A 57,671-nucleotide genomic window follows, 5' to 3' on the forward strand; every position below is an offset into this window, starting at 1 on the left:
ATAATCTGCTCTTCCGTAAATCTCTGCTTCTTCATAAGTCCGTCCTCGATGGGCCGGACTCTAATCCAATCTGGAGGAAATTCTCAGTGGCAGGTCATTTGGTCCAAGGGCCTCACGAAGCGCGATATTGCGAATGATCTTAATCTACCATGGGAAGAGATCGAATCGCTTGTTTTTGGGCTGACCGGGTCTTCTCTGGTGCGGCCCACAGAGGGTAACCTATCCGTTGTAAGTCAAAAGCGCTAATGCACACCGGCGGGCGCTCATCTCGAATGCCTAGCCGGGCCTGCAATGTTCAGTCCAACCTACAGCATCATTGGCGCTGTGCCGACAATGTGGCCCTACCGCTCGAAATGAGGCGTGTCACAAATTAAATGAATACAACTATTCTAACATTGAGAGAGAAACCTTGTCACCCAAGGCAATTTATGGCGGAGAGGGTGGGATTCGAACCCACGATACCCTTGCAGGTATGCCGCATTTCGAGTGCGGTGCATTCGACCACTCTGCCACCTCTCCGCATGCGCGAACGCTTGCGTTGCGCGCTCCTCTTAAACATCAATGGCCGGGCTGACAAGGGGAATTTCGTGTTTGTGTCACAAATTATTCGTCATGGGTGAGGCTGGGGAAATGCATCGGCTTCTGGCCGTTTTCGCAGATATTTTTAAAGGGACGCGCACGACCCGCAGGGGTGCGCGTCACATTCGATAGCAGCGTCAGATCCGTTGATAACGCCGCAAGATTTCCAGGATTTTTTCATCCTGCTCTTTATCCGGCAGAAGAGCCGGTTGGCGGCTGGCGCCGACGGATGGGTCCTGGAGATAAAGCGAGCGTTTAACCATGGCCGGTGCGAAACCGAGGGCGTAGAGATCGGTGCGGAAGTCGGCGTAGATTGCCTGCTGGCGTTCGGCCTCGGTGATATCACCGGCGTTGAAAGCATTGAGAATACCGGCCAGCACATCCGGCAGCGCGTTGCCGAGGCCGGAAATGCAGCCTGCCGCACCGTTCTGCAACGACCAGAGAACGAGGTGATCCGGGCCGGAATAGACCTCGAAGCCGGGCATCTCCTTTGCCACCTGAAGATAGGCTTCGAGCGTCTGCTGAGCGCCGCCGGAATCCTTGATGCCGGCGATATTGCCATGGGTGGCGAGTTTGCGGGCGGTTTCCGGCTCTATGTGGTTCTGGGTGCGGGCGGGAATGTCATAGAGATAGACCGGCGTTTCAACGGCGTCAGCCACCGTCGAGAAATGGCGGATCAAGCCATCCTGCGTGCAGGCGATGAAGAAGGGCGTGATGACGGCGATACCGTCGACGCCGATGCGGTCGAAGGCTTTGGCAAGTTGCAGGGTTTCGAATGTGGCGGGCATACCCGCATTCACGATCACCTTGGCACGGCCGGCAACTTCGTCCACCACCTCTTCCGTCAGCCGGATTTTTTCCGCATGCGTCAGCGCGGTAAAATCGCCATTTGTGCCGGCACACATGATGTTGTTGCCGGCCGCCACCTGGCGGCGCACCTGCGCACGGGTTGCCTCATAGTTGATGGTTTCGTCCTCGTTGAAACAGGTGACGAGCGCGACGAAAGCTTGCTTGCTCATGAAAGAACTCCGCTTGAATTTCCGATGGCGTCACCGGCACCGGCCGGATGACGCTGAGATTGCATGTCGGGGTCGGGATCGAGGCTCGCGGATAAAAGGGCACGGGTATAGGCCTCGCGCGGCGCTTCGAAAACCTGGCGGACCGTGCCGAACTCCACCACCTCTCCCCGCTGCATGACCATGACGTGATCGGCAAAATCCCGAACCACCGGCAAATCATGCGCGATGAAGATGAAGGAGAGGCCCATTTCGCGGCGCAGCTTGTCCAGCAGTGCAATAACCTGCGCCTGAACCGAAACATCGAGCGCCGAGACCGCCTCGTCGCAGATGATGAGCTTCGGTTCCAGCGCCAATGCGCGGGCAATCGCGATCCTCTGCCGTTGACCGCCGGAGAACTGATGCGGATAACGGCGCATATGTTCCGGCGAGAGACCCACCTGATGCAGCAATTCGGCAACCCGCTCACGCCATCTTGCTCTGGGCAAGATCTCAGGATGGATGACCCAGGCCTCGGAAATCAGCTGAAACACCGTCATGCGCGGATTGAGCGACTGGGTGGGATCCTGAAACACCATCTGCAAATCGCGCCGGAGCGCGAAGAGTTCGGCAGGCGGAAGCTTGAAGAGGTCGCGACCCTTCCACAAGGCGGTGCCCGCATCCGGCTCGTCTAGCCGCAAAAGAATACGCGCCAGCGTCGATTTGCCGGAACCGCTTTCGCCGACGACCGCGATGGTTTCGCCTTCCATGAGGTCGAAGGAAATGCCCTTCAGCGCCTCGAAGGCGCCGTAACGCTTGCGCACATCACGCACGCTGAGCAGCGCTTCGCCCGTCGCCTGCGACTCGTGCATGTCGCCCCTGCCGGGTGCTGCACTGATGAGCTTGCGGGTATAGGGATGCTGCGGATTGCGATAAACCTCGCGCACCGTGCCGGCCTCGACCAGAACACCCTTTTCCATCACCACCACCCGGTCGGCGATTTCGGCAACGACGCCGAGATCATGGGTGATGATGAGCACGGCCATGCCGGTTTCCCGCTGCAATTCCTTGAGCAGCGAAAGCACCTCGGCCTGCACCGTCACGTCAAGCGCGGTGGTCGGTTCATCCGCGATCAGGAGATCGGGCCGAAGAGCCAGCGCCATGGCGATCATGACGCGCTGGCGCTGGCCACCCGAAAATTCATGCGGATATTTCTTCAAGGCCCCGTCCGGGTCGGGAATGCCGACGCGGGCGACAAGCCGCCTCGCCTCCGCTTCGGCCTTTGCCTTGTCCATGCCGTGGGTGGTCATCGCCTCACGGATCTGCCAGCCGACGGTATAGACCGGATTGAGATGGCTGAGCGGGTCCTGAAAGATCATGGCGATACGCCGGCCGTTGATCTCGCGGCGCGCTTCGGCCGGCATGGTCAGTAGGTCCTGACCATCAAGCAATATCTGGCCGCTGCTGATATGTCCGGGCGGCATGTCGATGAGGTTCATGATAGCCGAGGACGATACCGACTTGCCCGAGCCGCTTTCGCCGAGGATGGCCAGCGTTTCGCCACGGTCGAGATGGTAGGAGACATCCTTTACCGCATGGACGACACCGCTTGCGGTGTGGAACTCCACGGAAAGGTTGCGCACGTCGAGAAGATGGTCAGCCATGCTTGCTGCCTTTCATTTCCAGCCGCCAGCGCTGCACGGGATCAAGCGCGATGCGCAGCCAGTTGGAAAGCAGGTTGAGCGACAGGGTGGTGAGGATGATGGCAAGTCCCGGCCAGAAGGACAGCCACCAGGCATTGGTGAGATATTGCCGCCCCTGCGAAATCATCAGGCCCCAGGTGATTCCCGGCGGCTGAATGCCGATGCCAAGGAAGGACAGCGCGCTTTCCGCCAGCATCACATAGGCGAAATCGAGCGTGGCGAGCGTCGTCAGCGTCGGCAACACGACGGGCAGGATGTGGCGGAACAGGATGCGTTTGCCCGATGCGCCCATGACCCTTGCCGCCTGCACGAACATGCGTTCGCGCACCTCCAGCACCTCTGCCCGCGTGGTGCGGATGTAAACGGGAATGCGGGTGATGGCGAGAACCAGCATCAGGTTGAGAATGGAGGAACCGAGCAGATAAAGCACGATGACCGCGATCAAGAGCGACGGGAACGACATGATCACATCCGCAAGCCGCATGATGATCTGGCCGACACGGTTGGAGGAAAAACCGGCGATCAACCCGAGCACGGTGCCGGTGATGGCGGAAAGAAGCACCGCGCCGGCGGCGATCATCATCGTGTTTTGCGTGGCGGCGACAATGCGCGCGAGAAGCGAGCGGCCGAGCGCATCCGCCCCCAGCCAGAAATACCACTCGCGCTGCCAGTCGAACGGGGCGAGGTTGCGCCCGCGCAGGTTCTGTTTCGTCGCCAGATCGCCAAGCCAGGCAGGGCCGACAAAAGCGAGGATAACGACGATGATGAGGAAGATCGCGGCGCAGAGCGCGAATTTATCCGCCCACAACATGCGCAGCATGCGTCTTGCGAAGGACGGCTCGGCGATGATTTCGGTGTCGGCGCTGGAAAGGCTCATGGCTGAACGGCCTCCTCAGTGCCGGATACGCGGATCGAGGAGCGCATAGGCGATATCGATCAGAAGATTCATCAGGAAGATCGCCAGCGCGGTCACGAGAATGGCAGCGAGCACGACGTTGAAATCGCGCTGCAGAATGGAATCGATCATCAGCTTGCCGACACCGGGAAAACCGAAAATGGTTTCGACGATGACAGCACCATTGAGAAGGCTTGCTGCCTGGTCGCCAATGACGGTGATGACCGGCAGCATGGCGTTTCGCAAAGCGTGAATGAAGATGATCGGACCCGACTTCACGCCCTTGGCGCGCGCTGTCTTCACATAGGCAGAGGACAAAGCGCCGATCATCGAGCCGCGCACTACCTGCACGATAATGCCGAAGGGGCGCACAAACAGGACCGCAATCGGCAATATCCAGTGCAGCACGGAGCCCGTTCCCGACGTGGGCAGCCAGGCGAGATTGACCGAGAATACGACGATAGCGACAATCGCCAGCCAGAAATCCGGCACGGATGCACCGATGAGCGAGATGCTCGAGGCCATGCGGTCGAAGAAGCCGCCGGATCGGAAAGCCGCAAGCGAACCGATGACGATGGCGGCGGTGGTAACGAGCGACATGGTGATGACCGCGAGCCACAGCGTCCAGACGAAAGCCTCCAGCACCACATCCAGCGCTGGGCGGGCTTTTCTGAGCGATTCTCCGAGATCCCCAGTCATTACATCGCCCGCATAACGCAAAAACTGCACCATCAGCGGATCATTCAGCCCGTGCAACGCCCGGAACTGCTGCTTCAACTCTTCCGAAGCCTCCACCGGCAGAAACAGTGCGGCCGGGTCCCCCGTCAGGCGCGACAGGAAAAAAACCATGACGATGAGGCCGATCAGGGAGATCAGGCTTGCAACGGAACGTTTTCGGATGAAGCTCAGCATGGTTGCCTCCGGTTTTTCAATGCGGCGGCGGAGCTTTCGCCGCGCCGCCGCTTCTCAATTGACAAGACACGGGGTCTTATTTGATGCCGATTTCCGAAAGCTGTAGCATCGAGTTGGTGGCGATGGTGGGCTTGAAGTCCAGCCGTTCCGAGACGCGGGAGAAGCCGACCATGTGGAACAGCAGCACATCTGCCACCACATCGTCGTGCAGATAAGCGATCAGTTCCGACCAGAGCTTGGCGCGTTCGTCACCCACGGCTGCGGACGCACGTTCGATCAGATCGTCCACCTTCTTGTCCGAGAAGCCGGACTGAGTGCCCTTGGTGGCATATTTGAAGAACATGGTGAAGGACGGGTCGCCCTTTGAGTTGTCGTGCATGGCGGCGACGATCTGCGGTCCGCGGCCTTCCTTGAAGGGCTTGGAGTAATAGCTCTCGTGCTCGGCCACCTCCACGAATTTCAGGTCGATCTTGAAGCCGACATCCTGCAATTGCTGCTGGATCGCTTCCATGATCTCGGTGACGTTGGGGAAGTTAGCGGTGCGCGCGATGATGGTGATCGGCGTGTCCACCTTCACACCAGCAGCCTTGGCTTCCTCGAGCAGCTTTTTTGCGCCCTCGGGGTCATAGGGGAAGACCTTGACGTCGGGGTTCCAGCCAAGCGTGGTCGGCGGAACGAGAGCGGTGGCCAGCACGGCACCTTCCGGAACCAGCGTGCCGAGGAAGGCCTGCCGGTCGATGGCAAGGTTAAGTGCGCGGCGCACCCGCACGTCGTTCAGCGGCGCAATATTGTGATCGAGACGCATATAGACCGTCTCGCTGTCGAGATAGGAAAAGTCGGTCTTCGTATTGGTAGCGTCGAGCTGCGAAATGGAAGGCGAAAGATCGGCTTCGCCGGTCTGCACCATGGCGGCGCGAACCGAAGGATCGGCGCGGAAAAGATAGGTCGCTTCCGTCACCTGCGGCTTGGCGCCCCAATAGTCGTCGCGTGCGGTGAGGACAATCTGCTGGCCCGGGGTCCAGTTGGTCAGCTTGTAAGGCCCGGTGCCGACAGGCTCGCGGATGAATTCCATCTTGGTTTCTTCGGGCACGATGGTGACGAGCGACATGAGGAGCGGCAGAATGGGCTGCGCCGGGTCGGTCTTGAAGTCTATCGTGTGGTCATCGACGACAGACGGGGTCACCGTCATGCCGCCGAAATAACGGCGGGACTCGCAGGCGTTCTTGTCGCTCATGATGCGTTCGAAGCTGTGCTTGACGTCCTTGGCGTCAAATGTCGTGCCGTCGGAAAACTTCACGCCTTCACGCAGGTGGAAACGCCAGCTTCCATCGGCATTCTGCTCCCACTTCTCGGCGAGGCGCGGCTGAACGCCCTTATTGCCGCGAACATCGAGCTCGGTCAGCGTCTCGCTGACATTTTCCATGATGATGCGGCCGATATTGGAGCGGGTGGCCATGCAGGGCTCCAGCAGGTCCGCCTCTTCCGCCAGCACGATCTTGATCGGCCCCGATGCCGCGAGCGCCGGCGAAACCGCGGCGCTGAGGGAACCCAAGACCAGGGCGCCCGCAATCAATGACTTCTTCATTCCGTTCTCCTCCCAGATTCAGAAATTCAGCAACATGGCGGCGCGCCGCAAGGGGCATCTGAAAATCCCCATCTCCTGCAATGAGGAGCATGGCATGCGGATGATTGTCTCCTCCACCCGTAAATAGAGCATCGGCGTTATCGCATTTTTTGTCAATTTATTTTTCGAAGGCAATTTTTATTCAAACCAAATCCATTATTTTTCTTGTTTAAAAACAAAGATTTATTTCAGAAAACCAAAAACGATTGATCCTCTTTTTTTATCAAATAAACTTGACAACTTTTTGAATATGTCATTTTCATCGGAACAAGAGGAGACCACGATGACCCCTGATGACATCGCTCAAGCCATGACCGGAGCCATACATGCCGTGTCGAAAGACCGGCAGGAAGCGTTCCTGCCGTCACCTATGATCCAGAACCATGCGAGCTTCCTGCACCTTCTGGATGACGGCACCCTGCTCTGCGCATGGTTCGGCGGCACGCTGGAAGGAAAATCGGATATTTCGATTTTCGCATCCGTGCTGACAGCGGGTGCAACCCGCTGGGGACCGCCGCAGCGCCTGAGCCACGACCCCGCTCATTCCGAACAGAACCCGGTCCTCTTCACTGCGCCAGATGGCGTTCTCTGGCTGTTTCACACAGCCCAGCCCTCCGGCAATCAGGATGAATGCCGCATTCGCATGGCGCGCATCCACCGCGACGCGACTGCACCGGAGAAGCTTATTTCCGAGGAAGGCCGTTTTCTCGATCTCCCGCAGGGCTGTTTCATCCGCGCACCGCTGCGCATCCGCGATGGCGGCGTCTGGCTGCTGCCGATCTTCCGCTGCGTCCAGCGCCCCGGCCAGAAATGGAACGGCAGCCATGATACGGCAGCGCTCGGCATATCCACGGACAATGGCGCGACTTGGCAATTGCAGGAGTTGGAGGAATCGACCGGCTGCGTGCATATGAGCCCGGTTGCGGTGACGGATGGGCGCTACGCCGCCTTCTTCCGCCGCCGTCAGGCCGATTTCGTTTATCGCACCGAAAGCACCGATGGCGGCCGCTCGTGGTCAAAGCCGCAGCCGACCGATGTGCCCAACAATAATTCCTCCATTGCCGTGATCAGTCTCAACGATGGCAGGCTGGCTATGATCTGCAACCCCGTCAACGCCGCGCAGTCGAGCGATCGCCGCGCCTCGCTTTATGACGAGCTGGGAGAGGAAGACGACAGGCCGGATGCCGATCCGAGCGGTGGCTGTGTGCCGGTCTGGGGCGTGCCGCGTGCGCCGGTTTCTATCTGCCTGTCCGACGATGACGGGCGCAGTTTTACCACCCGGATACTGATCGAAGACGGGCCGGGCACCTGCCTTTCGAACGATTCGACCGATGGGCGCAATCTGGAAATGTCCTATCCGTGGCTTCTGGAAGCGCGGGACGGTACGCTGCATGCGAGCTACACCTATCATCGCCGCGCAATCAAATATGTCCGGCTGGCGCCCGGCTGGGCTAACGAGAACGACGGGAGACAAAGATGAGCAACATCATTGGCATCACCATGGGCGACCCCTGCGGCGTCGGCCCCGAGATCACGGTGCGGGCGCTCGCCGAAATGTCTGCCCCGGATCGTGCGGCGACGCGGATTTACGGCAACCTCGCCACGCTGGAAGCGGCGCGGGATGCGCTCGGCGTTGATATCGATCTCACTCAACATGTGGTCGACCTGCCTGTGGAGGGCGCGCCGCTGCCCTGGGGTACATTGTCGCCAGTGGCCGGAGACGCCGCGTTCCGCTTTATCGAAAAGGCCGTTCGCGATGCCGAAGCGGGCGCAATCGGCTGCATCGTCACCGCGCCGATCAACAAGGAAGCCCTGAATCTCGCCGGTCATCATTATGACGGGCACACCGGCATGTTGCGCAGCCTCACCGGCTCCTCGGCCGCCTATATGCTGCTCGCCTCCGAACGGTTGAAGGTCATTCACGTTTCCACCCACGTCTCCCTGCAGGAAGCCATTCGCCGGGCGACGACGGAGCGGGTGCTGGCAACCATCCGCGCCGGCAACGCGCATCTGAAGCGCATCGGTTACGAGCGGCCGCGCATCGCGGTTGCCGGCATCAACCCGCATTGCGGTGAAAACGGCCTGTTCGGCACCGAAGATGACGACCAGATTGCGCCAGCGGTCGCTGCCGCCCGCGCCGAAGGCATCGAGGTGCAGGGGCCGATTTCCGCCGATACCGTGTTCCACCGGGCCTATTCCGGCGCTTTCGATCTCGTCGTCGCGCAATATCACGATCAAGGCCATATCCCGATCAAGCTTGTCGCCTTCGACACCGCCGTCAATGTCTCTGTCGATCTGCCGATAGACCGCACCTCCGTCGATCACGGCACGGCTTTCGATATCGCCGGCAAGGGCATCGCCAATCACGGCAACATGAATGCGGCCATCGCCTATGCGCGCAAGCTGGTGGCGGGCAAGGAACGGAAGGAATGAGCACCATGTCGACAGCTCCCATTCTCATCCACCAGCCACGACGGCTCGCCGTCGGCGCCGGCACCATTTCACAGGTCGGCACCTGGGCGGGAAAAACCGCATCGACCCTGATTATAGCCACACCGCTGACGGCGAAATTTGCCGGACGGCTGCAATTGCAGGGCCCTTTCACGATCTTCGACGCCATTCCCGGCGAGCCGGACACAACAACGCTGGAAGCCGCCCTTGCCGCAGCACGCGCCGCCAAGCCAGATCTCGTCATCGGCCTCGGCGGCGGTTCGGTAATGGATGTGGCGAAGCTGGTCGCTGCCCTCTGGAATTCCAACCAGTCGCTTGAAGACGTGGCCGGGCCGAACAGGGTTGCCGGACGCAACACACGGCTGGTGCAGATCGCCACCACTGCCGGCACCGGCTCGGAAGCCGGCATCCGTTCGCTCATCACAGACCCGGTGAAAGGCAACAAGATCGCGGTCGAAAGCCCTTATCTGATCGCGGATTTCGCCGTGCTCGATCCGGAACTCACCTATTCCGTCCCATCAGCCGTTACGGCGGCAACCGGGGTGGATGCCATGGCCCATTGCGTCGAAGCCTTCACCAACCGCAAGGCCCATCCGATGATCGACGGTTTCGCGCGCATGGGTTTTGCGCTGGTCGGCAAATATCTGGCGCGCGCCGTTCGCGACGGTGCGGATACTGAAGCACGAGAAGGCATGATGCTCGCCTCCTATTATGGCGGCATCTGCCTCGGCCCCGTCAATACGGCGGCCGGCCACGCCATCGCCTATCCGCTCGGCACGCTTCTCAACCTGCCGCACGGGCTGGCAAACGCCATCGTCTTTCCGCACGTTCTGGCCTTCAACCAGCCTGCGGTTTCGGCGAAGACGGCGGAAGTGGCAGGAGCGCTCGGGCTTCGCGAGCACCTTTCGCCGGACGATCTGCGCAAGGCGGCAACGGATTTCTGTGCCGGGCTCGGCATCGAAATGTCACTCGCACGGCATGGCGCGACTGAGGCCGATCTTCCCCGATATGCCGAGGATGCGCATGCCATCCGTCGGCTAATGGACAATAATCCCGTCGATATGAGCGTCGAGGACGTGCTCGGCATTTACCGCCACGCCTTCTAAGCAAAAATCCGGTGCGCGGACGCGCATCGGTCTTCGGCCGCCCGCTTAATCCGCGTGCGAAGACTCGAACAGGCGGTCGCGCGATCCGGTCAGGTGCTGGAGCATCAACTGGCGCGCCGCCTCTGCGTCCCCATCGGCAATCGCCTTTGCGATTGCCTCATGCTCGGCGAAAACACGCGTCAGGCCGGATGCCTCCCGCTTCACCGACATGCCGTGGAACTTCATTCCCATTGCAATATGGTCCTTGAGCGCTTCCATCGCGGTGGAGAAATAGCTGTTTCGCGCCGCCCGCGCGATGGCGAGGTGGAACTGATAATCGGCATCCTCGCGGTGGGACTGACGATTGGTCGCATCCCGCATCAGTTCGAGCGCCTTCCGGATCGCAGCAAGCCTCTCGCCATCGTGCCGCAAGGCTGCCGCGGCCGCCGCAGCCGGCTCCAGCGTCAGCCTGAATTCGTAACAGTTGAGAAGATCAGCAACGTTTTCAAGCTGCCCGAAGCCAAGCGGCTCGCGCAGGCCAAAAGCCCTGACATAGCTGCCGGAGCCCCTGCGGGAATAAATGAACCCCTGCTCGCGCAGCCGCCGCAACGCCTCGCGCACGACAGGTCGCGACACTTCGAATTCCATGGCGAGTTCATGCTCTGTCGGCAGCCGCTCATCCGGCTTGTAGGCCCCGGATTTGATCGCCCGGTGCATTCTCTCGAAAATAATGTCCGGAAGTGCCTTGCGCGCCGTTTCTTTCATCAGCCCCATCTGGTCAGCTCTCTCCAGCGTCATTGTCGCCAAGCATCATTTTCGCTATCCGTTTCAACGTGTCAGCTTGCCCAAAACCGCCGGATTTCGCAATGATGCATTGATCTCCGGACCAGCCGACCCCGAGACCCGGCAGGCATTCGCCGGCAAGACGCAGGCGCGAAACGCCCATGGCCCGCAGCACGGCCTCTGCCGTGGCTCCGCCCGATAACAGCAGCCTGGCGGCGCTCGCGGTAAGATGCGGCACGACGCCCTCCGCCAACCGGTCTGAAACCGCAAGTGGCGACAGATTTTCCATACCCTGCGTCGCTTGAACCAGCGTCAGAGCGGCACCGTCATCGGTGTGGCGGGGCATGACGCCATTCGGCGCCTCTATGATCGAGACAGGTCCAACGCTTTTGAGAACGTCGATCTGCTCCACCGTGATCGGATCGCGGGACCCGATGACAAAAAGCCCCCTGCCGGGTGGAATGATCGCCGCTTCAGGAACAGCCTGCGCCGTCATCGCTTCAGCCAGCGCCTCGGCAAGCCCACGCGCGCCAACCAGAAGATCGGCCCCTTCCGCCTGCGCAGCGGCGAGAGCTTCCCTGATATCGCCCTGTGATCGCGTGTCGGGTATCGTGCAGCGGCCGGCATGTCCGCCCAGCCTTTCATGAACCGGAATGGCAGCTTCGACGCCAAAGCCGGAAACGGCTCCGCCAGTAACGACTCGTCCGAAATCCGGAATGGCGGGCGCGACAAGCGCGTGCCGATAGGAAATCGCATCCATTTCCGCCGCAATATGCCCTTTCAGGCGGGAATCGATCTTCTTGAAAAGGACAGCATCGGCGGGAGCCAGCCCCAACAGTTCCTGCGTGCGACGCCGGGCTTCATCCGCTTCGCCATCGCGGCAGCCGAGATTAACGCTAAGGACGGCGGGCGCATCCGCCAGCGCCGCACGCACACCGTCAAGCCCGATCGCAACCTCGGTCGCCAGCCCACGCCCGGCAAAGGGGGCGGCGGCGTCGAGCGCTCCGGTCAGATCATCGGCAAAAATCAGCAGCACGGGCGAGGCCTTCATAAAAGTTGTAATGTTTTACGTCGATAAACTTATTTATAATCAATAGATAAATAGATGTGAATAACAAAAATTATGGCGCAGCTTTTCGGATTGACCAATTCAGCCGCAAAGAGGTTCAAAGAAAGAAAGAGGAAATCGAAAACGGCAAAGAGAACGCCAAACGCGGGCCGCGGCCATATATGGCGAGACGGCCGAGAGATGGCGAACGAACAATGTCGCTAGATGAACCGGAAGGGCAGGCCCGAGATGAGCGCCTTGACGAAGCGCTTTTTCTGAAAGCGTCCATTCAGCGATACACGCGGTAACTGCGTCGGCTTTTCAAGGCTGTGGGAACCGATAACGCCCGCCTGCGTGGTCACTGCCGCGGAAAATCCTGCATCCTGAACCGCTTTTGCTTCCCGTTCCCCCACGGCTTTTACCCAGCCATAGGGATAGGAAAAGGACCGTGGCATTTGGTCGGCATAGGCTTCCACCCGGCGCGTCGATTCCGCGATCTCATAAGCCAGACGCGCCGCATCCACCTTACGCATATTCACATGCGTCATGGTATGCGCGCCGAAATGCACCAGAGGGTCCTGCGCCAGCGCCATGAGCTCATCTTCATCCATGACAAGTTCGTCCACGATCGCGATGGGATCGACGCCATGCTGCCTCGCGACATGATCGATCCTTTCCACCGCCTCGTCTTCCGAAAAGTTCTGGACAAAATCTTCAAGCCGCGTGAATGCCTCCGCTTTCTGCGAAGGGCTGGCGCATGCCACATGCTCCGGCCCCGCCCCGAAATCGAATTCGAACGACGCGACTTTGTGCGTCAGGGCAGCAGCGGTTTCCCACCAGAGGCTGCGTGTTCGCTCCACAAAACCCGGCGTGATGAAAATCGTGTAGGGAACGGCATATTTACGGAAGATCGGCGCAGCATAGTCGGCATTGTTTCGATAGCCGTCATCAAGCGTGAAGGCGCAGAACGACCGGCCCTCGTGATTATCGGCAAGCAGAGCCGGCAGATCGTGCAGATGGACTGGAACGAGACCGCATTCGAGTGCGGCCTGTATCGCCTCTTCCAGAAATTGCGGCGTGACGGACAATTGCACATTGGGTGCGAAAGCCGAAAGAGCCCCTCCGGGGCGCACATGATGAAGCGTGAAGATCACACCACGCCCGGCGAAAGACGGAAATGCCGAACGGACGGCCGGGAGAGAACTCACCTCCAGCCCCACCCTTATGGCCCCATATTTCACAAGTCGTTTTACCGGTTGAAAAAACACCCTCCCCGATTGTCCTGATGTCAGGCCGGGAAGAAGGCGTTTTCTCACGACTCTCGAGACCGTCAACGGCAGATCGATCAGACCCGGCAAGGGATCGTTCGGCGCAAAGGCGGCCCAGCTGCGGATATTGCGAAGAGAAGCGAAATAGTCGCCGATTTTCGCCTGCCCTCTCCGGGCCAATGTGAAGGCGGCAACGGTATCACGGACAAGATAGGACCAGGAAACGCCCTGCCGCGCATTGCCGGGCTGGCCGACCGGCTCGCCATTGGCGACCCGCCATAGCAGGGCGCCAAGGTCGATGCCCGCCGCAGAGCAAAGGCCAAACCATGACCATGGGCGCGGATTGACATCGAGAAGCTTCAGTTTTCCGTCCCGGCCGTCGAGCTTGAATTCCGCCTCGACCAGCCCGCTATGGCCGGCCGATTTCAGTATTTTTCGGGCCGCATCCACCGCCTGCCCATTGTCGACGACCTCGACACTGGTGCTGGTATAGCCGAAATCGACAGGATATTGCCGGGCGCGCCGGGCAGTGAATTCTGCGACCGGCTGTCCGTTCAGCCAGAGCGCGGCGTAGGAGAACTGGCTTTCTCCCCCACCCGGAATGAGTTCCTGTACGACGACATTGCCAGCGCCGATCTCTCCACTCGCATCGGCAAAAGCCGTTTTCAGAGCATGTCGGTCATCGGCGCGAATGACTTTCGCTCTGGCGATGGTGGTATTGCCACCGCCCATATTCGGCTTGAGAATGACGGGAAACAATATGTCCAGCGTATCGATGTCAGCGGCCGATGCCAGCGCATAGGTTCGCGGAATACTGACGCCAAGTTCTGCGGCGCGCTGATAAAGCAGCGGCTTTTCGCAGAGCCATTGCAGCGCGGTCCAATCCGGCAGGATGATTTTGTAGAGCGAGGACAGTTCCTCACGATGCTGTGCAATGAGCTGGACCTCTCCGTCGCCGGACGGCACCAGCAGACAGCCCTTCAAACCATGCTTGTCGGCCATTTGACGCAGGAACGGCAGTGCCCCGGCATCATGCGGGCCGGCCCAGCGGATTGTTTTCCGCACGAAACGCGACCAACCCGGCAAAGGGGAATCGTGGGTGAGGTAATAAACGGGCACATTCAGGGCGCCGAGGCTTCGGGCAAGGGCGAGCGTACCGTGAGCGCCGCCGACAATAACAACACCTGGAATGGTCAAAGCCTGATCCCCGTCCTATTCCATATCTTGATCGCAAAAATTGATAAATAAATTGGATATTTCTAAAGTATTGAGCGGACGGACATCGAATTGCGAAAAATCCGAAACGCCGATGCTTTTAATCTTTTGCAGGCGCTTCGGAATTGCGTTGAAAAGAAAATGAGGATGCCGCCTCACGCCTCCTTGCGGACAGGACGCGGATCGCCGTTGTCGTCCACCGCGACCATGATGAAAACGGCCTCCGTCACCTTCTCGCGTGAATCCTGATAGTGCCTGCGGGTCCAGGCCTCGATCTTCAACGTGACGGAGGTGCGGCCGATCTTTTCGATTTTGGTGTAGACACACAATGTGTCGCCGATCTTGACCGGCTTCTTGAAGACGATCTCATTGACTGCGACGGTGACGGTGCGGCCGCCGGCTACATCATTGGCGCGGACGAAAGCGGCAAGGTCCATCTGCGACATGACCCAGCCGCCGAAAATATCGCCGGCCGGATTGGCATCGGCGGGCATCGCAAGCGTTCTGAGCGTGAGTTCCATATCGGCGGGCGGTTGCTGGTCCATGTCTCAAAGTCCTTTCACAAGCCTCCCGCTGCCGGACTTAAACAACCGCGCCCCATCCGCCAATAGCCGATTTGTCGCGGCAGCCCTTCCAAAACAGCAAGGAATCACAGAGCCATCGTAAGCTTCGGTTAACCATGATGAGGCACGATTCCAAAAAACGCGAGGGCATCCGAATGGCCTACGACTGGAGTGGAAACAACACAATACAGCAGCGCTACGACCGTATCGTCCTGGCGGTCGCCAGCGTCGTCGCCATCAGCCTGGCGACCGGCACCCTTGCCCTGCGTTCTCAGGTAGAGCCGGACACCACCATAAGCCTTGCCAAACAGCAGCGGCTCGATTCGGACAAATGGCATTTGCGGCTCTAGTCCGCTCGGACCAGCCCGATATCCAATGCCCTATTGCGGAGCACTCCCGGGCCTGGAGATATTTTCCTTCTGCGCGGTGTGGTCGAGATGCGCCACAGCCGGGGCGAGCACCGACAGGAATGTTTCCGACCGGCCGATATAGACGATCGCCGCACCCTCGATCCCGTTCAGAACTTCCGCCAGCGTATCCTGCGTCTGTTTTTCCAGCCCTTCGAGCAAATCGTCGATAACGACGAATTTCGGCTTCAGCAGCAGGGCATTGGCCACCCGGATACTGGCCTGCTCGTCGGAATCCAGTTTTTTGTCCCAGCGAATATTTTCCTCGAGACGGGATGCCATCTCGCCGAGCCCGCAGGCAGTGAGCGCCGAGACATAATCCGCATCGGCAAAACGCTGGGGTGCGCGCGGATAGGCGAGGATTTCGCGCAGCGACCCCGCCGGCAGATAGCCGTGCTGGGCAATGAAAAGTGTATCGGACTGCTCGGGCATCTCGATCCTGCCCTGTCCCCAGGGCCACAGGCCCGCCATGGCCGCAAACAGCAGCCTTCGGTTCACGCCCTGCTCGCCATTGATCATCAGCCGTTCGCCCGGCCCGATCTCGACTTCGCTCTCGCGCAGCTGGAAGCCGCGATCCAGATCCTGCCCACCCGCATCGCGGCAGATCACCACCGACTGGAGGCGGATTTTTTCATTCTCTGCGCTGCGTTGCAGATCGATCGCCAGGCCGTGCTGTTCGACGCTGTCCATCTGGATAAGCGCGTTACGGAACACCGAAACGCGCTGCAGCGTCGCCTTCCAGCTGGCGATCGGCCCGAAATTGTCGATATACCAGCGCAGCGCCGTGTTGACCTGGTTGAACGCACCGACGGCCATCATCAGCCCGCCGAAGGTGAGGTTGCCGGAGAAATAAACCGGAGCCGCGATCAGGATCGGCGCCACCACCGCCAGCCAGCCATATCCTGCCGAAACCCATGTCAGATGCGTTAGCGCCATGGCGAGCCCGCGAATGACGCCGAGCACCGCATCAATATCGATGCCTATCCGCCGCCTTTCGTTCTTTTCGCCACGTGCAAGAGCAATGGCGGCAAGATTTTCGCTCGCCCGCATCAGTGAGAAGCGAAGCTCCGCCTCTTTGGAATAACGCTCGGCATTCAGCCCGACAAGCCGATAACCGACGAGATTGCTGAGGAGGGAAGCCGAACCGGCGTAAAGGATCGCCGCCCAGACCATATAGCCGGGGATCGCATAGGTATCGCCGCTGATGGTGATGGCAAAGCCGGCCGAGAGAGACCAGAGGACGCCGATAAAGCTGACCAGCAGGATCGTCGCATTGACGAGACCGATGGAAAGCGCCGTGCTGCTTTCAGCCAGATTGCGGACATCGTCATGCAGGCGCTGGTCGGGGTTGATCGCAATCGTGCCGAAACCGGCAAGACGGGCGGCCCGTCCCGGTTTCAGCCATTGATCCACCATATCCTTGGCAAGACCCTCGCGCATGTTCAGCGCCGTCATCTGGTTCAGCCAGGTCTGGATGACGTTGAGGAGAAGCAACAGCCCCGCGATGATGGCGAAGACCTCCAGCTGGTGAATGAAGGCGGCAAGATCGCGCCGCTCCAGCGCGTTGTAAAACGGCGCGTTCCATTCATTGAGCCTGATCTGCCCATAGGCGGTGAGCAATATCACCGTGAGCAGCGCTATCGACAGCAAGATCAGCCGGGTGCGCACCGGCGAGGTCCAGAAGGCACGCCCCATCATGCGCAGCTGCGCCGGGAAATCGAGATCGAAACCCGAAAGATTAGCCGCGCTTTTGCGCTGATCGTCGGTCACCGTTGTTGCCATTCATTCCATTCCGAAACGTCAGTCGGCAAAGAAAGCGGGTCGCGATTCTGCGCCTTTCGTTGCCAAGCAATAACACGCCGTTCGACCTTGTCCACAATCCCGGCGAAATCTCAGCGGCGATGATTGAAAAGCCCGGACAATTCTTACCGCGGGCAAATATCGCGGCCTCGACCAACAATGCGGTTGCCCCCGGAAATGATCCTTGCTTTCTTTTCCTGCATTGCACAAAATCCGAATAATTTCAGAGGGGCGGACAAACCGCATAAGCCGGAAAACCGGGCAAGGCAGATTAATGGCGATCAAAGCGAGCATCTATCATCTGACGCATTATAAATACGACAATCCGGTTCGCCTTGGACCACAGATCATAAGATTAAAGCCCGCCTCGCACTCCAGAACCCGCGTTATCAGCCATTCGCTCAAGGTTTCGCCCTCCAATCACTTCGTGAACCTTCAGCAGGATCCCTACGGCAATTACCTCGCCCGCTTCGTTTTTCCCGAGCCGGCGACGGAATTTAAGATCGAGGTCGATCTTGTCGCCGATATGACGGTTTACAATCCGTTCGATTTCTTTGTGGAGGAAGAGGCGACAAAGTGGCCCTTCGACTATCCGCAGGAATTGCGCGACGACCTGTCCATCTACATGAAGCCGGAGCCGACAGGCCCGCTGCTCGCCGCCTTTATGGCCACCGTCGACCGCACGCCGGGGCAGCAGACGGTGGATATGGTCGTTGGCCTCAATGCCCGCCTGCAACAGGAGATCGGTTACGTCATCCGCATGGAACCGGGCGTCCAGACGCCGGAGGAGACGCTTGCTTCCGGCAAGGGGTCCTGCCGCGATACCAGCTGGCTGCTCGTGCAGGTTCTGCGGCATCTTGGCCTCGCCGCCCGTTTCGTGTCGGGATATCTCATTCAGCTCACCCCCGATCTCAAAGCGCTGGATGGCCCATCCGGCACCGAAGTGGATTTTACCGATCTGCATGCCTGGGCCGAAGTCTATATGCCCGGCGCGGGCTGGATCGGCCTTGACCCCACCTCGGGACTTCTGACGGGCGAGAGCCATATTCCGCTGGCAGCAACGCCGCATTACCGCAATGCGGCGCCGATTTCCGGCGGTTATTACGGCCATGCCAACACGGAATTCGCCTTCGACATGCAGGTCCGGCGGGTTGCCGAAACGCCGCGTATCACCAAACCCTTTTCGGATGAAAGCTGGGAGGAACTCAACGCGCTCGGCCAGGAGGTCGATGACGTTCTGAACAGCCATGATGTCCGGTTGACCATGGGCGGTGAACCGACCTTCGTTTCCATCGACGATTTCGAATCCGACGAATGGAACACCGGCGCGGTCGGGCCGACAAAGCGTGAAAAGGCCGATGCCCTGATCCGCCGCCTGCGTGAGCGTTTCGCACCGGGCGGCTTTCTACATTACGGGCAGGGGAAATGGTATCCGGGCGAAAGCCTGCCGCGCTGGACCTTCTCGCTCTATTGGCGCAAGGACGGCCTGCCGATCTGGCAGAATCCGGCGCTGATCGCCGAGGAGGGCGCAAATACAGACGTCAAGGCGGAAGATGCGCAAAAACTGCTGGGCGGTATAGCCTCCCATCTCGGCATCGAGCCGGAACTGGTGCTGCCGGCCTATGAGGATCCGGCCGAATGGATCATCAAGGAAGGCAGCCTTCCCGACAATGTCGACCCGTCCAATTCCAAGCTGAAAGACCCGGAGGAGCGAAACCGCATGGCCCGCGTCTTCGAACGGGGACTGACGACACCGACCGGTTATATTCTTCCCGTTCAGGCATGGAATGCGCGCGCCGCCGGCAAGCGCTGGATCAGTGAAAAATGGAAGACGCGGCGCGGTAAAATATTCCTCGTTCCGGGTGACAGCCCGGTGGGTTACCGCCTGCCGCTCGGCACCCTGCCCTATGTGCCGCCATCCGCCTATCCCTATATTCATGAAGCCGATCCTTCGATCCCCCGCGGTCCGCTTCCCGATGTCCTGACGCCATCGGGCCGCGCCATGCCCGAAGCCTCCTTCCATGCCAGCGAGGCCGCAGGGCAGGAGCGCATCGAACAGACGCTCGGCGAAATCGGCGGCGCGGTGCGCACCGCCATGTCGGTGGAACCGCGTGACGGAAGGCTTTGCGTCTTCATGCCGCCGGTCGAGCGCATCGAGGACTATCTCGAACTGATTGCAGCAGCGGAAGCGGCAGCCGCCGATCTTGGCTTGCCCGTCCATATCGAGGGTTATGCGCCGCCGCATGACGAGCGCGTCAATGTCATCCGGGTCGCACCCGATCCCGGCGTCATCGAGGTCAACATCCATCCCGCCGCGGGCTGGAAGGATTGCGTCGACATCACCACGGCTGTTTATGAGGAAGCGCGTCAGTCGCGTCTCGGCGCCGACAAGTTCATGATCGACGGCCGCCACACCGGCACCGGCGGCGGCAACCATGTGGTCGTGGGCGGCGCCAACCCCAATGACAGCCCCTTCCTGCGCCGGCCCGATCTTCTCAAAAGCCTCGTTCTGCACTGGCAGCGGCACCCCTCGCTCTCCTATCTCTTCTCAGGCCTCTTCATCGGCCCGACGAGCCAGGCGCCGCGTATCGACGAAGCCCGCCACGACAGTCTCTACGAGCTGGAGATCGCGCTTGCGCAGGTGCCGGCCCCCGGAGAAGGCGTGCCGCCGCTGCCATGGCTGGTCGACCGGCTGTTCCGCAATCTTCTGACGGATGTGACGGGCAATACCCATCGCGCCGAAATCTGCATCGACAAGCTGTTTTCGCCTGACGGGCCCACCGGTCGCCTTGGCCTTGTGGAATTCCGCGGTTTCGAAATGCCGCCCAACGCGCGCATGTCGCTCGCCCAGCAATTGCTGGTGCGCGCCCTCATCGCCCGCTTCTGGAAAAATCCGGCCGCCGGCAAATTCGTGCGCTGGGGTACGGCGCTCGCTGACCGCTTCATGCTGCCGCATTATATCTGGGCGGATTTCCTCGACGTGCTTGCCGACCTCAGGGAAAACGGTTTCGACCTCAAGCCCGAATGGTTCACCGCCCAGCAGGAATTCCGTTTCCCCTTCTTCGGGGAAGTGGAATATGAGGGCGCGAAGCTGGAATTGCGCCAGGCGCTGGAGCCCTGGCATGTGATGGGCGAACAGGGCGCCATCGGCGGAACCGTGCGTTATGTCGACAGCTCCGTCGAGCGCCTGCAGGTGCGGCTGGAAACCTCCAACCCCGCCCGTTACGCGGTGGCATGCAACGGCCGCGCCGTTCCGCTGACCCCGACCGAAAACCGCAGCGTCGCAGTCGCCGGCGTTCGCTTCAAGGCATGGCAGCCCGCTTCCGGCCTGCATCCCGTTCTGCCCGTCAATTCACCCTTGACCTTTGACATTTATGATACATGGTCGAGGCGATCGATCGGCGGATGCATCTACCATGTTGCTCATCCGGGCGGGCGCAATTACGAGACCTTTCCCGTCAACGGCAATGAGGCCGAGGCACGCCGCCTCGCCCGTTTCGAACCATGGGGACATACGGCAGGGCAATATCCGCTACAGGCGGAAACCATGTCGCCAGAATTTCCGCTGACGCTCGATCTGCGTCGGCCTTACGGAGTGTAAATTGTCCAAAGCCCCGGCAACGGAACGCAAGACGGAAACGAGCGCGCAACCGCGCGGGCTTGAATATTCCCCCTTGCCGGGCGTTGCCGACGAAATGCTCGATACCAACGGCAAGGTCAGGCCGGTCTGGAAGACCCTGCTCGACGCCCTGTCGCGCATGTCGGAACGGGAATTGCACGAACGCTTTGCCCGCACTGACCGCTATCTGCGCGATGCCGGCGTGTTCTACCGCGATTACGGCAAGGGCAGCAGTGAAAGAAACTGGCCAATCTCCCATATTCCGGTCCTGATCGACGACAGGGAGTGGGCGGTTCTTTCCGAGGGGCTGAAACAGCGCGCCAATCTTCTGGAAGCCATGGTCGCCGATTTTTACGGCGAAAACCGGCTGGTCAAGGAAGGTTTCGTACCCCCGGCCTTGATCGCCTCCAATCCGGAATATCTGCGGCCCATGGTCGGCGTAAAACCGGCAAGCGGCCATTATCTGCATTTCTGTTCCTTCGAGATCGGGCGCGGACCTGACGGCAACTGGTGGGTGCTGGCCGACCGGACACAGGCGCCTTCCGGTGCGGGTTTCGCACTCGAAAACCGGGTGGCCACCACCCGTGCACTTTCCGATATCTATGCCGAAACCCATGTGCACCGTCTGGCCTCGTTCTTCGGCGCTTTCCGCGACACGCTGCAGGCGCAAAGAAAGCACCCCGACGACCGGATCGCCGTGTTGACGCCCGGCCCCGCCAACGAAACCTATTTCGAACACGCCTATATCGCACGTTATCTCGGCTTCATGCTGCTGGAAGGCGAAGACCTCACTGTCGTCAACGGCCGCGTCATGGTCAGAACCGTAGCGGGGCTGAAACCGGTTGGCGTTCTCTGGCGGCGTCTCGACGCCTCCTATTCCGATCCGCTGGAACTGAACCAGCAATCCCATATCGGCACGCCGGGCATGGTGCAGGCGCTGCGCAATGAGGCGCTCACCGTCGTCAATGCGCTCGGCAGCGGCATTCTCGAGACGCGGGCGCTGCTCGCCTTCATGCCGCGCATCTGCCGCCACATTCTGGGCGAGGAGCTGAAACTGCCATCGATTGCCACCTGGTGGTGCGGGCAGGAATCGGAACGCCGCCATGTCGCCGGCAATATCGAAGGCATGGTCATCGGCCCGGCTTATTCCCGGCTTCCCTTCTTCGACGATAACGGTCAATCCGTGCTCGGCTCGTCGCTGCGCGAAACGGCGAAGGAATCGATCAGCGACTGGCTTGCCTCCGACGGCCACAGGCTGGTGGGACAGGAAGTGGTGACGCTTTCGACAACCCCGGCCTATATCGACAACAAGCTCGTGCCGCGCCCGATGAGCCTTCGCGTTTTTGCCGCGCGCACCCAGGATGGCTGGCAGATCATGCCCGGCGGCTTTGCCCGTATCGGCAGCAGCAACGATGTCTCCGCCATCGCCATGCAATCGGGCGGAAGCGCTGCGGATGTATGGATCGTCAGCGACAAGCCGGTGGAACGCACCACGCTACTGCCGGCGGAAGAAAGCTTTACCCGCAATATGCCGGGCAGCCTGCCGAGCCGCGCAGCCGACAATCTCTTCTGGCTCGGCCGTTATATCGAGCGTTCGGAAGGCGCCCTGCGCATCCTGCGCGCCTGGCACGGGCGTTATGCCGAATCCGCTGATCCGCACCAGCCTCTGCTCGCGCATGTGACACGCTATCTCGAAGCGCTCGATGTGGAGATGAACGATGCCGTGCCGGAAAGCCTGCTGAACAACATCAACAGCGCGCTTTATTCCGCCAGCAATATCCGCGACCGCTTTTCGCCTGACGGGTGGCTGGCGCTGAACGACCTTGCCAAGACCGCCCGCCGTTTCCACGCGAAAGTGGCCCCCGGCGACGACGCTACCCATGCCATGACGATCCTGCTGCGCAAGCTTGCGGGCTTTGCCGGTCTCGTGCACGAAAACATGTATCGCTTCACCGGCTGGCGTTTCCTGTCGATCGGCCGCTACCTGGAGCGCGGCCTGCATATGACGCGTCTTCTCGGCCATATGACCGGCCCGGACGCACCTGACGGCTCCTATGACATGCTGCTCGAAATAGGCGACAGTGTCATGACCCATCGCCGCCGCTACAACGTCAATACGGCCGGCCTGACCGTGACCGATCTTCTGGCGCTCGACCCGCTCAATCCCCGCTCGATCCTGTTCCAGCTGAACGAGATCCGCACCGAGGTGGAGCAACTGCCGAATGCCTTCGTCAACGGCCAGATGTCGCCCTTCTACCGCGAGGCGATGCGTCTGCATTCCGGACTTGCGGTGATGACGCCGGAAAACATGAACGGCGCGATCTATCGCCAGCTCGAAACCGACATGGAACATCTCTCCGATGTTCTGGCCCGGACCTATCTCGGATAATCCTATGCTTTACGATCTTTCCCTGCATATGGGTTACACCTACGACACGCTGGCCCACGGCGCGCGCCACATCATCCGTGTCCTGCCGCTCTCCATCCCCGGCCGGCAGCGGCTTGTCGCCGGCTCCATCGATGTTTCGCCGGTGCCGGAAGAACGTGCCACCTTCGAGGACTTCTTTCATCAATCGGCCACGTCAGTGCATCTGCGCGCGCCGCATGAAAAGCTGGATATCCGTATGCAGGCCCGCGTGATGGTGGAGGCGCCGGCGCTGACGGCGGATTTTTCGCCCGAGCTTTCCCGCCTGCCGCAGGACCTGGCCGATGTCTGGTCGCTCGATTTCCAGTCGCCGCACCACTTCATCGGCGCAAGCCCAAGGATCGGAATGGATGCGGCAATATCCGCCTATGCCCGGGAATTGTTGAAACCGGGAATGACCATTCGCGAAATCGCGCGCTCTCTGTGCAAACGCATCCATAAGGACTTTACCTATGATGGTGAGGCGACGACCGTCGATACGACGCCATCGGAAGCCTTCAAGCTGAAGCGCGGCGTGTGCCAGGATTTTTCGCACATCATGATCATGGCGCTGCGCAGCCTCGGCATTCCCGCCGGTTATGTCAGCGGTTTCCTGCGCACCATTCCGCCACCGGGCAAGGAACGGCTTGAAGGCGCCGACGCAATGCATGCCTGGGTTCGCGTCTGGTGCGGAGAAGCAGCCGGTTATCTGGAACTCGATCCCACCAATGATATCGTCGCCGGAAGCGACCATATCGTCGTCGGTTACGGCCGGGACTATTCCGATGTCGCCCCCGTGATCGGTGTCTTGAAGAGCTATGGCAACCAGCAGATAAAACAGGCCGTCGACGTCATCCCCGTCCAATAATGACACGATGTGTATTATTGCGGCCATCGCGCCAACAATTCTTGAAAATACTTCGAAAACTGCTCCAATTTGATCGCTGCGTAAAATTGAACCGATCACGTTAGCGGATTTTACATCGTTTGCGGCTTCTCTGTGCTCAGTCGAATATTCTAATCCGTGAGCCCCTCATGACCGCCTCTGCACATCAAAAACCGAAGCGCCGTTTTCTTGCCGATACCAGCGGGAATTTCGGCATGATGACGGCCATTCTGCTGCCGGTGTTGCTGGGTTTTGCCGGCGCCGGCATGGAGTTGGCCAATGTGATGCAGGTGAAAGCGGATATGCAGAATACCGCGGATTCTGCAGCCCTCGCAGCAGCGACCGAGGCCCGTTTGAAAATGGGCGACCTGACGGACGAGCAGATCAAGGCAATCGCCAAGAACTTCATCGCGGCCCAGATGGAAAAGAACCTGACCGAGGAAGAGAAAAAGGAACTGGAGCAGAATTCTCCGACCAATATCACGAAGACGGAAAATGCCCGCGGCAAGACCTATACTGTTGAAACTACGATCAACCACCGCATACAGCTCAATCCGCTGCTCGGGTTCATTGGCGCAAAAACACTCGATCTTTCGGTAACCGGCACCGCGAAGAGCACCGTCAACAAGGGCGCACCGATCTCCATGTATCTGGCGCTTGATCGTTCCGGTTCGATGTCATTCAAGACGGATACCATCAATACCGCGAAAAAATCGTGCCCGGTTTATACGGCTGACAATTGGGGTACCAGCGAAGCGAAGGCCACATCCAGTCCCTGCTATGTCAACAAGGCCACGTCGCTCAAAACCGCCGTCGGGTTCCTTGTCGCAACATTGAACAAGGCTGATCCGACCTACACGGCCAACGGCGGTTCAGAACTCGTCCGTACCGGTGCCTCGGTCTATACGCACGAGACATATGCTGCTCAGCCCATCAGCTGGGGTACGGGCAGTGTCGCCAGCTATGTCAACAAACAGATCCCGGAATTTCCCTCCGGCGGCACGGATGCCCGCAGCAGCCTGAACGCCGCCTATAACGCCCTTAAAAAATCCAACACCGACGAAGCGAAAGCACACAAGGACAAAGGCAGTGAATCGTTCGAGCGCTACATTGTTCTCATGACCGACGGTGAAATGACGGGCAACAGCGCCTCGTGGAATTCCAGCATCGACCAGTCCGTGCGCACCACCTGCGAGACCGCCAAGAAAGACGGGATCAAGATTTTCAGCGTCGCCTTCATGGCGCCGGACAAGGGCAAGTCGCTGTTGCAATATTGCGCATCCAGCCTCGACAATTATTACGCGCCGGAAAACATGGAGCAGATCGTCACTGCCTTTGGCGAAATCGCCCGCAAGGCTGCCGGCAGCATAGCCACGCTCACCAACTGATCTGTTTCTGGAGCGTCTTGTCGGCTGCATGGCTGACAAGACATGCACGGCAGGTGACAGCGGCGGCGGCCCGTGGCATAGGAGGGCCGCTCCCATTCACAGGCCCTGTCATGATCCGCATCGAAAACATCAGCAAGTCGAACAGTCACCGCATTCTCTATATCGAGGCCTCCGCCGCGCTCAATCGCGGTGAGAAGATCGGCCTTGTCGGCCCGAACGGCGCCGGCAAGACCACGCTGTTCCGGATGATCACCGGCGAAGAGCAGCCCGACGAGGGCCAGGTCGTCGTCGAAAAGGGCATGACGGTCGGTTATTTCGATCAGGATGTCGGTGAAATGTCCGGCCGCTCGGCCGTCGCGGAAGTCATGGAAGGGGCAGGCCCGGTCAGCGAAGTGGCGGCGGAGCTTCGGGAACTGGAAGCCGCCATGTCCGATCCCGACCGGATGGACGAGATGGACGCCATCATCGAACGTTACGGCGAAGTGCAGGCGCGTTATGAGGAACTGGACGGCTACGCGCTGGAAGGCCGTGCGCGCGAAGTGCTGGACGGGTTGAGCTTCAGCCAGGAGATGATGGACGGCGATGTTTCCAAGCTTTCCGGCGGCTGGAAGATGCGCGTGGCGCTTGCGCGTATCCTGTTGATGCGCCCGGACGTGATGCTCCTCGACGAACCGTCGAACCATCTCGATCTCGAAAGCCTGATCTGGCTCGAGGATTTCCTGAAAAACTACGACGGCGCTTTGCTGATGACGTCGCATGACCGCGAATTCATGAACCGCATCGTCACCAAGATCATCGAAATCGATGCCGGCAATCTCACCACCTATTCCGGCGATTACGGTTTTTACGAACAGCAGCGCGCGCAGAACGAAAAGCAGCAGCAGGCGCAGTTCGAACGCCAGCAGGCCATGCTTGCCAAGGAAATCAAGTTCATCGAACGCTTCAAGGCCCGCGCTTCGCACGCCTCGCAGGTTCAGAGCCGCGTGAAGAAACTCGAGAAGATCGACCGCGTCGAGCCGCCAAAACGGCGTCAGACGGTGGCTTTCGAATTCGCGCCGGCGCCCCGGTCAGGCGAGGATGTCGTGGCGCTGAAGAAGGTAAACAAGGCCTATGGCAGCCGCACGATCTATGGCGAGCTCGATTTCATGGTGCGGCGCAAGGAACGCTGGTGCATCATGGGCGTCAACGGCGCTGGAAAATCGACGCTGCTGAAGCTGGTGACCGGCACGACGGAACCGGATTCCGGCAATGTCACGCTCGGCGCCAGCGTCAAGCTCGGCTATTTCGCCCAGCACGCCATGGATGTTCTGGATGGCGACAGCACCATTCTCGAATGGCTGGAGGAGCGTTTTCCGAAGGCGGGGCAGGCGCCGTTGCGCGCCCTTGCCGGCTGTTTCGGCTTTTCCGGCGACGACGTGGAAAAACGCTGCCGTGTTCTTTCCGGCGGCGAAAAGGCCCGTCTCGTCATGGCCGCCATGCTGTTCGATCCGCCGAACTTCCTCGTGCTGGACGAGCCGACCAACCATCTCGATCTCGACACCAAGGAAATGCTGATCAAGGCCCTGTCGGATTATGAGGGCACGATGCTGTTCGTTTCGCACGACCGCCATTTCCTCGCCGCGCTTTCCAACCGGGTGCTGGAACTGACGCCCGATGGCATCCACCAATATGGCGGCGGCTATACCGAATATGTCGAAAGCACGGGACAGGAAGCGCCGGGCCTTCGCAGCTAAGCCACCTGCCGGACACGTCGCCCTGTAACGGCAGCTTTCGTTTGGAGACTGGAGAAACAGATGCGGATCGTGGTCTACAGCGCCAAACCCTATGACAGGCAGTTCCTTGACGCTGCCGCCCACGCTGGCATGCGGATGCAATATTGCGAAGCACGCCTTTCTCTCGAGACAGTGGCGCTGGCGGAGGGAGCGGCGGCGATCTGCGCCTTCGTTAATGACGACCTGTCGCGGCCGGTGCTTGAAAAGCTTGCGGAAATGGGTATCCGGCTCATTGCCCTGCGCTGCGCCGGTTTCAATCAGGTCGATCTCGCCGCCGCCGAAAAGCTCGGCCTGACCGTTGCGCGCGTGCCGGCCTATTCGCCCTATGCGGTCGCCGAACACACCATGGCGCTCATCCTGTCGCTCAACCGCAAGATCCATCGCGCCTATAACCGTGTCCGCGAAGGAAACTTCGCCCTCGATGGCCTGCTTGGCTTCGACCTTCACGGCAAGACGGTCGGCATTATCGGCACGGGCAAGATCGGGGCGATTTTCGCGCGCATTGCGGCCGGCTTCGGCTGCCGTCTCGTTGGCCATGACGTACGGCCAAATCCGGATTGCGAAGCACTGGGCATGGTCTACGTCACGCGCGAGGAACTGTTTCGGACATCGGACATTCTGGCGCTGATGTGCCCGCTTACACCGGAGACCCGTCACCTCATTCGCCGGGAGACGCTGCCGCTTTTGAAAAAGGGCGTTATGCTCGTCAATACCAGCCGCGGCGCCATCATCGACACGCAGGCGGCAATTGCGGGTCTGAAAGACGGCACAATCGGCAGTCTCGGCATCGATGTCTATGAAGAAGAGGCCGATCTCTTTTTCGAGGATCTTTCCAACGACGTGCTGCGCGACGATGTTTTCGCGCGGCTGCTGACCTTCCCCAATGTTCTGGTCACCGGCCATCAGGGCTTCTTCACGCAGGAGGCCCTCAGGAACATCGCGGACACCACGATCGGCAATATCGAAAGCTTTTTCAGGACCGGCAGGGCGCTACATGCCGTTTCCACGGAGCAGTTTGCCGGCCCGGCCTAGTGACTCCGGTCAGAAGCCGGAGATTTTTAATACCATTCTGCGCGTCCTCTGCACGAAGGCGGGTAAAATTGGTATGATCATTGAGTTTTACTGAAATTCATCATACATATTTGACAGGCTTCACGCCTGCCTCGATTTTAATGCATGGTGACCGACGTGCCTGAACAGCAAAAACAGCGCAGCAAATCCTCCGGTTCTCTGGTCAGCAGAGTTAGCCTCAGCCTGAGAAACGCGATTGCCTCCGGGCAATATGGACCCGGCGACCGCCTGCCCAGCGAAATCGAGATGACGGAAACCCATGGCGTCAGCCGCACCGTGGTGCGCGAGGCGGTGACGGCGCTACGCTGCGACGGGCTGGTGGAGGTGCGTCAGGGGGCGGGCATTTTCGTGCTGAAGCGTGAAAAAGACGCGTCACCCACACCCGGTATCGACCGCGCCCGGCTCTCTTCCGATCTGGAGGTGCTGGAAATCAGGACGCCGCTCGAAATCGAAGCGGCAGGGCTCGCCGCCCTCCGCCGTTCGCCTTCGCAGGAGGAAGCGATTTTCGACTGTCACGCCCGGCTTCTGCAGTGTATCGAGGAGAACCGCTCCATTCGCGAGGCGGATCTGGCGCTGCATCTTGCCATTGCGGCGGCCACCAACAATCCGCTTTTCACACAGTTCCTTGAGCTGCACGGTCAGGCCGTGATTCCACAATCGCGCGTGGTTTCCGAAACCGGCGAGAACGACCAGACAGCTTACCGGCGATTGATCCACAAGGAACATGAAGCCATCGTCATCGCCATATCGGACCGGAACGAACAGGCCGCGAAGCTGGCGATGCAGGCGCATCTGCGCGGTAGCCAGCACCGCTACCGCGACATGATGCGCGACATGCGCGGCATCGCGCACAGCTAAAGGGTTTTCAGTAAAACCGGGTCGTCGCTTTGCGCTCAGTAAGCCGCGATCAGGCGCTACGGTGCTTGCCGCAGGTCCGCTCCCCAGACCTCGATTTGCGTCAGCGCGGGAAAGGGCGAAGGGTCGTCGGCTTTTTTAAGATCATGCAGACGGATCCATTCCACCTGGCGCGGCGCGACCGGGAAACTCTGGGCAGCCCCGGTTTTTTGCAGGGAAAAGCTCACGCTTTCGCCGTCGGAAAAAGTGACGCTCGCTTTTTCCCACCAGGCATCATGGGGAAAATCCGCCCGCAGGTAAAAAGTCAGCTGGTCGATGAGGACTGCGCGGCCGAATACGAGGGTCAGCGAAGCTTCGGGATCGCGGTTGATGCCCCAGCTTGTGTAGGGCCAGAAGCCGTGGCCCGCGCTCGCCTTTTCACCATCGATGACGTTGCGGGCTGCGAAGGCCGCCTCCCCGCGCGTTTCCGTGCTCGCATAAACGTGCGGAAACAGCGAGGTGTTTTCATGATCGTCAAACGGGTTGAGGGCCAGATTCCTGCGAACCCCGATTTCACCGGCGAGTGTGCGGCGCGCGGCGATCCGGTGAAGGTTACCGCTGAAAGCCTGCGGCGGATAGGATTTGCGTTTTGCCGCAGAAGGAACGGGCAGGATGAATTGGTTTCCGTGCAGGAAAACCAGCGTCGGCGGCATGCCAGCATCGAGCGCAAGCCAGATATGACCGGGCTGTGAAACCTCGACGACAAGCCTGTCACCCTCGCAATATTCTGCGCGATAGACGAGCAAAGCTTCGTCCTCCGCTCCGGCCTCCGCCAGAACATCACCCGCCGCATTGACGACCTTGAGTGTAAGTTTCATCGGCACTTCCTTAACTGATCGTCAGGCACAGACGCTGGGCTGCGATGGGGATGAGAATGCGATAGATCACGGGTGGCCAGGACAGGCGAAGGCGGGCATCGTTGATTGTTATGGCTTCGATGGCGGGTTCTCCTGCCCCTTCGCAGGCTATCTCTCCCGGCCCCGCAAAGATCAGGCCGCCCGGCGTGACGACGGGCTTCTCGGCGACCATCAGCGACAGAACCGCCTCCTGCCCGCCCTGATAGTCGTCCAGGACTTCCACATGGCTGCCACGCAGCAGTCGGACGCGGCGGCGATAGTGCTCAACACGCGCCACGGCGGGATAGGCCCCGGCTATATCGAAAGAGACTTCCGCCTGATCTTCAGAGAATTCGGTCACAAGATCTCTCGCCGCAAACTCTGCCCCGGCTGCCTGCATCACGCCGCCGAAAGTCGGCAGATTGTGGAAGGCCGATTGCATCGTCCAGATGTCGTAGCGTTGTGGCGAGAAGGTTTTTGCGGTGTAGGTTTCCACCCCTACATCGATGATGAACGGCCGGCCGTTCTTATAAAGCGTGAAACTGCCGACATCGTTGTGGTTGTGGCTCTCGCCATTATTGCCCGCCTTCACGGCAAGATCGAAGACCCCGTCGCGGGCAATCGCAAGACCGATACCGGGATAGGCGATATCGGTCTTTGCCGGTTCCGCTGGAATAAGCGCGGAAAATTCCGGGACGGCAAGCACCGCCTGGACCCGATACCAGAGGTTCCACTCCTTGCACATCAACCGGTCCGGTGAGCGGTTCCAGCAGGCGGCAGCGAAAGCCTGAAGCCGTGGCGAAGAAACGGCCTTGCCGAAAAGATATTCCCGCACGCCGGATGTCTCGACCTTCGCCGGCGCATCGGCGAAGTTGAAGAACCGGTCTTCCGCCACGTGCATGTTGAGAATGAATTCGGCCATGCTGCGCAGCTTCGGCGCATGAAAGAGCGGCGCCATGGAGCCGGGCGCGGAGGCCTCGAGAATGCTCATCGCCCCGAACAGGCAAAGTGCCGCATGGCCATAATAAAGAACGCCCTCTTCGCAGGCACCGTCTTCCGCATAATCCTTCTGAAACGCATCGAGACTCTTGAGCGCCTTTCCCACGACCGAACGCCTCGTCGACTGGTCTATGGGCAATAGCAGGGTCGAGAGAAGGACGTTCTGGGTAATCCAGGCCGTCCAGTTGTTCATCCGCTTGTCGCCCTTCCCCATCCACCAGAAATGCCGGGTGAGATAAGGCGTGGTAATGCGCCGGTCGATCTCGGCGCGGACGCGGGAAGCGAGGTTTGCATTTGCCCTTTCCAGTTCCGGTGCCAGCAGATGCAGGCACAAAGCGAGATTGGCGCCCGTTTCGGCAGCGAACAGGTCGATCACCGGGTTTTGCGGATCGGGCAGAGGATCTCGCGGGCCGCCGCGAATATGGGAATTATGGGCGGGCAATTGCCAGCCGCTCTCCTCGCATATCAGCCAAAGACCATCGATGATGGCATCGAGAAAGCGGCCCTGCCCCTCGGCGCATTCTCCAAGAACCAGCGCGTTCAGCTTCAGTCGTCGGGAAAAATAAAGCGCCTCGAAACGATCGCGATTGCCGGTGCGACTATATTCCCGGTAGTCGCCCGCCAGAATGACGGACCAGGGCTCGTCAAGGGTCTGCTCCGCCGCCTCGATGAGACTACGGGAAACCGCGCCCGGTGCTGAAGACCGTATTTTCTGCGCCGTCAGTTCCGCGCCGAAATCGGCGAACCGTTCGGGCAGAAGCCGCATCATTTCGACAAACACGCCCTCAAACCTCCCGCGCGTTCCGCAATCCGATATGGGCCTCCTATCATACGTATTTTTGAAAAACCAGAAAATTTGTCTGACTTTATGCAAAGTTGTTTGACCAATATAGATATTGTGTTATCCAGAGCGCGGGAGGCGGCAGGGCGAAGACCCGGACCGCAATGGAAAATGCAGGCAGCCGGCACCGATGAAGCAGTGAAACGGCGGCAATGGGAGATATGCTGTGGCAATCGCAACCGCGACCATGTCCGACAAGCAGGCGACTCCGTATCGCAGGAAAAAACTCCGCATCGTCTCTAAACGGCGGCGCAGAATAGAAAATGCGCTCGTCGCCTATTCCTTCATTGCGCCCAATTTTCTCGGCTTTGCGATTTTCACGCTCGGACCCATCCTCTTTGCCTTTGCACTGGCCTTCATGCATTGGGATGGCTCCAATGCCATGCGTTTTGCCGGTCTCGATAATTTCTGGCGGCTTTTCGAGGACAGGGCCTTCATCGCGGCCTTCTGGAACACGGTCATCTACACCGTCGCGTCGGTGCCGGCCACGCTCGCCTGCGCGCTCGGGCTTGCGATCCTGCTCAACCAGAAAATCCTCGGCCGCAATTTCTTCCGCACGGCCATGTTCTTTCCCTATGTCGCATCGCTGGTCGCCGTGGCCGTCGTCTGGAACATGATTTTCAATCCGGAGATGGGTCCGGTCAACATGCTGCTCTATACGCTCGGCCTCGATCCCGCCGACATGCCGGGATGGGCGGCGGACCGGCACTGGGCCATGGTCACGGTCATCCTCTTCGGCGTGTGGAAGAGCATGGGTTATTACATGGTCATCTATCTCGCCGGGCTGCAGGGCATCAATTCGGAGCTTTATGAAGCCGCGGGGCTGGATGGCGCCAATGCCTGGCAGAAATTCATCCACGTCACCCTGCCGCAGCTTGCGCCAACGACCTTTTTCGTCACCGTCATGCTGACGATCCAGTCCTTCAAGGTTTTCGATCAGGTCTATATGATCACGCAGGGCGGTCCCGGTACCTCAACGCTGGTTCTCGTCTATCACATCTACAATGAGGCCTTCATTTCCTGGGATCTCGGCTATTCCAGCATGATCGCCCTCGTCCTGTTCTTCCTCGTCCTGATGGTCACCATCGTCCAGTTCAAACGGCAGCGGGAGGATTGATCCATGCGCATCATGGGCCGCAAAATCCCCGCCGCCACGATTGGCATCTATCTGACGGTCATCGTCGTCACCATCGTCATGCTTCTGCCCTTCGCATGGATGCTGTCGGCATCGCTGAAACTCAGCCGCGATGTCTTCGCGTTCCCGATCGAATGGATCCCCTCGCAGCCGCGCTGGGAAAACTATGTGGAAATCTGGACGAAAATCCCGCTGGCATTATTCATCTACAACACGTCGAAGCTGACGATCATCGTCACATTGCTGCAATTGCTGACCTCAAGCTTTGCGGCCTACGCCTTCGCCAAGCTGCATTTTCCCTACAAGAACACGCTGTTTCTCGGCTATATCGCCACCATCGCCATGCCCTGGCAGGTCTATATGGTGCCGCAGTTTCTGCTGATGCGCGAATTCGGGCTCAACAACACCCATCTCGCCCTGATTTTCCTGCAGGCCTTTACCGCCTTCGGCGTTTTCCTGATGCGGCAGTTTTATATGTCGATCCCGAACGAGCTTTGCGAGGCGGCGCGCATCGACGGCATGAACGAATACCAGATCTGGGCGAAGATCATGCTGCCGCTTTCCAAACCTGCGCTTTCCACCTTGACGATTTTCACCTTCGTCACGACCTGGAACGACTTCATGGGTCCGATGATCTATCTCACCAAGACCGAGCTGAAGACCATCCAGATCGGCCTGCGCATGTTCATTTCGCAATATTCGGCGGAATACGGATTGATCATGGCCGCCTCGGTCGTGGCGCTTGTCCCGGTTCTCGTCGTTTTCCTCGCATTGCAGCGCTTCTTCGTCGAAGGCGTCGCCTCCACCGGCCTCAAGGGTTGATTTCATGCTCGATTTGACCACGTCCCTCCCAACCCCGATCACCGCCGCCGAAATCGATGCGGCGCTGGCCGTGGCCGTCGCGCAGGTCAGGCGCAACCTGCCGCAATTTACCTATGCGGCGCAGAACCATTCGAGCGTGAAGAATTTTTACCCGGCAGTCGCCAACGACCAATGGACCGCCGGTTTCTGGCCGGGCCAGATATGGCTCGCCTTCGAACATACCGGAGACAGGACCTTTCAGCATGCGGCGCAAATTCAGGTGCAGAGTTTCCTGCATCGTATCGAAAACCGCATCGAGACCGATCATCACGATATGGGCTTTCTCTACTCACCCTCCTGCATCGCCGCATGGAAACTGGTGGGCGATGAGGATGGAAGACGCGCGGCGCTGATGGCGGCGGACCAGTTGATGGAGCGGTTCCAGCCGGTCGGGCAATTCATCCAGGCCTGGGGCCGCAGGGATAATCCCAACGAATATCGCTACATCATTGACTGCCTCTTGAACCTGCCGCTGCTTTATTGGGCAAGCCGCGAAACCGGCCGGGAAGACTACCGCACCGTGGCGCTTGCCCATGCCCGCACCACGCTTGCCCACTCCGTCCGGCCGGACGATTCCACCTATCATACATTTTACATGGACCCGGAGACCGGCGCGCCGGTGCGCGGCGTCACAAAACAGGGTTACAGCGATGAGAGCTACTGGGCCCGCGGACAGGCCTGGGGCATTGCTGGCATGGCCATTTCCTATCGATATGAACGCCTGCCCGCCTATCGCGACACCTTCGAGCGGCTTCTCGCATTCTATCTCAAACGCCTGCCCGACGATCTCGTACCCTATTGGGATCTGATTTTTGCGAATGGCGATGGCGAACCGCGCGACAGCTCGGCAGCGGCCATCGTCGCTTGCGGCCTCCTGGAAATGGCGGAACTGGAGACGCCGGAGAAGGCGGCGGAATATCGCGATCTGGCAAGGCGCATGGTGAAAAGCCTCGCCGATATCTATTCGGTGCGCGATCCCGCGATCTCCAACGGGCAGCTTCTGCACGGCACCTATTCCAAGAAGACGCCCCATAATACCTGCCGGGGCGAAGGCGTCGACGAGTGCGTCTCCTGGGGCGATTATTATTATCTGGAAGCGCTGATCCGGCTTTCGCGCAACTGGTCTTCCTATTGGTGAGCGCGAGGAACAGATGGCTAGCATTTCCCTGAAAAAACTCAACAAGACCTTCGGCGCGCTCAAGGTCGTTCACGATATCGATCTGGATATTGCCGACAAGGAATTCATCATCCTGGTCGGCCCTTCCGGCTGCGGCAAATCCACGACGCTCAGAATGATCGCCGGGCTGGAGGAAATCTCCGGCGGCGAGTTGCTCATCGGCGAGGACGTGATGAACGATGTCCCCTCGAAGGATCGCGACATCGCCATGGTGTTCCAGAACTATGCGCTTTACCCGCATATGACGGTCTATAAGAACATGGCCTTCGGTCTGGAACTCCGAAAGGCGCCGCGCGATCTCATCGACACCAAGGTCAAGGATGCGGCGAAAATTCTCGACATCACCCATCTCTTGAACCGCAAGCCGAAAGCGCTCTCCGGCGGCCAGCGCCAGCGTGTCGCGCTCGGCCGGGCCATGGTGCGCAATCCGGAAGTCTTCCTGCTCGATGAGCCACTTTCCAATCTCGACGCCAAGCTGCGCGGCACCATGCGTTCGGAAATCTCCAAGCTCCACAAGCGGCTGGACGCCACCTTCATTTACGTCACCCACGATCAGGTGGAAGCCATGACCATGGCGGACCGCATCGTGGTGATGAAGGACGGACATATCCAGCAGGTGGATACGCCGCAAAACCTTTACGACCGGCCGATCAACATGTTCGTTGCGGGTTTCATCGGCGCGCCGCAGATGAACATGCTGCCCGTGACGCTGCGCCGCGAAGGCGACCGCTTCATCGCCCTGTTCGACGGCAATCCGCTGCCTCTGCCGGCGGGCATCGATACCACACGCCTGCTCCCCCACGAAGGAAAGGACATCGTTCTCGGCATCCGGCCGGAAAACTTCCACGAATTCGCCCCGGCGGATATCGATGCCGCCAATGTCGCACCCTTCCGGGCGACGGTGGAACTGGCGGAGCCGATGGGATCGGAAGTGCATCTCAACCTCGTCTCCGGCGGCAGAAACCTTGTTGCGCGCGTCTCACCGCGTTTCAGGGCGAAGATCGGCGATCCCGTCGAACTGGTGGCCGATCTGACGAATGCACAGCTTTTCGATCCCGCCACCGAGCGATCGATCCTTTATTGAGGCGACGGGGAGAAACGCGATGCAATGGCTGGAAGGGTTATGGACGAAGGAAGGGGCCGGGATCGACAAGAACGCCCCGCCGCTGACCGGCCTTGCCCTTTTCCTCGATATCATCAAGCGCGAATGGTGGGAGATGGTGAAGCTCAACCTCCTCTTCATCATCGCCAGCCTGCCGGTGGTGACGATGCCGGCGGCGATGCTGGCCATGGCCCGCATCTCTGTTTCCTTCGCAAATGACGAGAATACCTATCTGCTGCGCGACTTTCTCGAGGCCTTGCGGAAATTCGCCCTGCGCGGCACCGCGCTTGTGGTTTTAAGCGCGCTGCTGGTGAGCGCCGGTGCTTATGCGACCGTCAGCTATGCCAGTGCCGCCCGGCTTCAGCTCGTCTATAGCCTGCCTTTTGCGATCAGCCTGGCGGTCACGCTGTTTCTCATCCTCCTCAGCGCCTATGCCAGTGTTGTTCTGGCCAAGCGGGACCTGCCGCTTTCGGAAACCCTGCGGCAGGCGGCGTTTCTGGCGCTCACCAGGCCATTGCCAATGCTTGCGGCGCTCGGCTTCGTCGCAGCGCTCTCGCTCGCGCATATCCTCTTTTATCCGGTGTCGGTTTTCATGCCGGCCACCATCAATTTTTCGCTCGGCATGTTCGCCCTCTGTTTCGCAGCGAGAAACGCCGCCGCAAAAACACGCGCGCGGATGCCCGAACCGGCGGGGAGCGGCACTTAAAGCAGACCAGAATCAAAACGACATCAGTCAGGGAAGGAGAAACGGGCTATGGAGTTTAAGACAACCAGACGTGCATTCGCTCTCGCAACCGCCGGTCTCGGCATTGCCATGGGCATGGGAGGAACGGCGTTCGCTGCGGGCGATGCGCCCGTTACGCTGAAATGGGCGCTGTGGGATCTGGACAAGGGCGCATATTTCAAGCCCTTGATGGAGGCCTACAAGCAGAAGCATCCGAATGTGACGTTCGAGGTGGTCGACCTCGGCTCGCAGGATTATACGCAGATGATATCCACGCAGCTCACGGGTGGCTCCAAGGATATCGATGTCGTCACCATCAAGGATGTGCCCGGCTACGCCAATCTGGTGCGCGCCGGCAACATCACCGATCTCAGCGGCTTCATCAAGGACCAGAAGATCGAGACGGCCCCCTATGGCGGCCTGATCGAGGAGCTGACCATCGACGGCAAGATTTACGCCCTGCCGTTCCGCTCGGATTTCTGGGTGGTTTATTACAACAAGGATATTTTCGACAAGGCGGGCGTGCCTTACCCCACCAATGACATGAGCTGGGCGCAGTTCGATGAGATCGCCGGCAAGCTGAAGGGCGGCATGGGCGCAAACCGCACCTATGGCGCGCTGCTGCACACCTGGCGTTCGACGGTGCAGCTCCCCGGTATTCAGGATGGCAAGCACACGCTTGTGGACGGTAATTATGAATTCCTGAAACCCTGGTATGAGCGTGCGCTTGCCCTGCAGAAGAGCGGCGCGATACCGTCCTATGCCTCGCTGAAAACATCGAACACCCATTATTCCGCTCTGTTTTTCAACGGAACGATCGGCATGCTGCCCATGGGCACATGGTTTGTCGGCACTCAGATCGCCAAGGTGAAATCCGGCGAGTCGAAAAGCGTCAATTGGGGCATCGTGAAGTTCCCCCATCCGGATGGTGTGGCGGCAGGCGCGACGGCCGCGCAGATTGCCGGATTGTCGGTCAATGCCAATTCCGGCCACAAGGAAGCGGCGCTTGACTTCATCCACTTCGTTACCGGACCTGAAGGTGCGGCGATCATCGCCTCTACCGGCACTTTCCCTGCACTCAGAACCGATGATGTGGCCGAGAAGATCGCAGCGCTGCCGGGCTTCCCGCAGGACCAGAACAGCAAGGACGCGCTGCAGGCCGGCAAGGCCTATCTGGAAATGGCGGTCAACCCGAATGCGGCGAAGATCGAAGTCGTTCTTAACCGCGTGCATGACGCGCTGATGACCGACAATATCTCCATTGATGACGGCATCAAGGACATGAATGACGGCGTCAAGGCCATCAAATAATTGCCACAGGGCCGCGGGCGATGAGCCTGCGGCCCTTTCCTTTGATCATGAATTCCGGACATCCGTCACCGTGCCTCACGAGACCGCCACAGCCAATCCGCTCTTTCACAATCCGCTTCTCGGCAGGGACGATCTCGCAAAGGCGGTGATCGATCTCTTCAACCCGCTGCTTGCCTGTTTTTCACCGGGCGGCTCGCGCCTCCGGCTTGGAGCAACGGGGGCGATTTTCGATTTTCCTGCGGCGGAGCTGGAGGGTTTTGCCCGGCCATTATGGGGCATCGTTCCGCTCGCCGCCGGCGGTTATGATTTTCCCCATTGGGATCTCTACAGGCGTGGACTGGCCAACGGCGCCAACCCCGCCCATCCCGAATATTGGGGCGATACGGCTGATCGGCACCAGCGGCTGGTCGAACTGGCGGCGATAGGATTTGCGCTTGCCATGGTTCCCGAACATATCTGGGAGCCGCTTGCCGAAACGGACAGGCAGGCTGTCGCCGCCTATCTTCTCGCCGCCCGCGAGCGGGAATTCGTCGACAATAACTGGAAATTCTTCCGCGTTCTGATCGATCTCGGGCTGGAGCGGGTCGGTGTGGAATTCGACCGGACCAAGACCCAAACCTATCTCGATGAACTCGAGGCTTTCGATATCGGCAACGGCTGGTATCGCGACGGGCCGGTGCGCCGGGTCGACCATTATATTCCCTTCGCCATGCATTTTTACGGCCTGATCTATACGGTGCTGGCGAAAGGCGACGACACGCGAAAGACACGCTTGCTCGAACGCTCGCGCATTTTCGCGCGCGACATACGCCACTGGTTCGGGCCCGACGGGGCCTCGCTCGCCTTCGGGCGCAGCCAGACCTACCGTTTTGCGGCGGGCGGTTTCTGGGGCGCTCTTGCCTTTTCCGGTCTGGAAGCGCTGCCGTGGCCGGAAATCAAGGGCTATTACATGCGCCATATCCGCTGGTGGTCGAAGCGGCCGATCGCGGACCGCGACGGCGTCCTGTCGGTCGGATACGCCTATCCAAACCTTCTGATGAGCGAGAGCTACAATTCTCCCTGCTCTCCCTATTGGGCGCTCAAATTTTTCCTGCCGCTGGCGCTGCCCGCCGATCACCCGTTCTGGACTGCGGAAGAGGCCGAACCGCAGGAATTTGCCGAACCGGTTCCCCTCGCGGAGCCTGGCATGGTGGCCTTTCATACGCCGGGCAATATCGTGGTCCTGTCCTCCGGGCAGCAGCACGACAGGATGCGTGGCGCGCAGGAAAAATATTCGAAATTCGTCTATTCCACCCGCTATGCCTTCAATATCGAAGCGGATGACCGGCATTTCGCCGCCGCGAGCTTCGATGGCATGCTCGGCCTTTCCGACGACGGTGTGCACTTCCGCACCCGCGAGACGATGGAAGAGGCGTTGATCGCCGAGGATTGCCTCTATTCCCGCTGGCGGCCATGGGCGGATGTCGAGATCGAGACCTGGCTCGTGCCGCAAAACCCCTGGCACATAAGGCTGCACCGCATCCGCACACCGCGCCCGCTGCAAACATCAGAAGGCGGATTTGCCATAGAACGCGCCGATTTCAACCGCGACCGCACCGAGGCGAGTGAAGGTCGCGCCGTCTGTTACGGACAGACTGACACCAGCATCATCGTCGATCTTTCGAGAGATATAAGGCGCGAAGGCGTGTGCCATCAGGCAATCGCCAATACCAACCTCATTCACGCCAGAACCCTTGTTCCGCAATTACGCGGCACCATCGCCTCCGGCGAAACGCTGCTGGTGACGGCGGCCCTGGCACTGCCGGCCGGCAAAGAGGCAGAGGCCGCATTGGCTGCCCTCCCCGACACTCCCGATCTCCCGAGGCTGGAAGAGATGTTCAAACGGGAGGGGCGGCGCGTTCCCGCCCATGCTCTCGATGAAAACCGCGCAGGCTGACGGAGATGATCGACGACACACCGGGTGTTTCCCAGAGACCGGATCGGCTGAACATTCTGACCTGGGAGCGGAAGCAGGAGGATATCGACAGCCCGTACCATCAGGCGCGGCTGCGTAGCCTCGAGGGCTCTGCAAACGCCGTTTTCGGGCAGGGCGTCTACATTGCCGCCAGGGCGGAGGTGCATACGGACAGGCTGTTGATGGGTGCGCAGTCGTGGATCGCCGGCTACGCAATCGTGCGCGGCGATATCGAACTCGGCGAAAATGTCTCGATCAACCCCTATGCCTGTCTTTCCGGTAAGGTCACAATCGGCAATGCTGTGCGCATCGCCTCACATGTCAGCATCGTCGGCTTCAACCATGGCTTCGACGACATTGAAACTCCGATCTATCGCCAACCGCTGACCTCACTCGGGATAGAGATCGGCGACGACGTCTGGATCGGCGCCAATGCGGTTGTGCTGGATGGCGTGAAGATAGGGCGCGGCGCAATTATTGCCGCAGGCGCGGTGGTGGCGAAGAACATTCCCGCCATGGCCATTGCAGGCGGCGTTCCCGCCCGGGTTCTGCGATATCGCGGAGAAAAAGCGGCCGCGCCGAAGCTGACGGAACCTAATGGCCTGCTGCAAGAACTCGGCAAGGAGATTGCCGACGACTGGCTTGCCGCCATCCGCTCCTATGGCAAGGATGGCATCTATCGTTCCGCCGATGCATCCGGACGTGAGGTCGAAAGCGTCAGGCATCTGTGCGATGCCATCGAGATCGCAGCAGCCTTCGGACAGGAAAAGATCGCTTTCGATGCCGGAAAAACCGTGGCCAGTCTTCAGGCCCTGCAGGATCAGGAAACGGGGCTGTTTCTTAACCGTCACCACCGCACCTCGACGCCTCCCGAGAAGGACCCTGCCGTCCTCTATAATATTCTGGCTGTCGGATATGCGCTTGAATGTTTCGGTGCTGCGCCAAAACAGCCGATCGCTTTTGTGGAGCGTCTGCGCGCCGAAGAACTCATCCCCCTGCTGGAAGAGTTGCCGTGGCAAAGCCGTGCATGGCATTGCGGCGCCACCATAGACGCCATCGCCACCGCGCTTTATTTCAACAGGCGCTATTTCACATCCGGCAACAACCTCACCGTTCTCTTCGGCTGGCTGGCGATGAATGTGGGTAAAACCACCGGACTTTGGGGTAGGCCGACCTCCGCACAGGGCCTGCTGCAACCGGTCAACGGTTTTTATCGGCTTAGCCGCGGCTCTTACGCACAGTTCGGCCTGCCCCTTCCCCATCCGGAAGCAGCAATTGACTCCGTTATCGCCAATTATCGTGCCTATGGCGGTTTCCATGGCGAGGATTTTAATGCCTGCAACCTGCTCGATACGATCCATCCGCTTCTTCTGTGCCTGAAACAGACGGATCACCGGCAGGACTAGGCAAAGGAGATAGCCCGCGAAATTCTGCGCCGAAATGAAGGACGCTGGCAAAGAAACAGGGGATTTGCCTTTGCCGAGGGGCATCCGGCCGGGCTGCAGGGCACGGAAATGTGGATGTCCGTTCTCTGGCTTTCAGCGAAGCTTCTCGGTGCGGAACATCTCCTGCCGTTCCAACCTCACGGCATCCATCGCTTCGAGCCTGCGGAAATCGTCCGTGGCCTGATTGCCCGCTATAAATCTCCGGTATAGGTTTCCGACACTCTTTTGAAAGCTTTCAAACCGGACCGGTCGAGTAAAAGATGCAACTCAAAGACTGCTATAATTTCCACGATTTTCGCCGCATGGCCAAACAGCGTCTGCCCGGACCGATCTTCAATTATATAGACGGCGCCGCCGATGATGAGGTGACGTATCGGCGAAACACGGCCGCCTTCGAAAAATGCGATCTCGTTCCCGATGTGCTGCGGGGCGTGGCTGATGTGGATATGTCGGTCACCGTCATGGGGCAGAAGCTGTCCATGCCGGTCTATTGTTCGCCGACGGCGCTGCAGCGCCTCTTCCACCATCAGGGGGAACGGGCGGTTGCGGCAGCGGCGGGGAAATACGGTACGATGTTCGGCGTCTCCTCGCTCGGCACCACGAGCCTTGAAGAAGCGCGCCGGATCAGCGGCGGCCCGCAGGTCTATCAGTTCTATTTCCACAAGGATCGCGGCCTCAACCGCGATATGATGGCGCGCGCCAAGAGCGCCGGGGTCGAGACGATGATGCTGACGGTGGACAGCATTACCGGCGGCAACCGCGAGCGCGACAAGCGGACCGGCTTTGCCATTCCGTTCAAGCTCAATCTTTCCGGCATCGCGCAATTCGCCATCAAGCCGGCCTGGGGCATCAATTACCTAACGCATGAGCGCTTCAGCCTGCCGCAGCTCGACGACCACATTAAAATGGACGGCGGCGCTCTTTCCATCAGCCGCTATTTCACCGACATGCTCGACCCTTCGATGAACTGGGACGATGTGGCGCAAATGGTGCGCGAATGGGGCGGGCCGTTCTGCTTAAAAGGCATCATGTCGGTGGATGACGCCAGACGCGCCGTGGAGATCGGCTGCAGCGGCATCGTGCTTTCCAATCACGGCGGGCGTCAGCTCGATGGCTCCCGCAGCGCCTTCGATCAGTTGGCCGAGATCGTCGATGCGGTCGGCGACCGGATCGACGTGATGATGGATGGCGGCGTACAGCGCGGCACCCATGTTCTGAAAGCATTGTCTCTCGGCGCAAAAGCGGTGGGGCTCGGCCGCTATTATCTTTTCCCCTTGGCTGCTGCCGGGCAACCGGGCGTCGAACGGGCGCTCGAGCTGATGCGTATCGAAATAGAGCGCGGCATGAAGCTGATGGGCTGCACCTCCGTCGATCAACTCACACGCCGGAACCTTCGGTTCCGTTGAACAGGCAGGACGTTAGAGAAGAACTGGGGCGGAGCGCGGTCACAACCGACTACTGAAACCGCATGCCGTTTCAGCCGCGTTTCGTCGCTGTTCCTGAAGCGCCATGCCGATGTTCCAGACGAGGGCCAGGCAAACAAGTCCGCAAAAACAGGCTGAAATCAGCGAGCGATGGCGTTTGGCTCCGGAGAGAAACATCCAGCCGATAATTGCATAGGCCGCAAGCGCCGGCACCGCGGCAATCAGAACGGATATGGGGCCATCGCAATCGACGGTCTCGACGCCGATGGCGCGATATTCATTCGGGGTTGCCACCAGGCCGAGGACGGCCACCGGAAACATGGCCGCTAAAACCGCGTAACGGAAAAATCGGGGCGTGTCGGGCATGCCTGCTCCATAGCCGGATAATCAACTACCGCAAACCGCGCAGGTAAGGTCCCGCCGCGCGATCTCAGCGAATATCCATCTTGCCGATAATATCGGTTTAGCCGCCATTGTCGGCGACCGGAAGAGCAGATTGCCCGCTTTTGCTGAGAAAGCCAGCCTTTTACGTCGGGAGCAATCTTGGCAAGTCAGGCGGAATATGATTATGGTTGCATGATGCAACCATAATGGATTGAACGTGCCCCAACAGCCATTCCCCATAAACGACATCCGTTCCACCTCCCGCCGGCTCGTCCGTGAACTCGGCTTCATGGGGGGAGATTTTGCAGGCACCGATCTGCCGCCCTCCGCCGTGCATGCCCTGATTGAGATCGAGGCATGCCCCGACATCACGGCGCGGGATCTGGGAAAACTTCTGCGGCTTGAAAAATCGAGTGTCAGCCGCATGCTGCGCAAGCTCGTCCTGTCGGGCGATGTTCGCGAAGAAACGGATGAAGGAGACAGCCGCATCAAGCGGCTGCGTCTTACGGGTCAGGGACAAGAACAGGTGAGCGCCATTCATGGCTTCGCGAACCGGCAGGTCTCCGGCGCCCTGAGGCAGCTTACATCGACGGATGCCGACACGATCCTCCAGGGACTTCGTCTTTACGCCGATGCGCTGGGAGACAGGACCGATACCGTTGCTCCCTCCATGGCGATCCTGGAGGGATACAGACCCGGCATCATTGCCCGGATCACGCAGATGCATGCGCTTCATTACGCCCGGACATCCGGCTTCGGCCAACGTTTCGAATCCGTCGTGGCCGAAGGCCTTGCCGCTTTTTGCAACCGGCTCGAAAGCCCGAAGAATGCGATCTGGGTCGCAATGCGCGGACAGGAGATCATTGGCTCCGTCGCTATCGATGGCGAAGATCTCGGAGCGGATATTGCGCATCTGCGCTGGTTCATCGTTGATGACGGGGTGCGCGGTGGCGGTGTCGGACGCAGACTGCTGGAAACCGCACTGGCCTTCGTCGATGAAAAGGGTTTTGCCGAAACCCATCTCTGGACATTCAACGGCCTCCTGGCCGCGCGGCACCTTTACGAAACCCATGGCTTCAAATGCGTCGAGGAACATCCGGGCAGCCAGTGGGGAAGCGAGGTTCTGGAACAGCGCTTTGTCCGGTCACGGCCCGAATGATCTTTCAACCGCGCACAAACGGCCGCAATCGGAATCGTCCTGCGGCCGTTTCGAAATCGGGTACCGGCACCCGTTAAAAGGCGAGTTGAACCTTCATCGACCTGCTCCTGTCACCGGCGGCTTCGAATGCCGCAACTGCCTCTTCTAGCGGAAAGGTTCCGGTCAAAAGGGGCTTCAGGTCGACACGGCGCTGGTTGATGAAATCGACGGCAAGTCCGAATTCCTCATGGAACCGGAAGGTGCCCTTCATCTCGATTTCCTTGGCGACCACCATATTCTGCGGAATGGACACATCGCCGCCAAGACCGAGCTGAACCACGGTGGAACGCGGTTTCAGCGCTTCAAGACCAGAACGGACGGCTCTTTCATTGCCGGACGCCTCGAATTGCACATCGAAATAACCCTTGTTTGCCGAATAGGCGGAGAGCGCATCCGGGTCATCGGCGACATTGATGACACGGTCGGCGCCGATGGCGAGCGCCTTTTGCAGAACCGCATCCATGACATCGGTTGCGACGATTTCCCGGGCGCCATGGGCGCGGGCGGCGATGATGGCAAGCGCGCCGATCGGCCCGCAGCCGGTGACCAGAACGCGCTTGTCGGTCAATGCGCCGGCGCGGTTGACGCCATGCAGCGTTACCGCGAAAGGTTCGGCCATGGCCGCTTCATGAATGGAGACGCCATCCCGCACCTTGTGGCACTGATACGCCTCGGCGACGAGACGCTGGCGGAATGCGCCCTGAATATGCGGCATGGGCATGGCGGAGCCATAAAAGCGCATGTTCAGGCACTGGTTCTGCTGACCCTTCAGGCAGAATTCGCAATGGTTGCAGGGCCGGCTCGGCGATACGGCAACGCGGTCGCCAACGGCGAGACCGGAGACACCCTCTCCCAAAGCCTTGATGGTGCCGGCGACCTCATGGCCGAGGATCATCGGCTCCCGCACGCGCACGGTGCCGAAGCCGCCATGATTGTAATAATGCAGGTCGGAGCCGCAGATGCCACCCGCTTCGATGGCGACCTCGACCTGCCCCGGACCGGGCTGCTCGGTCTCCCGTTCCTCGATCCGCAGATCCTTCGCCGCGTGGATGACAACCGCTTTCATAGTCTCTCTTCCCATAAGGCTCACACGGCGGCCGTCGCCGCCGTTGCCCATTGTCCGGACCTGTCTCAGATATCGACCACGAGGCCCTTGGCTTTCAGAACCGGCTCGAGCTTGCTGACCTCGATCACCGACTTGCCCTGCTTGTAGGCTTCGATGTAACCGGCCTCGGCATCTTCGCGGGCCTGCGAAAGCCTGGCCGCTTCCTGCGCTTCCTCGCGCCTGACGACGACGAGACCGTCGGCGTCGCCGACGATGATATCGCCCGGATTGATGATCTCGCCACCGACGATCACCTGATCGTTGACCGCGGCAATGGTCTCTTTGACCGTACCCTTGATGCAAACGCTGAGCGAGAAGACCGGAAAGCCGAGGTCCCGCAGCTGCAGCGTGTCGCGCACGCCGGTATCCGTTACCAGGCCGCCGATGCCTTTTGCGAGGCAGGCATTGGCCAGCACGTCACCGAAGGAACCGGCTTCTTCATATTCGCCGGCGGAAACGACGATGATGTCACCCGGCTTGGCATAGTTGATGGCAAGCTGCAGCATGATGTTGTCGCGCGGCGCGCATTTGACCGTGAAGGCCGGGCCGCAGAGCTTCATGCGATAATCGACCGGCTTCAGCCGCGAGGACAATGCGCCGCGGCGTCCCTGCGCCTCATGGATCGTGGCGGGAGAGAATTTGGCAAGGGCGTCGACATCCGCCTTGGCCGGACGCTGCGCGATATCTTTAATGTGGATCATGAAAACCTCCCACGTTGAAGCTGTCGGCGAGAGCGTCTCGCCGACCGATAGTGTTGAAGAGTTGGAAATTGCCGAGGCTGAGCCGAAGCTCAGGGGATCGGGTCGAACTTCAGTTCGGACAGAGGCACGACCTTGTCGGTGCGCGTCATCTTGTATTCGGTGTTCGGGCCAAGCCACTTGTCCCAGATGCGGTTGATTTCGCCATCCGCATCGAGCTTGCGCAGGATTTCGTTGATCTTCGCAGTCAGCGCCGGGTTGTCCTTGGCCATACCGATGCCGATGGGCTGGAAGAGCATCGGCTCTTCGATCATGCGCATCTGCTTGCCCTTGGTCTTGGATTCGTTGACGAACTTCGTCATCGTCATGGTGTTGCCGACGATGCCGCGCGCCTTGCCCTGCTGCACGGCGAGATAGGCGGATGCCGTATCCTGGAACGTCAGCGGCTCGGACTTGTTGAGCTTGACGGAGAGTTCCGATGTCGAGCCCTTGCTGGATGCGATCCGCTGACCGACAAAATCGGACTTCTTGGTGCCGGGGTCATCGACCGGAACGATCAGCATTTCCTTAGCCAGGTAATATGGGTCGCTGAACTGGATCTGTTCGGCTCGGCTCTGGGTATAAGCGAGGTTGGCGACCGAGAGGTCGACGCGGCCGAGCTTGACTTCGGGAACGCGCGCTTCGACCGACACCGGCTTGATCTCGGCCTTGACGCCGAGTTCCTTGGCGATAGCGCCGCACAGATCGACGTCGAAGCCTGCCATTTCGCGCGTCTTCGGGTCCGGTGAGGCGAAAGGCGGCACATCGGCGAATGTCGCGCAACGCAGCGTCTTGTTCGCCATGATCGTGTCGAGCTGGTCGGCCTTGGCCGGCAGGACAGCAGCCGAGGTTGCCAATATGGCGGTAAGAGTAATGCACTTCCAGTTCATTTCAGTTCTCCCGTTATTATATAGAGGTTGGGTCTAGTGTCTCAAATCGGCAAGAAACCGCTGGGCACGCGGATGTTGCGGATTTTTGAAAAACTCGTCCGGTTTTGCCGTTTCGAGAATGCGCCCGGCATCGATGAACCAGATGCGATCGGCCACTTCACGGGCAAAGCCCATTTCATGGGTGACGCAGAGCATGGTCATGCCTTCGGCGGCGAGGCTCTTCATGACGGCGAGCACTTCGCCAACCATTTCCGGATCGAGCGCTGAGGTCGGCTCGTCGAACAGCATGACCGGCGGCTCCATGGCGAGCGCCCGCGCGATGGCGACGCGCTGCTGCTGACCGCCGGAAAGCTGGGCGGGATAGGAACCGGCCTTGTCGGCCAAGCCGACGCGGTCGAGAAGCTGCAGCGCCTTGTCATGGGCGACGGCCGGAGCAACGCCCTTCACCCGGACCGGCGACATGGAGACATTCTCCACCACCGACAGATGCGGGAAGAGGTTGAAGCTCTGGAAGACGAAGCCCACACGGCTGCGCAGTGCGTTCAGCTCCTTTGCGCGCATCTGGGCATGGATGTTCCTGCCATCCAGCATGATCGAGCCGCTGCTGATCTCTTCCAGACGGTTGATCGTGCGGATGAGGGTGGATTTGCCGGAGCCCGACGGCCCGCAGATGACCACGACCTCGCCACGGGTGACGTTTTCGTTGACATCTTTGAGCACCTGATAATCGCCATAGCTTTTGCAGACCTGCGAAAGCGTGATGGTGTAGGCGTCCTGAGTGGCGGAAACTGGCGCGGTCATAGCTGCTCCGTAGCGATATTGGCGGGGGCCGGTGCCGTGTCTGCGGCAAGCTTGCCGCGCGGGCCGGCCCGGCGGCGGGCGATACGCCGCTCGAGAAGATTGGCGACATGGGTGAGCGACCAGCAGATGATGTAATAAACCAGCGCCAGAATAAGGAAGACCTGGAAGGGCTGGGTCAAAAGCTGGTTGTTCACCTGGTTCGCCGCAAAGGTCAGGTCCGGCACATTGATGACGTAGCCGAGCGTCGTATCCTTTATGGTGGATACGAAGGTCGAGATCAGGCTCGGGATCATGTTGTAGAGCGCCTGCGGCAGGATGACATAGCGCATCGCGCCGAAATAACCGTGGCCGAGCGCCCGTGCCGCATCCATCTGCCCCGTGCCCAGCGATACGATGCCGGCACGGACGACTTCGCTCATGAAAGCGCCCTGATAGATGACGAGCGTGGCCAGCATCGTCACGAAGCTCGGCACATCGGCGCCGGTCCAGAGCGGAACGAGAAAATAGCTCCAGAGAATGAGCATCAGCAGCGGCACGCCACGGGTGAAATAAACCACTGCGGTCACCGGCCAGCGCAGGGCCCGCCATTTCGACAGCCGCGCCAGCGCCATCAGGATGCTGACGGGAAAGGCAAGCGCAATGCTGAGCGCCGACAGGATGAGCGTGTTGGCAAGGCCGCCGAGCGGGCCGTTGGGATATTGGCCGATCAGGAGCAGCAGCCAGTAATCCTGAATGATTGCGATCATGTCGTGGATCATGCCCGCGCCCTCCGCAGAGGATCGGCACGCATGGAGATATAGGCTCCAAGACCCATGATCAGCAGCGAGAAGAACAGATAAAGCACGGTGGCGACCAGATAGACCTCAAACGTCCGGAAACTCAGATTTTCGACTTCCTTGACCGCATGGGTCAGTTCCGGTGCGCCGATCAGAACGCCGAGACTGCTGTTCTTGAACAGCGAGGTGCTGTGGTTGATGAGCGGCGGCAGCGCATTGCGAACGCCCTGCGGCATGATGACGAAGCGCATGGCCGAGACATAGCTGTGGCCAAGAGCGCGCGCCGCCTCCATCTGGCCGGGATTGATGGAGCGAACGCCCGAACGCAGATCCTCGCTGAAATAGGCCGCCTGACAGAGACCGAGGCCGATAATGGCGAAGATAGCTTCCGCATTATGGCTGGAAAGCCAGCTGGCCAGCCCGCTCGGCAGCAGCGTGAAGACGCCGAAATACCAGAGCATCAGCTGCACGAGCGTCGGCACATTGCGGTGATAGGACACATAGGCCGCCACCAGCGGATCGCCGAAGCGGAAGGGCGAGAGGCGGATGGCGAGAAGCACGATGGCGAGCGACATGGCGAGCAGCCACGAGCCGGCATAGATGATGAACGTCATCTGGATGCCATGCAAAAGCATCGAGACGTAGTCCGCATTGTTCAAAATTGCGCCGAGGTCAAAACCGCTCACGCGACTTTTCCTCCGGCTCCGCCCGCCGCGACCTTTTCAGCCGGCCGATTTTCAACCGTTTGGGGCTTGGCCGTCTGCAGCCCGCCCATGACCTGAAGCGTCGGGGTAATTTCCATGTGGCCGATATTCATGGCCACGGGTGCGGCGATGGCAAACGCAATCGCATCGGCGATATCGGATGCCTGCGGCAATTCGAAACCATCGATGAAACGTTCGCGAATGCTCGGATCATCGCCATGCACATGGTTGAAAATATCGGTCGCGACGCGGCCGGGGCAGATTTCCGTCACCCGCACGCGTTTGCCGAAAGCATCGATACGCAGCTGGTTGGACAGCATCGCCACGCCGGCCTTGCTGGCATGATAGGTGGAATTGCCGCCGAAATTATAATTGCCGGCAATGGAGGAGATGTTGATGACGTGGCCGCGATCGCGCGCCACCATGCCCGGCACCACCATGCGGCACAGATGCAGCACGGCGCGCAGGTTGACGTCGATCAGGAGATCGATATCGCTCTCATCCGCTTCGAGAAACTTCTTCGGGCGGTCAACGCCGGCATTGTTCACGAGGACATCGAACGCAACTTCGCTCGTCAGCTTTGCAAGCGCCGGCCGGTCCGTCACATCGATGGCATGGGCAAAGCAGCCCGTGCGCTTCGCCAGCTTGTTGAGAGCGTCCGCGCTTCTGGCAACCGCATGCACTTCCAGCCCTTCGCGGCAAAGGCGCTCGACGACGGCGGCGCCAATTCCGGAAGATGCGCCGGTTACGAGTGCGGTCTTGTAGTCTGAGAATGGCATGTTTGTCCCCTATCGTTGAGCAAACATTAGTGAAGCTTTCATCGCTTGCCTAAGACCGATTTTTTTTGGAGTAATAAGCAACTTGTATGGATGGCGATTGCACCACTTTAAGCGATGCGGCAATCCGGCCGGCAGGGCATATGTTCCCCGTGCCGGCCACAGGTACATTCTAGACCACCGCCGTCGGCAGGTCCTGTCCTGCGAAATGCGCATCCAGATTGGCGAGAACCAGAGCGCCCATCTGAAGCCGCGTCTCATGGGTCGCAGCGCCGATATGCGGGGCGAGAACGACATTGCGCATGCCGATCAGCGCCTCGGGAACATGCGGCTCGTTCTCAAAAACATCGAGTGCCGCACCCTTCAGCCCACCTGCCATCAGAATATCGACCAGCGCCTTTTCATCCACCAGCGATCCTCTAGCGACGTTGACGAGCACGCCGTCCGGCCCCAGCACCTCCAGCACCTCGCGGTTGATCGCGTGTCTGGTCTCCGGCGTCGCCGCCGCCGCGACGATCAGGACATTGCAGGCGCTTGCGAGCGACACTGCCGTTGAATGATAATCATAGGCCACGTCCTGTTTCCGCCGGCTGAAATAGGAAATCTCCGCATCGAAGGCTTCCAGCCGCGCCGCGATGGCGCGGCCTATGCGGCCAAGCCCGTAAATACCGTAACGCCGCCGCGAGGCCTTGTTGCCAAGCGGCATCTCGGCTTTTTTCCACTCCCCCGAGCGGACATGGTGATCCGCGCTGACGAGCTGGCGCAGCAGCATGATGGAAAGGCCAATGGCGAGATCGGCGACATCCTCGGTCAGCACGTCCGGCGTGTTCGTGACCCTGAAGCCGCGCGCGCGGGCCTGATCGAGATCAACCTTGTCGAAACCGACGCCGTTAATGGCGACGATTTCGAGAGCGGGCAGGCAGGCGGCGAGATCAGGGGCAAGGCCGATATGACCGCCGGTGACGACAGCCTTTATCGACGCCGCCTCCGCCTGCAGAAACGTCTGTTTGTCGGATATTTCGTGCCAGCGATGGACCCGGAAGCGCTTTTGCAGTTCGGCTTCTATCTGTGGCTGAAGCGGGTAGGTTTGCAGAAGATCGGGCTTCATGCGCGCTCCTTAGCCGCGACCGACGAAAGGCATGCCGCTCGCCATCACCGTCATGGTCAGCACATTCGCCTCGAGCGGCAGCGAGGCCATATGCACCACGGCTTTGGCGACGATGCTGGCATCGATGGTCGGTTCGACGGCGGTGCTGCCATCCGCCTGCAACACACCGGTTGCCATGGCGCGCGTCATTTCCGTGCTAGCATTGCCGATATCGATCTGCCCGCAGGCAATGTTGAATGCCCGGCCATCCAGCGCGGCCGACTTGGTAAGGCCGGTGATCGCGTGTTTGGTCGCGGTATAGGGCGCCGAACGCGGCCGCGGCGTGGTGGCCGAAATCGAGCCGTTATTGATGATGCGCCCGCCCTGCGGCGATTGCGCCTTCATCTGGCGAAATGCCGCCTGGGTGCAGAGAAAGGCGCCCGTGAGATTGGCCCCGACCACCGCGTTCCAGGTTTCGAACGGCACATCTTCGATATGGACAGCCGGCGCCGACATGCCGGCATTGTTGACCAGAAGGTCGAGGCGGCCAAAACGTCCGGTGACCTCCGCAAACAGCCGTTCGACATCGGCCGGAACGGAAATATCAGCCGCGACGGCAAGAATACGGTCTCCATGTTCGCGCCATTCGCCAACGGCGGCATCCAGAACCTCACGCCGCCGCCCGGTGATCGCGACGCTGTAACCCTCTTCAAGAAGCGCTTTGGCAATCGCCTTGCCGACTCCTGTTCCTCCGCCCGTAACGAGCGCGATCTTTCCATCACTCATGCTGCTTTCCCCTCCAGCTCATCTTCCACATGCGCCTGAATGATCTCGGCAAAGGACGTTTCCGCCCTGAAGCCAAGCGACAGCGCCAGTTGCGGATCGTAATCCTCGGCCCAGCCGTCGACGATCCGGATGATACGCTCGTCGGGAACACGCTTGATAAGCGCCACGGCCTTTTCCCCGGCAAAGGCGCGCAGGGCCTCGATTTCATCGGCCACCGTCGCCGAAAGTCCCGGCATGATGAGATTGCGGCGAACGCCGAGCCCGGAGAGATCGACGCTCGCGGCGCGCAGCAGGAAGGCGACGGCCGAGCGCGGGCTGGCGAACCAGTGGCGCACGGTATCGGCAACGGGCAACACCGCTTCCTGGCCCACCAGCGGTTCGCGCAGAATATTGGAGAAGAAGCCGGAGGCAGCCGCATTCGGCTTGCCGGGGCGGATACAGATGGTGGGCAGGCGGATGCTGACGCCATCGAAGAAACCGCGACGGCTATAATCCGCAAGCAACAGCTCCACGATCGCCTTCTGCGTGCCATAGCTGGTCAACGGCGCCGGCAGGAACTCGTCGCCAATTACCTTGGGGAAAGGCGACCCGAAAACCGCGAGCGACGAGCAGAAGACCACACGCGGGCGGTATCCATCCTTCTGATGCTCCAGACGAATGGCCTCGAACAGCGAACGCCCGCCATCGAGATTGATGCGATAGCCCTTCTCGAAATCGGCCTCCGCCTCTCCCGAAACCACGGCGGCGAGGTTGAAGATCACATCCGGTCGCTTGGCAATCAGCTTTTCGGCGACGCCGGCATTCGACAGATCGCTGCGCTCGACGGTCACTACGTCGCCAAAGCCCTTCGGCGCGGTCGGCTCGAAAACATCCGTCAGCGTCATTTCGGTGATATTCGCACCGCCAAGCTCTCCGTCAGAAGCGAGACGTTGCGTCAATTTGCGGCCGATCATTCCGGCGGCGCCGATTATCAGAATATGCATTGTTTCACCTTTGTTTGGCCGGCCGTGCCGGCTCGATTGATCGTCAGTCGTCATCACCCTGGAACACCACCTCGCGACGGCGCATGATCGCCGGCATCGCCATCATGATGACGACCATGCCGGACAATGCGAGCAGGGTGGCGCTGATCGGATGGGTGACGAATGTCGAGAAACTTCCCTGCGAAATCAGCAGCCCTAGGCGCATGTTCTGCTCCAGAAGCGGACCGAGAACGAAGCCCAGCACCAGCGGCGCCGGCTCGCAGCCGATCTTGCGCAGGAAGAAGCCGACAATGCCGAAGACCGCGCAGAACAGAACGTCGACGACGCTGTAGGACAGGCCATAGGCCCCGATGGCGCAGAACATCAAAATGGCGGGGCACAAGAAGCGATAGGGTATGCCGAGAAGGCGAACCCAGATGCCGATGAGCGGCAGGTTCAGCACCAGGAGCAGAAGATTGCCCACCCACATGCTGGCGATAAGCCCCCAGAAGAGATCGGGCCGCGACTGCATGACTTCAGGTCCCGGTGTAATGCCCTGTATCATCATCGCCCCGACCATCAGCGCCATCAGGCCGTTGGCGGGAATACCGAGCGTCAGAAGCGGGATGAAGGAGGTCTGCGCGCCGGCATTGTTGGCGCTTTCCGGCCCCGCCAGCCCTTCGATTGCGCCCTTGCCGAAACGGGATGGATCCTTGGCGATCTTGCGCTCCAGCGCGTAGCTCGCGAACGAACTCATAATCGCACCACCGCCGGGCAGCACGCCGAGGAAAGAGCCGAGCGCCGTGCCGCGCAGCACGGCCGGAAAGGCCTGTTTAAAATCCTGCCGGGTCGGCATCAGCGATCCGGTTTTTACCGTGTCCGCATCGCGCTCCACGCCCTGCTGCAGGTTGAAGAGGATTTCGCTGACGCCGAGAAGCCCGATGGCAAGAACGACGAAATCGATACCGTCGAACAGTTCCGCCATGCCGAAGGTGAAACGCTGCTCGCCCGATGTCGGATCGATGCCGACGAGGCTGAGTGCAATGCCGAAGGCGACCATGCCGACCGCCTTGACCGGCGATCCGCTCGACAGGAACACGGCAAACAGCAGCCCGAAGATCACCAGACTGAAATAATCGGCCGGGCCGAAGGCAAGCGCAATGGCCGAAAGCGGCTTTGCGACAACGACGATCAGAACGGTCGCTACCGTGCCGGCGAAAAACGACCCGAGCGCCGCCGTGGCCAGCGCCACACCCGCCCTGCCCTGCCGGGCCATGGCATATCCATCGATGCAGGTGACGACGGATGAGGATTCACCCGGCAGATTGACGAGGATCGCCGTGGTCGAGCCGCCATACTGCGCGCCATAAAAAATGCCTGCGAGCATGATCAGGGCCGCCGTATCCGGCATCGTATAAGTGATGGGCAGAAGCAGCGCGACGGTGGCGGAAGGGCCGATGCCCGGCAGGATGCCGATCATCGTGCCGAGCGTGACGCCAAGCAGGCAGTAGAAAAGGTTTACTGGCGTGACGGCCACACCGAACCCGAGGATGATATTAGAAAAAAGATCAGTCATGGCAGCAGCGGTATCCTCTGTCCGAGGCCGACAACAAAAATGAGGATGCAGGCAAGGATGAGCACCGCCGAAAGCAGCAGAACTTCAACCGGCCGGATCCTGCCATAAGCGATGCAGGCGAGCACGATCAGCACGAAAGCGGCGGCGATGAAGCCCAATGGCTCGATCAGCAGCGCAAAACCGACAATGCCGGCGACCGCCAGAAACGGACGCGTTTTCGGCGCCACCCAGGCTTCGGACGGTGTCTTTCCCAGCAAATCCTGCAAAAGCAGCGCGATGCCGAGTGCGAACATCAAAGCCGCGATGACCGTCGGCATATAGCCGGGTCCGGGCTGGAAATTGGTGCCCATGCTCAGCGGCCGCGCGCCATAATAAAGCCCTGCGGCGGCGGCCAGAAAGAAGGCCCCGGACAGAATATTCGCGGTCAGTTTCGAGCCGTTTTCGGCCATGATTATCTCCCCTCCTCATCGGAAATACGCCGCGCCTCCCGACACGGCGTATCCGACGTTTAATCACTGGCTTAATCGGCCCAGACACATCCCTTCGAGCGCATCATGTCGTAGCGATCCTCGATATCCATCTTGCCCTGACGGTGCAGCTCCATCATGTGGTTCTCGTGGTCGTCACGCTCCTGGCAGGCCTTGACGAGCTTTGCGATATCCTTCTCGCGAACAACGACAACGCCGTCATCATCGCCGCAGACGATATCGCCGGGGCTGATCAGTTCACCGCCGACCACGACCGGATGGTTGATGGTGCCGAGCGTGTCCTTGGAGGTGCCCTTCATGCAAAGCCCGAGCGAGAACACCGGGAAACCGATCTCGCGCAGCCCCTTGCCATCACGCACGGCGGCGCTGACCACGAAACCGACAATGCCCTTGCCGATGCAAGCGGCAGCCAGCACATCGCCAAAGCCGCCCTGATTGGGATTGTCACCGCCATCGATGACCAGCACATCGCCGGGCTTCGCCAGATTGATGGCTTCGAAAATCATCAGATTATCGCCGATGTGGCATTTCGCGGTGATCGCCGGGCCGCAGATTTTCAGGCCGGGTTTGATCGGCTTGATACGATAATCGAGAGCGCCGAGCTTGCCCTGCGCCTCATGAATGGTGGCGGGGCTGAATTTGCTGATCGCCTCGATATCGGCCTTGGAAGGGCGCTGGAAATTGCGGATGACATGGGCCATTGGCCGGGTTCCTTTCAACAGTGGGTCATGCCCGGACCAAACGCGGCCCAAGCGTCATTTTGATTAGGGGTGAGAGAAGCGGTCGGTACCGGCCGCTTATTTCGTCCAGGGCTTGCTTTTCCAGAGCTCGGCCAGATTGGCGTTGCCCTTCTTGAGCGCCTCGGCAAATTCGGCCTGGGTCAGCGGCAGCGTGGTCAGTTCGCGCTTCTTGGCGTCGGCAAGATAATCCGGGTCCTTCAGCGCCTTCTGGAAGGCATCGACCAACTTTGCCTCCACATCCGCCGGCAAGCCCTTCGGCGCGCCGAAGCCCGCCAGTAGGCTGAACTGAACATTGTAGCCGGCTTCCCTGAAGGTCGGCACATCAGGCGAAAGCGGCGAACGCTCGGCACCGGAGGTCGCCAGCACACGCAGTGCGCCCGAACGATTGTCGGCGAAGACCTCGTTGAGGTTCATGAAACCGAGCGTGACGTGGTTGCCGAGCATGGCAAGCCGTGCCGGTCCGCCGCCATTGAAGGGCACGAAATTGAGCTTCACGCCCGCCGCCTCTTCGAACAGCAGGGCTGTAATCTGGCTTGGGTGACCGATACCCGTCACGCCAACGACGACCGGGTTCGCCTTGGCCGCCTCCACGAACTCCTTGGCGGTCTTGATCGGCGATACCTTGTTGACCGTCAGCGCCAGATCGCCGCCGATCTGGTTTGCGAGCGGGGTGAAGGCGTCTTCCTTGTAGCTGGCATTGCCCTGCACGATCGGCGAATACATGGATGGGAAATTTAGCGCTCCGATGGTGTAACCGTCAGGCTTCGCATTGGCGATATAGGTCGCGCCGATCAACCCGCCGGCACCTTCGCGGTTTTCCACCACGACCGATGTGCCGAGATATTTTTCAAGATAGGGCACCAACGCCCGCGACTGGATATCGGTGCCACCGCCCGCTGGATAACCGATGACGAGCGTCACCGGCCGCTCCGGATATTCCGCCGCCGCCCCTCCCGCAGCCAGCATTCCCGCCACCGCCAGCATGCCAAACAGAGATGTCTTCAAACGCATATCTTTTCCTCCCCGATACGCTTTCATCGGGGAGGCTAGGAAGAAGCCATCAACAATACAAATACCGAGTTTTCAATTTACCCATACAGATCGTTTATGGGTTGAATGCCGGCTCGCGTCTTGCGACAGCCCGCAAAAGGTCGCGGAACAGCCTGAACGTTCGCTCATCCACCTCCCTGCCCTTTAACAGATGTATGGAGCGATAAATGACGGGCTGGGTGATATGGGCGGCCTGAAGCTGACCGGCCTCCTGCTCCTGCTGCACCGAATTCCATGACAGGATCGTCGCACCGATACCGGCGCTGACGGCGCGTTTGATCGTGTCCTGCCCGTCGATCTCCATGGTCACGTTCAGTGTTATTCCGGCGCGGGCGGCGGCCTCGTCGATCGATATGCGCAGTGGATTGTCTTTCGGCGGCAGGATCAGGTTGAGCCCTGCCGCAGCCTCAAGCGGTATCGACCGGCCGATAGGCCTTGAA

At 60.0% G+C, this 57,671-nt stretch carries 48 protein-coding genes, 1 tRNA gene and 1 pseudogene (1 of these 50 running past the window's edge); 21 read left to right on the forward strand and 29 right to left on the reverse strand.

The window, feature by feature from the left end:
• Nucleotides 1-429 precede the first annotated feature (429 nt).
• The 6 genes from ACQZ40_RS18450 to ACQZ40_RS18475 all read right to left on the reverse strand — a co-directional run bounded on the left by ACQZ40_RS18450 (nucleotide 430) and on the right by ACQZ40_RS18475 (nucleotide 6,669).
• Nucleotides 430-519 (reverse strand) — tRNA-Ser (locus tag ACQZ40_RS18450).
• Nucleotides 520-716: 197 nt separating this feature from the next.
• Nucleotides 717-1,598 (reverse strand): dihydrodipicolinate synthase family protein, encoded by an 882-nt coding sequence (locus ACQZ40_RS18455; protein ID WP_059757841.1) that lies wholly within the window; start codon nucleotides 1,596-1,598, stop codon nucleotides 717-719.
• Complete coding sequence (locus ACQZ40_RS18460; protein WP_448748422.1) at nucleotides 1,595-3,238, reverse strand: ABC transporter ATP-binding protein; 1,644 nt, start codon at nucleotides 3,236-3,238, stop codon at nucleotides 1,595-1,597. The genes ACQZ40_RS18455 and ACQZ40_RS18460 overlap by 4 nt, the downstream gene beginning before the upstream one ends.
• Entirely contained in the window at nucleotides 3,231-4,154 is a 924-nt protein-coding gene (locus ACQZ40_RS18465; protein ID WP_448748423.1) for an ABC transporter permease, read from the reverse strand. The genes ACQZ40_RS18460 and ACQZ40_RS18465 overlap by 8 nt, the downstream gene beginning before the upstream one ends.
• Before the next feature lie 15 nt (nucleotides 4,155-4,169).
• Nucleotides 4,170-5,084, reverse strand: a complete 915-nt coding sequence (locus ACQZ40_RS18470; protein ID WP_035262398.1) for an ABC transporter permease — start codon at nucleotides 5,082-5,084, stop codon at nucleotides 4,170-4,172.
• 76 nt (nucleotides 5,085-5,160) lie between these two features.
• On the reverse strand, nucleotides 5,161-6,669 hold the full coding sequence (locus tag ACQZ40_RS18475) for an ABC transporter substrate-binding protein (RefSeq protein ID WP_448748424.1): 1,509 nt from the start codon (nucleotides 6,667-6,669) through the stop codon (nucleotides 5,161-5,163).
• A gap of 322 nt (nucleotides 6,670-6,991) precedes the next feature.
• On the opposite strand from ACQZ40_RS18475, the gene ACQZ40_RS18480 reads away from it, so the two are divergent.
• The 3 genes from ACQZ40_RS18480 to ACQZ40_RS18490 are packed head-to-tail and all read left to right on the forward strand — an operon-like array spanning nucleotide 6,992 to nucleotide 10,265.
• Nucleotides 6,992-8,188, forward strand: a complete 1,197-nt coding sequence (locus ACQZ40_RS18480) for a sialidase family protein (protein ID WP_448748425.1) — start codon at nucleotides 6,992-6,994, stop codon at nucleotides 8,186-8,188.
• Nucleotides 8,185-9,141, forward strand: coding sequence for a 4-hydroxythreonine-4-phosphate dehydrogenase PdxA (gene pdxA, locus ACQZ40_RS18485; RefSeq protein WP_080854188.1), 957 nt, complete (start codon nucleotides 8,185-8,187; stop codon nucleotides 9,139-9,141). The genes ACQZ40_RS18480 and pdxA overlap by 4 nt, the downstream gene beginning before the upstream one ends.
• Nucleotides 9,138-10,265 carry an iron-containing alcohol dehydrogenase gene (locus ACQZ40_RS18490; RefSeq protein WP_448748426.1) on the forward strand — a complete coding sequence of 376 codons (1,128 nt, stop codon included), beginning with the start codon at nucleotides 9,138-9,140 and terminating at the stop codon, nucleotides 10,263-10,265. Before pdxA ends, ACQZ40_RS18490 begins: the two co-directional genes overlap by 4 nt.
• Before the next feature lie 45 nt (nucleotides 10,266-10,310).
• On the opposite strand, the gene ACQZ40_RS18495 is transcribed toward ACQZ40_RS18490, so the two are convergent.
• The 4 genes from ACQZ40_RS18495 to ACQZ40_RS18510 form a co-directional block, all read right to left on the reverse strand.
• A complete protein-coding gene (locus ACQZ40_RS18495; protein WP_035260774.1) occupies nucleotides 10,311-11,018 on the reverse strand; it encodes a FadR/GntR family transcriptional regulator in 708 nt (235 codons plus the stop codon).
• A 4-nt stretch (nucleotides 11,019-11,022) separates the two neighbouring features.
• Complete coding sequence (locus ACQZ40_RS18500) at nucleotides 11,023-12,063, reverse strand: four-carbon acid sugar kinase family protein (protein WP_142846625.1); 1,041 nt, start codon at nucleotides 12,061-12,063, stop codon at nucleotides 11,023-11,025.
• Between the two features lie 233 nt (nucleotides 12,064-12,296).
• On the reverse strand, nucleotides 12,297-14,540 hold the full coding sequence (locus ACQZ40_RS18505; protein ID WP_448748427.1) for a polysaccharide deacetylase family protein: 2,244 nt from the start codon (nucleotides 14,538-14,540) through the stop codon (nucleotides 12,297-12,299).
• Between the two features lie 173 nt (nucleotides 14,541-14,713).
• Nucleotides 14,714-15,103: an acyl-CoA thioesterase gene (locus ACQZ40_RS18510; protein ID WP_035260778.1), complete on the reverse strand. Its 390-nt coding sequence runs from the start codon at nucleotides 15,101-15,103 to the stop codon at nucleotides 14,714-14,716.
• A gap of 173 nt (nucleotides 15,104-15,276) precedes the next feature.
• Here ACQZ40_RS18510 and ACQZ40_RS18515 point away from each other — a divergent pair, with 173 nt between their 5' ends.
• Nucleotides 15,277-15,471 carry a hypothetical protein gene (locus tag ACQZ40_RS18515; protein ID WP_003519634.1) on the forward strand — a complete coding sequence of 65 codons (195 nt, stop codon included), beginning with the start codon at nucleotides 15,277-15,279 and terminating at the stop codon, nucleotides 15,469-15,471.
• Nucleotides 15,472-15,501: 30 nt separating this feature from the next.
• Here the strand turns inward: ACQZ40_RS18515 and ACQZ40_RS18520 are convergent, their stop codons facing one another.
• Nucleotides 15,502-17,310: an ABC transporter ATP-binding protein/permease gene (locus tag ACQZ40_RS18520; RefSeq protein WP_149743248.1), complete on the reverse strand. Its 1,809-nt coding sequence runs from the start codon at nucleotides 17,308-17,310 to the stop codon at nucleotides 15,502-15,504.
• Between the two features lie 292 nt (nucleotides 17,311-17,602).
• On the opposite strand from ACQZ40_RS18520, the gene ACQZ40_RS18525 reads away from it, so the two are divergent.
• The 7 genes from ACQZ40_RS18525 to ACQZ40_RS18555 all read left to right on the forward strand — a co-directional run bounded on the left by ACQZ40_RS18525 (nucleotide 17,603) and on the right by ACQZ40_RS18555 (nucleotide 29,326).
• Nucleotides 17,603-20,929: a transglutaminase family protein gene (locus tag ACQZ40_RS18525; protein ID WP_448748428.1), complete on the forward strand. Its 3,327-nt coding sequence runs from the start codon at nucleotides 17,603-17,605 to the stop codon at nucleotides 20,927-20,929.
• A gap of 1 nt (nucleotide 20,930) precedes the next feature.
• The gene (locus ACQZ40_RS18530) at nucleotides 20,931-23,336 is read left to right on the forward strand and encodes a circularly permuted type 2 ATP-grasp protein (protein WP_448748429.1); all 2,406 of its coding nucleotides are present in this window, start codon (nucleotides 20,931-20,933) and stop codon (nucleotides 23,334-23,336) included.
• Nucleotides 23,337-23,340: 4 nt separating this feature from the next.
• Nucleotides 23,341-24,219 carry a transglutaminase family protein gene (locus tag ACQZ40_RS18535; RefSeq protein ID WP_065656595.1) on the forward strand — a complete coding sequence of 293 codons (879 nt, stop codon included), beginning with the start codon at nucleotides 23,341-23,343 and terminating at the stop codon, nucleotides 24,217-24,219.
• 167 nt (nucleotides 24,220-24,386) lie between these two features.
• A complete protein-coding gene (locus ACQZ40_RS18540) occupies nucleotides 24,387-25,625 on the forward strand; it encodes a vWA domain-containing protein (RefSeq protein WP_065656596.1) in 1,239 nt (412 codons plus the stop codon).
• Nucleotides 25,626-25,735: 110 nt separating this feature from the next.
• Nucleotides 25,736-27,358 (forward strand): ABC-F family ATP-binding cassette domain-containing protein, encoded by a 1,623-nt coding sequence (locus tag ACQZ40_RS18545; RefSeq protein ID WP_065656597.1) that lies wholly within the window; start codon nucleotides 25,736-25,738, stop codon nucleotides 27,356-27,358.
• Nucleotides 27,359-27,418: 60 nt separating this feature from the next.
• On the forward strand, nucleotides 27,419-28,429 hold the full coding sequence (locus ACQZ40_RS18550) for a 2-hydroxyacid dehydrogenase (protein ID WP_448748430.1): 1,011 nt from the start codon (nucleotides 27,419-27,421) through the stop codon (nucleotides 28,427-28,429).
• A 144-nt stretch (nucleotides 28,430-28,573) separates the two neighbouring features.
• Nucleotides 28,574-29,326 carry a FadR/GntR family transcriptional regulator gene (locus ACQZ40_RS18555; RefSeq protein ID WP_080819594.1) on the forward strand — a complete coding sequence of 251 codons (753 nt, stop codon included), beginning with the start codon at nucleotides 28,574-28,576 and terminating at the stop codon, nucleotides 29,324-29,326.
• A 56-nt stretch (nucleotides 29,327-29,382) separates the two neighbouring features.
• Here ACQZ40_RS18555 and ACQZ40_RS18560 read toward each other — a convergent pair whose 3' ends face one another.
• Complete coding sequence (locus ACQZ40_RS18560; RefSeq protein ID WP_174040101.1) at nucleotides 29,383-30,180, reverse strand: carbohydrate-binding protein; 798 nt, start codon at nucleotides 30,178-30,180, stop codon at nucleotides 29,383-29,385.
• Nucleotides 30,181-30,190: 10 nt separating this feature from the next.
• Nucleotides 30,191-31,978 carry a heparinase II/III domain-containing protein gene (locus ACQZ40_RS18565; RefSeq protein WP_174040102.1) on the reverse strand — a complete coding sequence of 596 codons (1,788 nt, stop codon included), beginning with the start codon at nucleotides 31,976-31,978 and terminating at the stop codon, nucleotides 30,191-30,193.
• 247 nt (nucleotides 31,979-32,225) lie between these two features.
• Here ACQZ40_RS18565 and ACQZ40_RS18570 point away from each other — a divergent pair, with 247 nt between their 5' ends.
• The 9 genes and pseudogenes from ACQZ40_RS18570 (at nucleotide 32,226) to ACQZ40_RS18610 (ending at nucleotide 43,153) form a co-directional block, all read left to right on the forward strand.
• Entirely contained in the window at nucleotides 32,226-33,155 is a 930-nt protein-coding gene (locus tag ACQZ40_RS18570; protein WP_236766955.1) for a carbohydrate ABC transporter permease, read from the forward strand.
• A gap of 3 nt (nucleotides 33,156-33,158) precedes the next feature.
• Nucleotides 33,159-33,995: a carbohydrate ABC transporter permease gene (locus ACQZ40_RS18575; RefSeq protein WP_003519646.1), complete on the forward strand. Its 837-nt coding sequence runs from the start codon at nucleotides 33,159-33,161 to the stop codon at nucleotides 33,993-33,995.
• A gap of 4 nt (nucleotides 33,996-33,999) precedes the next feature.
• A complete protein-coding gene (locus ACQZ40_RS18580; protein WP_271045174.1) occupies nucleotides 34,000-35,172 on the forward strand; it encodes a glycoside hydrolase family 88 protein in 1,173 nt (390 codons plus the stop codon).
• Between the two features lie 13 nt (nucleotides 35,173-35,185).
• On the forward strand, nucleotides 35,186-36,295 hold the full coding sequence (locus tag ACQZ40_RS18585) for an ABC transporter ATP-binding protein (protein ID WP_125145027.1): 1,110 nt from the start codon (nucleotides 35,186-35,188) through the stop codon (nucleotides 36,293-36,295).
• 19 nt (nucleotides 36,296-36,314) lie between these two features.
• The gene (locus ACQZ40_RS18590; RefSeq protein WP_271045173.1) at nucleotides 36,315-37,019 is read left to right on the forward strand and encodes a DUF624 domain-containing protein; all 705 of its coding nucleotides are present in this window, start codon (nucleotides 36,315-36,317) and stop codon (nucleotides 37,017-37,019) included.
• A gap of 48 nt (nucleotides 37,020-37,067) precedes the next feature.
• The gene (locus tag ACQZ40_RS18595) at nucleotides 37,068-38,348 is read left to right on the forward strand and encodes an ABC transporter substrate-binding protein (RefSeq protein WP_003519651.1); all 1,281 of its coding nucleotides are present in this window, start codon (nucleotides 37,068-37,070) and stop codon (nucleotides 38,346-38,348) included.
• Nucleotides 38,349-38,418: 70 nt separating this feature from the next.
• Complete coding sequence (locus tag ACQZ40_RS18600) at nucleotides 38,419-40,284, forward strand: DUF2264 domain-containing protein (RefSeq protein ID WP_448748431.1); 1,866 nt, start codon at nucleotides 38,419-38,421, stop codon at nucleotides 40,282-40,284.
• A gap of 5 nt (nucleotides 40,285-40,289) precedes the next feature.
• Nucleotides 40,290-41,957: pseudogene (locus ACQZ40_RS18605) on the forward strand (acyltransferase).
• Between the two features lie 50 nt (nucleotides 41,958-42,007).
• Nucleotides 42,008-43,153 (forward strand): alpha-hydroxy acid oxidase, encoded by a 1,146-nt coding sequence (locus tag ACQZ40_RS18610; RefSeq protein WP_003519654.1) that lies wholly within the window; start codon nucleotides 42,008-42,010, stop codon nucleotides 43,151-43,153.
• A gap of 39 nt (nucleotides 43,154-43,192) precedes the next feature.
• Here ACQZ40_RS18610 and ACQZ40_RS18615 read toward each other — a convergent pair whose 3' ends face one another.
• Nucleotides 43,193-43,537 carry a hypothetical protein gene (locus ACQZ40_RS18615; protein WP_271045170.1) on the reverse strand — a complete coding sequence of 115 codons (345 nt, stop codon included), beginning with the start codon at nucleotides 43,535-43,537 and terminating at the stop codon, nucleotides 43,193-43,195.
• Nucleotides 43,538-43,772: 235 nt separating this feature from the next.
• Here ACQZ40_RS18615 and ACQZ40_RS18620 point away from each other — a divergent pair, with 235 nt between their 5' ends.
• The gene (locus ACQZ40_RS18620) at nucleotides 43,773-44,714 is read left to right on the forward strand and encodes a bifunctional helix-turn-helix transcriptional regulator/GNAT family N-acetyltransferase (RefSeq protein WP_174045696.1); all 942 of its coding nucleotides are present in this window, start codon (nucleotides 43,773-43,775) and stop codon (nucleotides 44,712-44,714) included.
• A 73-nt stretch (nucleotides 44,715-44,787) separates the two neighbouring features.
• Here ACQZ40_RS18620 and ACQZ40_RS18625 read toward each other — a convergent pair whose 3' ends face one another.
• The 15 genes from ACQZ40_RS18625 to ACQZ40_RS18695 all read right to left on the reverse strand — a co-directional run.
• Nucleotides 44,788-45,819 (reverse strand): L-idonate 5-dehydrogenase, encoded by a 1,032-nt coding sequence (locus ACQZ40_RS18625; protein ID WP_174037076.1) that lies wholly within the window; start codon nucleotides 45,817-45,819, stop codon nucleotides 44,788-44,790.
• Between the two features lie 65 nt (nucleotides 45,820-45,884).
• Entirely contained in the window at nucleotides 45,885-46,559 is a 675-nt protein-coding gene (locus tag ACQZ40_RS18630; protein WP_104679764.1) for a 4-carboxy-4-hydroxy-2-oxoadipate aldolase/oxaloacetate decarboxylase, read from the reverse strand.
• A gap of 89 nt (nucleotides 46,560-46,648) precedes the next feature.
• Nucleotides 46,649-47,485, reverse strand: coding sequence for an ABC transporter substrate-binding protein (locus ACQZ40_RS18635; RefSeq protein WP_065656613.1), 837 nt, complete (start codon nucleotides 47,483-47,485; stop codon nucleotides 46,649-46,651).
• 33 nt (nucleotides 47,486-47,518) lie between these two features.
• Nucleotides 47,519-48,286, reverse strand: coding sequence for an amino acid ABC transporter ATP-binding protein (locus ACQZ40_RS18640; protein ID WP_125145036.1), 768 nt, complete (start codon nucleotides 48,284-48,286; stop codon nucleotides 47,519-47,521).
• The gene (locus ACQZ40_RS18645; RefSeq protein WP_065656615.1) at nucleotides 48,283-49,044 is read right to left on the reverse strand and encodes an amino acid ABC transporter permease; all 762 of its coding nucleotides are present in this window, start codon (nucleotides 49,042-49,044) and stop codon (nucleotides 48,283-48,285) included. The genes ACQZ40_RS18640 and ACQZ40_RS18645 overlap by 4 nt, the downstream gene beginning before the upstream one ends.
• Complete coding sequence (locus tag ACQZ40_RS18650; protein ID WP_003519671.1) at nucleotides 49,041-49,748, reverse strand: amino acid ABC transporter permease; 708 nt, start codon at nucleotides 49,746-49,748, stop codon at nucleotides 49,041-49,043. The genes ACQZ40_RS18645 and ACQZ40_RS18650 overlap by 4 nt, the downstream gene beginning before the upstream one ends.
• The gene (locus ACQZ40_RS18655; protein ID WP_059757916.1) at nucleotides 49,745-50,545 is read right to left on the reverse strand and encodes an SDR family oxidoreductase; all 801 of its coding nucleotides are present in this window, start codon (nucleotides 50,543-50,545) and stop codon (nucleotides 49,745-49,747) included. Before ACQZ40_RS18655 ends, ACQZ40_RS18650 begins: the two co-directional genes overlap by 4 nt.
• A gap of 169 nt (nucleotides 50,546-50,714) precedes the next feature.
• Nucleotides 50,715-51,650 (reverse strand): 2-hydroxyacid dehydrogenase, encoded by a 936-nt coding sequence (locus tag ACQZ40_RS18660; protein ID WP_065656617.1) that lies wholly within the window; start codon nucleotides 51,648-51,650, stop codon nucleotides 50,715-50,717.
• 9 nt (nucleotides 51,651-51,659) lie between these two features.
• Entirely contained in the window at nucleotides 51,660-52,415 is a 756-nt protein-coding gene (locus ACQZ40_RS18665; RefSeq protein WP_065656618.1) for an SDR family oxidoreductase, read from the reverse strand.
• On the reverse strand, nucleotides 52,412-53,398 hold the full coding sequence (gene denD / locus ACQZ40_RS18670; RefSeq protein ID WP_142845551.1) for a D-erythronate dehydrogenase: 987 nt from the start codon (nucleotides 53,396-53,398) through the stop codon (nucleotides 52,412-52,414). The genes ACQZ40_RS18665 and denD overlap by 4 nt, the downstream gene beginning before the upstream one ends.
• A gap of 43 nt (nucleotides 53,399-53,441) precedes the next feature.
• A complete protein-coding gene (locus ACQZ40_RS18675; RefSeq protein ID WP_220317622.1) occupies nucleotides 53,442-54,953 on the reverse strand; it encodes a tripartite tricarboxylate transporter permease in 1,512 nt (503 codons plus the stop codon).
• Complete coding sequence (locus tag ACQZ40_RS18680; protein ID WP_448748432.1) at nucleotides 54,950-55,402, reverse strand: tripartite tricarboxylate transporter TctB family protein; 453 nt, start codon at nucleotides 55,400-55,402, stop codon at nucleotides 54,950-54,952. The genes ACQZ40_RS18675 and ACQZ40_RS18680 overlap by 4 nt, the downstream gene beginning before the upstream one ends.
• Nucleotides 55,403-55,473: 71 nt before the next feature.
• On the reverse strand, nucleotides 55,474-56,142 hold the full coding sequence (locus ACQZ40_RS18685; protein ID WP_448748433.1) for a 4-carboxy-4-hydroxy-2-oxoadipate aldolase/oxaloacetate decarboxylase: 669 nt from the start codon (nucleotides 56,140-56,142) through the stop codon (nucleotides 55,474-55,476).
• 96 nt (nucleotides 56,143-56,238) lie between these two features.
• Complete coding sequence (locus ACQZ40_RS18690; protein WP_220317623.1) at nucleotides 56,239-57,192, reverse strand: tripartite tricarboxylate transporter substrate binding protein; 954 nt, start codon at nucleotides 57,190-57,192, stop codon at nucleotides 56,239-56,241.
• Nucleotides 57,193-57,286: 94 nt separating this feature from the next.
• Nucleotides 57,287-57,671 carry the final stretch of a LysR family transcriptional regulator gene (locus ACQZ40_RS18695; protein ID WP_065656623.1) on the reverse strand. 503 nt of this gene lie beyond the right edge of the window, so 385 of the gene's 888 nt are visible here — the last part of the coding sequence; the start codon falls outside the window, past its right edge; the stop codon is at nucleotides 57,287-57,289.

This window comes from Agrobacterium sp. 16-172Ci (assembly GCF_053522725.1).

What these genes read in the sequence shown, in the direction of transcription:
- ACQZ40_RS18510 (WP_035260778.1), bottom strand. Translation starts at nt 15,103, where the DNA reads ATGGACCAGCAACCGCCCGCCGATATGGAACTCACGCTCAGAACGCTT.
- ACQZ40_RS18455 (WP_059757841.1), bottom strand. Translation starts at nt 1,598, where the DNA reads ATGAGCAAGCAAGCTTTCGTCGCGCTCGTCACCTGTTTCAACGAGGAC.
- ACQZ40_RS18615 (WP_271045170.1), bottom strand. Translation starts at nt 43,537, where the DNA reads ATGCCCGACACGCCCCGATTTTTCCGTTACGCGGTTTTAGCGGCCATG.
- ACQZ40_RS18590 (WP_271045173.1), top strand. Translation starts at nt 36,315, where the DNA reads ATGCAATGGCTGGAAGGGTTATGGACGAAGGAAGGGGCCGGGATCGAC.
- ACQZ40_RS18690 (WP_220317623.1), bottom strand. Translation starts at nt 57,192, where the DNA reads ATGCGTTTGAAGACATCTCTGTTTGGCATGCTGGCGGTGGCGGGAATG.
- ACQZ40_RS18635 (WP_065656613.1), bottom strand. Translation starts at nt 47,485, where the DNA reads ATGAACTGGAAGTGCATTACTCTTACCGCCATATTGGCAACCTCGGCT.
- ACQZ40_RS18535 (WP_065656595.1), top strand. Translation starts at nt 23,341, where the DNA reads ATGCTTTACGATCTTTCCCTGCATATGGGTTACACCTACGACACGCTG.
- ACQZ40_RS18545 (WP_065656597.1), top strand. Translation starts at nt 25,736, where the DNA reads ATGATCCGCATCGAAAACATCAGCAAGTCGAACAGTCACCGCATTCTC.
- ACQZ40_RS18630 (WP_104679764.1), bottom strand. Translation starts at nt 46,559, where the DNA reads ATGATCCACATTAAAGATATCGCGCAGCGTCCGGCCAAGGCGGATGTC.
- ACQZ40_RS18550 (WP_448748430.1), top strand. Translation starts at nt 27,419, where the DNA reads ATGCGGATCGTGGTCTACAGCGCCAAACCCTATGACAGGCAGTTCCTT.
- ACQZ40_RS18490 (WP_448748426.1), top strand. Translation starts at nt 9,138, where the DNA reads ATGAGCACCATGTCGACAGCTCCCATTCTCATCCACCAGCCACGACGG.
- ACQZ40_RS18480 (WP_448748425.1), top strand. Translation starts at nt 6,992, where the DNA reads ATGACCCCTGATGACATCGCTCAAGCCATGACCGGAGCCATACATGCC.
- ACQZ40_RS18470 (WP_035262398.1), bottom strand. Translation starts at nt 5,084, where the DNA reads ATGCTGAGCTTCATCCGAAAACGTTCCGTTGCAAGCCTGATCTCCCTG.
- ACQZ40_RS18555 (WP_080819594.1), top strand. Translation starts at nt 28,574, where the DNA reads ATGGTGACCGACGTGCCTGAACAGCAAAAACAGCGCAGCAAATCCTCC.
- ACQZ40_RS18495 (WP_035260774.1), bottom strand. Translation starts at nt 11,018, where the DNA reads ATGGGGCTGATGAAAGAAACGGCGCGCAAGGCACTTCCGGACATTATT.
- ACQZ40_RS18515 (WP_003519634.1), top strand. Translation starts at nt 15,277, where the DNA reads ATGGCCTACGACTGGAGTGGAAACAACACAATACAGCAGCGCTACGAC.
- ACQZ40_RS18610 (WP_003519654.1), top strand. Translation starts at nt 42,008, where the DNA reads ATGCAACTCAAAGACTGCTATAATTTCCACGATTTTCGCCGCATGGCC.
- ACQZ40_RS18680 (WP_448748432.1), bottom strand. Translation starts at nt 55,402, where the DNA reads ATGGCCGAAAACGGCTCGAAACTGACCGCGAATATTCTGTCCGGGGCC.
- ACQZ40_RS18665 (WP_065656618.1), bottom strand. Translation starts at nt 52,415, where the DNA reads ATGAGTGATGGAAAGATCGCGCTCGTTACGGGCGGAGGAACAGGAGTC.
- ACQZ40_RS18660 (WP_065656617.1), bottom strand. Translation starts at nt 51,650, where the DNA reads ATGAAGCCCGATCTTCTGCAAACCTACCCGCTTCAGCCACAGATAGAA.
- ACQZ40_RS18460 (WP_448748422.1), bottom strand. Translation starts at nt 3,238, where the DNA reads ATGGCTGACCATCTTCTCGACGTGCGCAACCTTTCCGTGGAGTTCCAC.
- ACQZ40_RS18575 (WP_003519646.1), top strand. Translation starts at nt 33,159, where the DNA reads ATGCGCATCATGGGCCGCAAAATCCCCGCCGCCACGATTGGCATCTAT.
- ACQZ40_RS18645 (WP_065656615.1), bottom strand. Translation starts at nt 49,044, where the DNA reads ATGATCCACGACATGATCGCAATCATTCAGGATTACTGGCTGCTGCTC.
- ACQZ40_RS18560 (WP_174040101.1), bottom strand. Translation starts at nt 30,180, where the DNA reads ATGAAACTTACACTCAAGGTCGTCAATGCGGCGGGTGATGTTCTGGCG.
- ACQZ40_RS18595 (WP_003519651.1), top strand. Translation starts at nt 37,068, where the DNA reads ATGGAGTTTAAGACAACCAGACGTGCATTCGCTCTCGCAACCGCCGGT.
- ACQZ40_RS18625 (WP_174037076.1), bottom strand. Translation starts at nt 45,819, where the DNA reads ATGAAAGCGGTTGTCATCCACGCGGCGAAGGATCTGCGGATCGAGGAA.
- ACQZ40_RS18570 (WP_236766955.1), top strand. Translation starts at nt 32,226, where the DNA reads ATGTCCGACAAGCAGGCGACTCCGTATCGCAGGAAAAAACTCCGCATC.
- denD (WP_142845551.1), bottom strand. Translation starts at nt 53,398, where the DNA reads ATGCATATTCTGATAATCGGCGCCGCCGGAATGATCGGCCGCAAATTG.
- ACQZ40_RS18640 (WP_125145036.1), bottom strand. Translation starts at nt 48,286, where the DNA reads ATGACCGCGCCAGTTTCCGCCACTCAGGACGCCTACACCATCACGCTT.
- ACQZ40_RS18520 (WP_149743248.1), bottom strand. Translation starts at nt 17,310, where the DNA reads ATGGCAACAACGGTGACCGACGATCAGCGCAAAAGCGCGGCTAATCTT.
- pdxA (WP_080854188.1), top strand. Translation starts at nt 8,185, where the DNA reads ATGAGCAACATCATTGGCATCACCATGGGCGACCCCTGCGGCGTCGGC.
- ACQZ40_RS18475 (WP_448748424.1), bottom strand. Translation starts at nt 6,669, where the DNA reads ATGAAGAAGTCATTGATTGCGGGCGCCCTGGTCTTGGGTTCCCTCAGC.
- ACQZ40_RS18540 (WP_065656596.1), top strand. Translation starts at nt 24,387, where the DNA reads ATGACCGCCTCTGCACATCAAAAACCGAAGCGCCGTTTTCTTGCCGAT.
- ACQZ40_RS18465 (WP_448748423.1), bottom strand. Translation starts at nt 4,154, where the DNA reads ATGAGCCTTTCCAGCGCCGACACCGAAATCATCGCCGAGCCGTCCTTC.
- ACQZ40_RS18525 (WP_448748428.1), top strand. Translation starts at nt 17,603, where the DNA reads ATGGCGATCAAAGCGAGCATCTATCATCTGACGCATTATAAATACGAC.
- ACQZ40_RS18675 (WP_220317622.1), bottom strand. Translation starts at nt 54,953, where the DNA reads ATGACTGATCTTTTTTCTAATATCATCCTCGGGTTCGGTGTGGCCGTC.
- ACQZ40_RS18685 (WP_448748433.1), bottom strand. Translation starts at nt 56,142, where the DNA reads ATGGCCCATGTCATCCGCAATTTCCAGCGCCCTTCCAAGGCCGATATC.
- ACQZ40_RS18580 (WP_271045174.1), top strand. Translation starts at nt 34,000, where the DNA reads ATGCTCGATTTGACCACGTCCCTCCCAACCCCGATCACCGCCGCCGAA.
- ACQZ40_RS18585 (WP_125145027.1), top strand. Translation starts at nt 35,186, where the DNA reads ATGGCTAGCATTTCCCTGAAAAAACTCAACAAGACCTTCGGCGCGCTC.
- ACQZ40_RS18655 (WP_059757916.1), bottom strand. Translation starts at nt 50,545, where the DNA reads ATGCCATTCTCAGACTACAAGACCGCACTCGTAACCGGCGCATCTTCC.